Annotated in this window: 54 protein-coding genes (1 of these 54 running past the window's edge); 17 read left to right on the top strand and 37 right to left on the bottom strand. The window is 66.1% G+C overall.

All coding sequences use genetic code 11. From position 1 onward, the window contains the following. The 18 genes from fusA to CXY82_RS15655 all read right to left on the bottom strand — a co-directional run. A protein-coding gene (gene fusA / locus CXY82_RS15740; RefSeq protein WP_104171752.1) for an elongation factor G crosses the window boundary here: on the bottom strand, positions 1 to 436 show its beginning. 1,679 nt of this gene lie to the left of the window's left edge; only the first 436 of its 2,115 coding nucleotides appear in the window; its start codon is at positions 434 to 436; the stop codon falls past the left edge of the window. A gap of 105 nt (positions 437 to 541) precedes the next feature. After that, positions 542 to 1,012, bottom strand: a complete 471-nt coding sequence (rpsG, locus tag CXY82_RS15735) for a 30S ribosomal protein S7 (RefSeq protein WP_066597688.1) — start codon at positions 1,010 to 1,012, stop codon at positions 542 to 544. After that, on the bottom strand, positions 1,012 to 1,386 hold the full coding sequence (rpsL, locus tag CXY82_RS15730; RefSeq protein WP_055811472.1) for a 30S ribosomal protein S12: 375 nt from the start codon (positions 1,384 to 1,386) through the stop codon (positions 1,012 to 1,014). Before rpsL ends, rpsG begins: the two co-directional genes overlap by 1 nt. Positions 1,387 to 1,708: 322 nt before the next feature. Next, positions 1,709 to 2,365, bottom strand: a complete 657-nt coding sequence (locus tag CXY82_RS15725; RefSeq protein ID WP_104171751.1) for a spermidine/putrescine ABC transporter substrate-binding protein — start codon at positions 2,363 to 2,365, stop codon at positions 1,709 to 1,711. A 61-nt stretch (positions 2,366 to 2,426) separates the two neighbouring features. After that, positions 2,427 to 2,936, bottom strand: a complete 510-nt coding sequence (locus CXY82_RS15720) for a DUF6121 family protein (RefSeq protein WP_104171750.1) — start codon at positions 2,934 to 2,936, stop codon at positions 2,427 to 2,429. A gap of 61 nt (positions 2,937 to 2,997) precedes the next feature. After that, positions 2,998 to 3,966 carry a hypothetical protein gene (locus CXY82_RS17435; RefSeq protein ID WP_158252210.1) on the bottom strand — a complete coding sequence of 323 codons (969 nt, stop codon included), beginning with the start codon at positions 3,964 to 3,966 and terminating at the stop codon, positions 2,998 to 3,000. 94 nt (positions 3,967 to 4,060) lie between these two features. Then, positions 4,061 to 4,777, bottom strand: coding sequence for a hypothetical protein (locus CXY82_RS15710; RefSeq protein WP_146069155.1), 717 nt, complete (start codon positions 4,775 to 4,777; stop codon positions 4,061 to 4,063). Between the two features lie 41 nt (positions 4,778 to 4,818). After that, positions 4,819 to 5,484, bottom strand: a complete 666-nt coding sequence (locus CXY82_RS15705; RefSeq protein WP_104171748.1) for a hypothetical protein — start codon at positions 5,482 to 5,484, stop codon at positions 4,819 to 4,821. After that, positions 5,481 to 6,530 (bottom strand): type IV pilus assembly protein PilM, encoded by a 1,050-nt coding sequence (gene pilM, locus CXY82_RS15700; RefSeq protein WP_104171747.1) that lies wholly within the window; start codon positions 6,528 to 6,530, stop codon positions 5,481 to 5,483. The genes CXY82_RS15705 and pilM overlap by 4 nt, the downstream gene beginning before the upstream one ends. Positions 6,531 to 6,567: 37 nt before the next feature. Further along, complete coding sequence (locus CXY82_RS15695) at positions 6,568 to 7,392, bottom strand: A24 family peptidase (RefSeq protein WP_104171746.1); 825 nt, start codon at positions 7,390 to 7,392, stop codon at positions 6,568 to 6,570. Then, on the bottom strand, positions 7,389 to 8,819 hold the full coding sequence (locus CXY82_RS15690; RefSeq protein WP_146069154.1) for a hypothetical protein: 1,431 nt from the start codon (positions 8,817 to 8,819) through the stop codon (positions 7,389 to 7,391). Before CXY82_RS15690 ends, CXY82_RS15695 begins: the two co-directional genes overlap by 4 nt. Continuing rightward, on the bottom strand, positions 8,816 to 9,397 hold the full coding sequence (locus CXY82_RS18715) for a prepilin-type N-terminal cleavage/methylation domain-containing protein (protein ID WP_104171744.1): 582 nt from the start codon (positions 9,395 to 9,397) through the stop codon (positions 8,816 to 8,818). Before CXY82_RS18715 ends, CXY82_RS15690 begins: the two co-directional genes overlap by 4 nt. Then, positions 9,397 to 9,837 carry a hypothetical protein gene (locus CXY82_RS17430; RefSeq protein WP_104171743.1) on the bottom strand — a complete coding sequence of 147 codons (441 nt, stop codon included), beginning with the start codon at positions 9,835 to 9,837 and terminating at the stop codon, positions 9,397 to 9,399. The genes CXY82_RS18715 and CXY82_RS17430 overlap by 1 nt, the downstream gene beginning before the upstream one ends. 122 nt (positions 9,838 to 9,959) lie before the next feature. Continuing rightward, positions 9,960 to 10,418, bottom strand: a complete 459-nt coding sequence (locus tag CXY82_RS18400; RefSeq protein ID WP_304481778.1) for a type II secretion system protein — start codon at positions 10,416 to 10,418, stop codon at positions 9,960 to 9,962. Between the two features lie 206 nt (positions 10,419 to 10,624). Next, positions 10,625 to 11,854 carry a type II secretion system F family protein gene (locus CXY82_RS15670; RefSeq protein WP_158252208.1) on the bottom strand — a complete coding sequence of 410 codons (1,230 nt, stop codon included), beginning with the start codon at positions 11,852 to 11,854 and terminating at the stop codon, positions 10,625 to 10,627. Further along, the gene (locus CXY82_RS15665) at positions 11,854 to 13,272 is read right to left on the bottom strand and encodes a type IV pilus twitching motility protein PilT (RefSeq protein WP_104171741.1); all 1,419 of its coding nucleotides are present in this window, start codon (positions 13,270 to 13,272) and stop codon (positions 11,854 to 11,856) included. The genes CXY82_RS15670 and CXY82_RS15665 overlap by 1 nt, the downstream gene beginning before the upstream one ends. Before the next feature lie 19 nt (positions 13,273 to 13,291). Next, entirely contained in the window at positions 13,292 to 14,962 is a 1,671-nt protein-coding gene (locus tag CXY82_RS15660) for a GspE/PulE family protein (RefSeq protein WP_104171740.1), read from the bottom strand. Between the two features lie 406 nt (positions 14,963 to 15,368). Continuing rightward, on the bottom strand, positions 15,369 to 15,791 hold the full coding sequence (locus CXY82_RS15655) for a hypothetical protein (protein ID WP_104171739.1): 423 nt from the start codon (positions 15,789 to 15,791) through the stop codon (positions 15,369 to 15,371). 443 nt (positions 15,792 to 16,234) lie between these two features. Between CXY82_RS15655 and CXY82_RS15650 the strand changes: the two genes are divergently transcribed. Further along, positions 16,235 to 17,719, top strand: coding sequence for a DUF222 domain-containing protein (locus CXY82_RS15650; RefSeq protein ID WP_158252207.1), 1,485 nt, complete (start codon positions 16,235 to 16,237; stop codon positions 17,717 to 17,719). Positions 17,720 to 17,737: 18 nt separating this feature from the next. Beyond that, positions 17,738 to 20,137 (top strand): glycosyltransferase family 2 protein, encoded by a 2,400-nt coding sequence (locus tag CXY82_RS15645; RefSeq protein WP_104171737.1) that lies wholly within the window; start codon positions 17,738 to 17,740, stop codon positions 20,135 to 20,137. 72 nt (positions 20,138 to 20,209) lie between these two features. On the opposite strand, the gene CXY82_RS15640 is transcribed toward CXY82_RS15645, so the two are convergent. The 4 genes from CXY82_RS15640 to rpoB all read right to left on the bottom strand — a co-directional run bounded on the left by CXY82_RS15640 (position 20,210) and on the right by rpoB (position 31,477). Continuing rightward, complete coding sequence (locus CXY82_RS15640; RefSeq protein WP_104171736.1) at positions 20,210 to 23,104, bottom strand: bifunctional diguanylate cyclase/phosphodiesterase; 2,895 nt, start codon at positions 23,102 to 23,104, stop codon at positions 20,210 to 20,212. A gap of 84 nt (positions 23,105 to 23,188) precedes the next feature. After that, positions 23,189 to 23,845 (bottom strand): hypothetical protein, encoded by a 657-nt coding sequence (locus CXY82_RS15635; protein WP_146069152.1) that lies wholly within the window; start codon positions 23,843 to 23,845, stop codon positions 23,189 to 23,191. Between the two features lie 180 nt (positions 23,846 to 24,025). Then, entirely contained in the window at positions 24,026 to 27,937 is a 3,912-nt protein-coding gene (locus CXY82_RS15630; protein ID WP_104100992.1) for a DNA-directed RNA polymerase subunit beta', read from the bottom strand. A gap of 45 nt (positions 27,938 to 27,982) precedes the next feature. Continuing rightward, the gene (rpoB, locus tag CXY82_RS15625; RefSeq protein WP_104100993.1) at positions 27,983 to 31,477 is read right to left on the bottom strand and encodes a DNA-directed RNA polymerase subunit beta; all 3,495 of its coding nucleotides are present in this window, start codon (positions 31,475 to 31,477) and stop codon (positions 27,983 to 27,985) included. A 310-nt stretch (positions 31,478 to 31,787) separates the two neighbouring features. Between rpoB and CXY82_RS15620 the strand changes: the two genes are divergently transcribed. Continuing rightward, positions 31,788 to 32,657, top strand: coding sequence for a spermidine synthase (locus CXY82_RS15620; protein WP_104171734.1), 870 nt, complete (start codon positions 31,788 to 31,790; stop codon positions 32,655 to 32,657). 131 nt (positions 32,658 to 32,788) lie between these two features. Here CXY82_RS15620 and CXY82_RS17425 read toward each other — a convergent pair whose 3' ends face one another. Continuing rightward, complete coding sequence (locus CXY82_RS17425) at positions 32,789 to 32,965, bottom strand: hypothetical protein (RefSeq protein WP_158252206.1); 177 nt, start codon at positions 32,963 to 32,965, stop codon at positions 32,789 to 32,791. Between CXY82_RS17425 and CXY82_RS15615 the strand changes: the two genes are divergently transcribed. The 3 genes from CXY82_RS15615 to CXY82_RS15605 all read left to right on the top strand — a co-directional run bounded on the left by CXY82_RS15615 (position 32,966) and on the right by CXY82_RS15605 (position 35,360). Then, positions 32,966 to 33,529, top strand: a complete 564-nt coding sequence (locus CXY82_RS15615; protein WP_233194147.1) for a hypothetical protein — start codon at positions 32,966 to 32,968, stop codon at positions 33,527 to 33,529. A 119-nt stretch (positions 33,530 to 33,648) separates the two neighbouring features. Then, positions 33,649 to 34,866, top strand: a complete 1,218-nt coding sequence (locus tag CXY82_RS15610; protein WP_233199379.1) for a sorbosone dehydrogenase family protein — start codon at positions 33,649 to 33,651, stop codon at positions 34,864 to 34,866. Then, complete coding sequence (locus tag CXY82_RS15605) at positions 34,866 to 35,360, top strand: SprT-like domain-containing protein (protein ID WP_104171732.1); 495 nt, start codon at positions 34,866 to 34,868, stop codon at positions 35,358 to 35,360. The genes CXY82_RS15610 and CXY82_RS15605 overlap by 1 nt, the downstream gene beginning before the upstream one ends. Before the next feature lie 67 nt (positions 35,361 to 35,427). Here CXY82_RS15605 and CXY82_RS15600 read toward each other — a convergent pair whose 3' ends face one another. From CXY82_RS15600 to CXY82_RS15585, 4 genes are all read right to left on the bottom strand, one after another. Then, on the bottom strand, positions 35,428 to 35,730 hold the full coding sequence (locus CXY82_RS15600; protein WP_104171731.1) for a DUF427 domain-containing protein: 303 nt from the start codon (positions 35,728 to 35,730) through the stop codon (positions 35,428 to 35,430). Positions 35,731 to 35,809: 79 nt separating this feature from the next. Beyond that, positions 35,810 to 36,418, bottom strand: a complete 609-nt coding sequence (locus tag CXY82_RS15595; RefSeq protein WP_104171730.1) for a 2-phosphosulfolactate phosphatase — start codon at positions 36,416 to 36,418, stop codon at positions 35,810 to 35,812. A gap of 21 nt (positions 36,419 to 36,439) precedes the next feature. Next, positions 36,440 to 37,705, bottom strand: coding sequence for a hypothetical protein (locus tag CXY82_RS15590; RefSeq protein WP_104171729.1), 1,266 nt, complete (start codon positions 37,703 to 37,705; stop codon positions 36,440 to 36,442). A gap of 140 nt (positions 37,706 to 37,845) precedes the next feature. Beyond that, positions 37,846 to 38,274: an EVE domain-containing protein gene (locus CXY82_RS15585; protein ID WP_233194149.1), complete on the bottom strand. Its 429-nt coding sequence runs from the start codon at positions 38,272 to 38,274 to the stop codon at positions 37,846 to 37,848. Between the two features lie 43 nt (positions 38,275 to 38,317). Here CXY82_RS15585 and CXY82_RS15580 point away from each other — a divergent pair, with 43 nt between their 5' ends. The 4 genes from CXY82_RS15580 to CXY82_RS15565 all read left to right on the top strand — a co-directional run bounded on the left by CXY82_RS15580 (position 38,318) and on the right by CXY82_RS15565 (position 42,138). After that, positions 38,318 to 38,830, top strand: a complete 513-nt coding sequence (locus CXY82_RS15580; RefSeq protein WP_104101001.1) for a hypothetical protein — start codon at positions 38,318 to 38,320, stop codon at positions 38,828 to 38,830. Next, positions 38,827 to 39,507, top strand: a complete 681-nt coding sequence (locus CXY82_RS15575) for a DUF1684 domain-containing protein (protein WP_198412013.1) — start codon at positions 38,827 to 38,829, stop codon at positions 39,505 to 39,507. The genes CXY82_RS15580 and CXY82_RS15575 overlap by 4 nt, the downstream gene beginning before the upstream one ends. Before the next feature lie 232 nt (positions 39,508 to 39,739). Next, positions 39,740 to 41,293 (top strand): DEAD/DEAH box helicase, encoded by a 1,554-nt coding sequence (locus tag CXY82_RS15570; protein ID WP_104171727.1) that lies wholly within the window; start codon positions 39,740 to 39,742, stop codon positions 41,291 to 41,293. 311 nt (positions 41,294 to 41,604) lie between these two features. After that, positions 41,605 to 42,138, top strand: coding sequence for a GNAT family N-acetyltransferase (locus CXY82_RS15565; RefSeq protein ID WP_104171726.1), 534 nt, complete (start codon positions 41,605 to 41,607; stop codon positions 42,136 to 42,138). A gap of 42 nt (positions 42,139 to 42,180) precedes the next feature. Here the strand turns inward: CXY82_RS15565 and CXY82_RS15560 are convergent, their stop codons facing one another. Then, positions 42,181 to 42,768 carry an NUDIX hydrolase family protein gene (locus CXY82_RS15560; RefSeq protein ID WP_104171725.1) on the bottom strand — a complete coding sequence of 196 codons (588 nt, stop codon included), beginning with the start codon at positions 42,766 to 42,768 and terminating at the stop codon, positions 42,181 to 42,183. Positions 42,769 to 43,169: 401 nt separating this feature from the next. On the opposite strand from CXY82_RS15560, the gene CXY82_RS18175 reads away from it, so the two are divergent. Further along, positions 43,170 to 43,559, top strand: a complete 390-nt coding sequence (locus CXY82_RS18175; RefSeq protein ID WP_104171724.1) for an ADP-ribosylglycohydrolase family protein — start codon at positions 43,170 to 43,172, stop codon at positions 43,557 to 43,559. 363 nt (positions 43,560 to 43,922) lie between these two features. Beyond that, entirely contained in the window at positions 43,923 to 44,666 is a 744-nt protein-coding gene (locus CXY82_RS15550; RefSeq protein WP_104171723.1) for an alpha/beta hydrolase, read from the top strand. A 164-nt stretch (positions 44,667 to 44,830) separates the two neighbouring features. On the opposite strand, the gene CXY82_RS15545 is transcribed toward CXY82_RS15550, so the two are convergent. Further along, entirely contained in the window at positions 44,831 to 45,268 is a 438-nt protein-coding gene (locus CXY82_RS15545; protein ID WP_174720118.1) for a DUF5997 family protein, read from the bottom strand. Between the two features lie 96 nt (positions 45,269 to 45,364). On the opposite strand from CXY82_RS15545, the gene CXY82_RS15540 reads away from it, so the two are divergent. Together CXY82_RS15540 and CXY82_RS15535 are read left to right on the top strand one after the other, a co-directional pair. Continuing rightward, positions 45,365 to 46,159 (top strand): LysR substrate-binding domain-containing protein, encoded by a 795-nt coding sequence (locus CXY82_RS15540; RefSeq protein WP_198412014.1) that lies wholly within the window; start codon positions 45,365 to 45,367, stop codon positions 46,157 to 46,159. 6 nt (positions 46,160 to 46,165) lie between these two features. Continuing rightward, the gene (locus CXY82_RS15535; RefSeq protein ID WP_104171721.1) at positions 46,166 to 47,395 is read left to right on the top strand and encodes a GAF domain-containing protein; all 1,230 of its coding nucleotides are present in this window, start codon (positions 46,166 to 46,168) and stop codon (positions 47,393 to 47,395) included. A gap of 24 nt (positions 47,396 to 47,419) precedes the next feature. Here CXY82_RS15535 and CXY82_RS15530 read toward each other — a convergent pair whose 3' ends face one another. The 3 genes from CXY82_RS15530 to CXY82_RS15520 are packed head-to-tail and all read right to left on the bottom strand — an operon-like array spanning position 47,420 to position 49,966. Further along, positions 47,420 to 48,115: a GyrI-like domain-containing protein gene (locus CXY82_RS15530; protein ID WP_104171720.1), complete on the bottom strand. Its 696-nt coding sequence runs from the start codon at positions 48,113 to 48,115 to the stop codon at positions 47,420 to 47,422. Between the two features lie 31 nt (positions 48,116 to 48,146). Then, on the bottom strand, positions 48,147 to 48,974 hold the full coding sequence (locus CXY82_RS15525; protein ID WP_104171719.1) for an ABC transporter permease: 828 nt from the start codon (positions 48,972 to 48,974) through the stop codon (positions 48,147 to 48,149). Continuing rightward, positions 48,971 to 49,966, bottom strand: a complete 996-nt coding sequence (locus CXY82_RS15520; RefSeq protein ID WP_104171718.1) for an ATP-binding cassette domain-containing protein — start codon at positions 49,964 to 49,966, stop codon at positions 48,971 to 48,973. Before CXY82_RS15520 ends, CXY82_RS15525 begins: the two co-directional genes overlap by 4 nt. An 85-nt stretch (positions 49,967 to 50,051) precedes the next feature. Between CXY82_RS15520 and CXY82_RS15515 the strand changes: the two genes are divergently transcribed. Further along, positions 50,052 to 50,282 carry a hypothetical protein gene (locus CXY82_RS15515; protein ID WP_146069151.1) on the top strand — a complete coding sequence of 77 codons (231 nt, stop codon included), beginning with the start codon at positions 50,052 to 50,054 and terminating at the stop codon, positions 50,280 to 50,282. Here CXY82_RS15515 and CXY82_RS15510 read toward each other — a convergent pair. The 5 genes from CXY82_RS15510 to CXY82_RS15490 all read right to left on the bottom strand — a co-directional run bounded on the left by CXY82_RS15510 (position 50,279) and on the right by CXY82_RS15490 (position 56,059). Beyond that, a complete protein-coding gene (locus CXY82_RS15510; RefSeq protein WP_134373247.1) occupies positions 50,279 to 51,241 on the bottom strand; it encodes an FKBP-type peptidyl-prolyl cis-trans isomerase in 963 nt (320 codons plus the stop codon). The two genes, CXY82_RS15515 and CXY82_RS15510, sit on opposite strands and share 4 nt — an antisense overlap. A 215-nt stretch (positions 51,242 to 51,456) precedes the next feature. After that, complete coding sequence (locus CXY82_RS15505) at positions 51,457 to 53,175, bottom strand: chromosome partitioning protein (protein ID WP_104171715.1); 1,719 nt, start codon at positions 53,173 to 53,175, stop codon at positions 51,457 to 51,459. A 357-nt stretch (positions 53,176 to 53,532) separates the two neighbouring features. Continuing rightward, positions 53,533 to 53,736 (bottom strand): hypothetical protein, encoded by a 204-nt coding sequence (locus CXY82_RS15500; protein ID WP_104171714.1) that lies wholly within the window; start codon positions 53,734 to 53,736, stop codon positions 53,533 to 53,535. A 253-nt stretch (positions 53,737 to 53,989) separates the two neighbouring features. Next, entirely contained in the window at positions 53,990 to 55,207 is a 1,218-nt protein-coding gene (locus CXY82_RS15495; protein WP_104195090.1) for an acyl-CoA dehydrogenase family protein, read from the bottom strand. Between the two features lie 117 nt (positions 55,208 to 55,324). Continuing rightward, positions 55,325 to 56,059, bottom strand: coding sequence for a TetR/AcrR family transcriptional regulator (locus tag CXY82_RS15490; RefSeq protein WP_104171713.1), 735 nt, complete (start codon positions 56,057 to 56,059; stop codon positions 55,325 to 55,327). A 363-nt stretch (positions 56,060 to 56,422) separates the two neighbouring features. Between CXY82_RS15490 and CXY82_RS18345 the strand changes: the two genes are divergently transcribed. Then, positions 56,423 to 56,551: a hypothetical protein gene (locus tag CXY82_RS18345; protein ID WP_255408598.1), complete on the top strand. Its 129-nt coding sequence runs from the start codon at positions 56,423 to 56,425 to the stop codon at positions 56,549 to 56,551. A 118-nt stretch (positions 56,552 to 56,669) separates the two neighbouring features. After that, positions 56,670 to 56,852: a hypothetical protein gene (locus tag CXY82_RS15485; RefSeq protein WP_104101019.1), complete on the top strand. Its 183-nt coding sequence runs from the start codon at positions 56,670 to 56,672 to the stop codon at positions 56,850 to 56,852. Positions 56,853 to 57,086: the final 234 nt, after the last annotated feature.

The following is a 57,086-nucleotide window of genomic DNA, read 5'->3' as shown; positions in this document are numbered from 1 at the left end:
AGTCGGCGCCGAGCTTGTCCATCTTGTTGACGAAGCAAATGCGGGGCACGTCGTACTTGTCGGCCTGGCGCCAGACGGTCTCCGACTGGGGCTCAACGCCCTCCTTGCCGTCGAACACTGCGACGGCGCCGTCGAGGACGCGGAGCGAACGCTCCACCTCAACGGTGAAGTCCACGTGGCCGGGGGTGTCGATGATGTTGATCTGGTTTGCGGCCCAGAAACAGGTCGTCGCGGCAGACGTGATGGTGATGCCACGTTCCTGCTCCTGCGCCATCCAGTCCATGGTCGAGGCGCCGTCGTGCGTCTCGCCGATCTTGTGATTGACACCCGTGTAGTACAGGATGCGCTCAGTGACGGTGGTCTTGCCAGCATCAATGTGAGCCATGATGCCGATGTTGCGGACCTTACTCAGGTCGGTGAGCACGTCAAGTGCCACGGGGGTCCTCCGGAAGTTTGCTTATGGATACTGGGGCGAAACAGGGCATCCGGTAACCGGGCCCATCGAGATCTGATCTCGACAAGCCCGGATTCCGGAACGCGACTACCAGCGGTAGTGAGCGAAGGCCTTGTTCGCCTCGGCCATCTTGTGCGTGTCCTCGCGGCGCTTCACAGCGGCGCCGAGGCCGTTGGATGCGTCGAGGATTTCGTTGGTGAGACGCTCGGTCATCGTCTTCTCGCGACGAGCCTTGGCGTAGCTGGTCAACCAGCGCAGAGCCAGGGTGTTGGCGCGGTGCGGCTTGACTTCGACGGGCACCTGGTAGGTGGAACCACCGACGCGGCGCGAACGCACCTCAAGGGTCGGGCGCACGTTGTCGAGTGCCTTCTTCAAGGTGACGACGGCATCCGCACCGTTCTTGGCAACGACGCCTTCGAGTGCATCGTAAACGATGCGCTCGGCGAGGCCCTTTTTGCCGTCGAGGAGGATCTTGTTGACGAGCTGGGAGACGATGGGGGCGCCGTATACCGGGTCAGCGATAACGGGACGCTTGGGCGCTGGGCCTTTACGAGGCATTACTTCTTCTCCATCTTGGCGCCGTAGCGGCTACGAGCCTGCTTGCGGTTCTTGACGGCCTGGGTGTCCAGTGCGCCGCGAACGATCTTGTATCGAACACCGGGGAGGTCCTTCACACGACCACCGCGGACGAGCACCATCGAGTGCTCCTGCAGGTTGTGACCCTCGCCGGGAATGTAGGCGGTGACCTCGGTACCGTTCGACAGCTTGACGCGGGCGACCTTGCGGAGGGCCGAGTTCGGCTTCTTCGGCGTGGTCGTGTAAACACGGGTGCACACGCCGCGCTGCTGGGGGTTGGACTTCAGGGCGGGCGCCTTGGTCTTGGTGACCTTGGGGCTGCGGCCCTTTCGTACCAACTGCTGAATGGTGGGCACTAATTACTCCTTGTTTGTGCTGCACGGTGACAGCTCATTGATGGTTAGCATTCGAATCGCTCCGTTTCCGGCCCGATCGAGTTCATCTGGACCCACCGAAACACGCGGAATGAGTTTCGCGAGCCGTAGTGGGTATGCCGTGGGGGCTGCTCGGAGAGCACACCCTGTGTGAGTGCCACATCAAGGCGCCTAAGGTGCGGCACGACAAGATCGCGGTGGCATGACTCAAGCGCACGACAAAGCGCACACCTACAGAGGATATCCCGGGGGTGACCGCTGGGTCAAATGGATCACGCGGCCCAAAGGTTCGTTCAGGTGTTGTTCAGGGGCCGTGCGGCCAGAGCGGGGAATCGAGCGCGGTGTCGAGGTCGGCGAGGAGAGCGATCACCCAGGGTTCGACGAATTCGGTGACGGCGCTGCGCATCCGTTCACGGTGCCGGGACAGTTCGGCGCAGACCCGACCGCCGACCAGCGCCGCGTGTTCGTCGGCGCGTGTGACCTCGGCGCGGATGGCCGCCTTCTCCTCGTCGGTCAAGGGAGGCGGGTCAACGGGCAGGGTCACGGATGCCTCTGGCCGGGCGAGTTCGGCGAACGTGAAGAGGTAGGGGGCGTCGGGCGGTGCCGGCGGGTCAAGGTCGAGGCCGGTGTAGGCCGGGTCGAGGCCCTCAGCGGGGCGGTACGTCAACGCGGCCTGCTTGCGCTCCTCGTTCAGGCGGATCTCCCGGAGCAGCAGGGGGAGGTGCGTCTCGGTGAACTCGTCGACCTCGGCGTCGATCAGGTGCTTCAGGCGCATGGCGAGGGCGTGCTGCACGGCGTGCGGGACATCCGTGGCGAGGCCGGCGGCGGCGATGACCGGCGACCCGAAGCAGGTGCGGCACAGGCGTGAACGGCCGCGATGCGTGCCCGGGCGCCAGCGAGGCAGCCAGTTGAGCCAGTCGTCAACCTGTTGGCTGACCCGCAACTCGATGGAACCGCCCATGAGAGTCAAGGGTACCCGATCGGAGTGCTCCGCAGTCAGCGACTTTCAGGCCGGCGGGGCTTCAGTCTTCGCCTTGCTCCCACGGCCATTTCGGGGGGCCGCGTTCGGGCATCCGTGAGGCGAGGACCAGCGAGTAGAGCAGGGTGACGATGAAGGAGAGGATGCCGGTGGTCACCGCGAACGGGCCCAGCAGCACGGAGGCTGCGAACCCGACGCTGTCGCCCGGGAGCCCGGCGGTGTCGGCCGGCACCCCGGTGCCGAGCGCGTAGAGCACCCCGCCCACCAGAACGAAGACGACAAGCGCGGCGACCCCGGTGCCGAGGGAGTACCCGACGGCGATCCGCTGGTTCTCCGGTCTGGTGCGCAGCCCGAGCAGCAGCATCAGGGTGAACACCAGCACCACGGCGGCGGCGGTCATGATCGGGCCGACGAGTGGTCCAGCGTCGGGGTCACTGATGACATCCGTGTCGGTCAGCAGGCTGATCATTCCGAAGGCGGCGACGAGGAGCGCGGCAAGGAGCACTGCAGCGAAGACGGCGACGACCGTCGCGTACTTCTGGTAATTTCGCATCGCTCCTCCTTGATGGCGTACCTGCTGGGGCCCGGCACGCTGAGCGCCGGGCGTCGAACGACTAGTTGCTGCGGATGCCCCGCGGTCCGGCGGCGAGGACGCGGTCGTATTCGGCCTTCGCTGCAGTGTTGCGTTCGGTGACGGCACGGCCGTTGCGGGCGATCCAGGCGCCGGCCCAGATCGGCACCTCGCGGGCGACGACCGCGGCGGCGATGGCCCCCGGGTTCAGCCACTGCTGTCCGATGAAGCGCGCCGCCTGATCGGGCGTGAAGTTCCAGGCCTGAACGCTCAGCAGCGCCGCACCGATGTAGGAGAAGTAGACGACCACGGCCACCAGGAAGCCGAAGAGCACGTAGGCCCACCAGCCGCCGCGGTTCACGATCAGCACCAGAAGGGCGAACGCGACGAAGAAGAAGATGACCGGCACGTAGAAGATGGGCAGCACGATGAAGTCGGTGAACTTCGAGGCCGTGTCCGCAATGGACAAGCTGCCGATGCCGGACAGCACGAACGCGACCACGGCGTAGAGGGCGGCGAAGATGACGGTAGAGAGCAGGGCGATCAGCACGCCGGGGCCGCGGTTGCTCTTGTAGCGGGGAGCGGTCGGCGCCTGGATGTAGACGGGGGGCTGTGCCGTGGTGTTCGTGGGGGCATAGGCCTCGGTCGGTGGGGCCTCTGATGGTGTCGCAGCCGGGTTCTCGACCGGCTCGATGCGCCGGGTCTCGGCGGTGGTGTTCACCGGGGCGATGGTCACGGAGGCGGCGGGCACGTAGGTGGGCGTCGCGGGCTCGCGGGAGGTCGCGGGGGTGTCATAGGAGATCGGCTCGCCGACGGGGGTGGCCGGGTAGTGCGCCGGTGTTTCAGCGGCAACATCGGTCGCGTCGCCGGACTCGGCCGGAGCGGAGTGGGAGCCGGTGCCGGTGTAGTCGGGGGCATCCGTGCGCTCTTCATGGTCGGCGTAGTCGACCGGTTCAGGATTCGAGTCGTTGTTACGGTTGCGGTTGCCCTCAGGGGACGTTGTGTCGCTCATGGTGCGCTCCTTGTGGCCTCGGCCGTGACTGTCAGATGCAACTGTAGCAATGCGAACCCCCCAGCCGAGGGAGGCTCGACCGGGCAGGGCATGCCTATTTTCCGGTGACAGTTGTTGGGGCAGATGAGGCCACGATCGAGTAGATGAGGCCCGAGATCGACCCGTCGACCAACCTGTCGTTTCCGGATGCAGCAGACGGCTTCGCTTCCGTTGTGCTGTCAACCGGCACCGAGCTCTCCGTCGCAGCAGTCGTGGTCAAACCAGTCACGAGGAATAGTCTCGGGCCCGTCTGCAGTCCGTTGACGAATTTGAGTACGTTGCTGTAGGTCCCGGACACAGTGATCTGAACCGAGAGCGACGCAAAATTCGCTGCCGTTATGCCCGGATTGGTTACCGGCGGGGATCCCGGCGCGGCAGTCGGACTCGGCGTTGCCGTTGGGGCCGGGCTGGGCGCTGGGGCCTCGGCTTCAGCCGCCGACGCAACGGGGGCCACAAGCGCAACCGGCGTGTAGGCCTCCGCGTCGGCGATCGTGAGGCCCTTCAGAGCAACCTGGTTCGCGCTCGCGAGGGCGTCGAGTTGATCAACGTAGTCAGGCGCGTTGGTACCAGACGGAACGGACTTACTCAAAGAAGCGAGCTCCTGATTGAGGTTGTCGATTCCCTTGAAATCCTCCTTGAGCTTTGTCAGCAACGCCCGGTGGCCCGCATTCGTCTGCTCAACTGATACACGCTGATCGCTCGCAGTTGAGATCGCAGCAACCTGGGGTTGGATGCCAACGACCCAGCCGAGCGCAACGACGAGAACCATCATCAGCGCGGAACCGATGAGCCAGAGCCGATTCTTGTCCATGGCTACTTCACTTCCGTCGCGAAGCGCTTCGAGAAGGCGGCATCGTTGATGTGCATAGTGATATTCACTTTGTAGGTATTGGTTGCCTCGTCCAGGTTGGCCGAACTCGGGAGAGCGTCGGCATACCCTGGCAACGTCGCGAGCGCGTTCAGCCAGGTTGGAACGTCGGGAAGAACCGCGCTTGTCGCGGTGAAGCCAACCGTTGCGACGCGCGCACCCTGGAGTGGCAGGGTCGGCTGGTCATAGATCGCGAGCGGCGAGGCCGAATCAACGGTTATCGCGTCAATCGTCACTCCCGCGGGCAGGGTCGCTTGAACGTTCTCAAGGTATTTCTTCCAGTCAATTTCCGTTGAAGAGCCAACCTGCTGAGCCGCCTCGACGAGGGTGACCTGGTCTTGCACGTTCCGGACCTTTATGTATTCGGACTGCTCAACCAAGAGGCCGGCCGTAAGCGCCTGCTCGTCCGCCAAGCGCGTTTGAGCTTGTAAAGACAAGGTCGATGCCGCGACAGAGCCGACGATCACGATAGCAAGCAGGCCCACAACGCTGAGAGCCAGGCGCCTGCGCGTGCCCTTTGCTGTGCGTTCCTTGCGGACCTCGAGCGGAAGCAGGTCTACCCGCGGTTCGCCGCCGATGACCAGTGTCTCTTTGCTTTTGTCGCCACTCATGCCGCGCTCCCCAACGCAAGGCCCAGCGCGACAGTGAACGCTGAGCTACTTCCTCGCAGTGCGACCTCGTCAATCGAACGGGCCAAAGACACCGTCGAGAACGGATCCGCCATCGACACGTCCAAGTGCGTCAATTCCGCCAACGCAGCGGCAAAGCCACTGAGGAGCGATCCTCCCCCGCTGAGTAAAATCCGCTGCACCTGATCAGTCGGTCGGGTATTTCCGTAGTAGTTGATGGTGTTGCGGAGGCTCGTCAGCAGTTCGCTCGTCACCTGATAGATGATCTCGATTGCCGGTTGGTCCGCCGGCAGGACGGCGCCCGTGGCTAATCCCCGGGTCCGTTTGATCAATTCGGCCTGCGAAGCGTCGACGGCAAGCCCATTGCGGAGAGCCTCCGTGAGGTCGTTGCCACCCGTCGGAATGATCCTCACGAACTGTGGAACCCCATCCTTGACGATCACGACGCTGCTGGTGTTTCCCCCCAAATCGAGTAGAGCCACCGTGCCCGTGATTTGCGGGCGGGTCACCAGCACCCGGCTGAGCGCGAAGGGAATAAGGTCAACGTCAACCGTTGTCAGCCCGGCAAGCTGGGCGGCCTTGACGTTGCCCAACACAGCTTCTTTCACGGCCGCAATGAGCAGACCGTTGACAACCGGCCCGTTCTCCCCGGTCGATTCAGAGATGGGATAGAAGTCAAGCAGGGCGTCCGCAACGGGGACCGGAAGCATATCCTGCACTTCAAAGGGCAATGACTCACGGATGCGTTTCAGCGACATCTTCGGAACGGTCAAATCGCGAGCGAGCACCCGTTGATTTCCCATCCCGAGCACAACGTCCTTCGACTTGAAGCCGCCCTGGGACCACAACTGCTTGAGTGCGCCCGCGACGGTATTAGGCTCCATCACCTCCCCGCGGCTGACGGCACCGTCGGGCAAGGGGACCTCGAAGTACCGCAGCAAAGTCGGCTTCGCCTTGGCCGGGTCGGCCAATTCCACGGCCCGAAGCGCGGCGCTGCCGATGTCAATCCCTACAACGCTCGTTGCCACTGGATCCTGCTCTCTTTAACCAACTTGACAGTCATTGCTACGCCACACCGAGGAGCGACAAGTAGCCCTCCCACAGCTGATCCCCAATGAAGATTCCAACCCAAGCCCCGCCCAGCATCCACGGGCCGAACGGAATCCCACTCTTGCGGCTGGCGCGCTTCGCAAGCAGGAGTCCAAGGCCGTAGATGCCCCCCAGCAAGAATGCCGCAAAACCCCCGACTATGAGCTCTCCCCAGCCGAGGTAGCCGAGAAAGAGGCCGAGGACGCCGGCAAGCTTGACGTCGCCGAAGCCCATCCCTCCTGGGTAGAGCAACGCAAGGCCCAGGTAGATGGCCCAGAGGATGGCTAGCCCCAATATCCCCCGTATCAGCGCGGGAGCATCGCCGCCTGCGAACGCTGCACCTCCGAGCAGCCCGAAGCCAACCAGATAGCTCGGCAGCACGACACGGTTGGGCAACGTGTGGGTGTCGAGGTCGATCAGTGCGAGCGTGACGCTGACTGCAGCCAGATACAGGTACGCAAGTACCGTGAAAACCGCGGCGCCTGCACCGGGAACGTCAGATGGTGCGCTGAAAAAGTGAATAGCAACGACCACGAAGAATAGAGCCGTGCCCAGTTCAACAAGGGGGTATCGTGCGGAAATCGATGCCGCGCAATCCCGGCATCGACCGCGCAGAAGCACCCACGAGAGCATGGGAATGTTATCCCAAGGGCGGATACCGGCACCACATGAGCCGCACGAGCTGGGCGGTGCAACGATGGACCGGCCTGCAGGGACGCGGAAGATCACGACGTTGAGGAAAGAGCCGATCAATGCGCCGAAAATACCCGCACCGACCAGCGGAAATACTGCGGCTATCACCCGAGATCCAGCGTGCTGAGAGGATCGCCCAGCTGGGCTCCCGTTTGGACGGGATTCGTCAGGCCGCCACTGAGATCGATCCCTTGCACGCCGACCGGTACAAATTGAAGGGAGGCCTGCTGGTCGAACTCTACCTCTCCCCCATACATCTGTCCGCGGAAGCCGTTGCGGTCGCTCTGGATCTTGCAAGGCGTGTAGGCCATCGCTGCGATGTTGGTTCCGAAATCTGTTTCATTTGTCAGGTAGATATCGCCCTTCAGAGTGCTCGGAGCGGCAGGGCTGCAGGTCGGTTGCCCGTCAGGCACGTCGTCAGGCACAAGGAAGGTCAGCGTGCGCGTGGTCGTCGCGGTGAAATACAGCTTGTCAAACGTGAACTTGTTCGCCACTAGAACGATGTTGGATTTCAGAGCGACATAGTCCATATCGTTGCTGGTCGTCACCGGGTTGTTGGGGCACGCGTTCAAGAAATTGACGACGGTCGGCGTGATGTACGTCGCGATCTGTGCCCACTTTGTTCCCGCCGCGTTGTTCTTGCTGATATCGCATGAGCCTGTCCAGTTGACGATGTTGTAGCCCATCCCAGTCCAATGCGCAGGATCCCACTTGATATCGGTCCAGTTCGGGATGGCAGGAATGGGCACGGTTGCGCCGGACCTAACGGTCGCAGTGTTGTAGGTACTGTTCGTAATCGAGAGCGTCCCCGTCGCCCAAATCGACCCACCGACGTTGCTCGAGTCGATGTCGACGTTGCCATTGACTTGGATCTTCCCTGCAACGTCGCACATATTCAGCTTCGCGTTGCCACCACCCAAGATCAGGTCACCGCCAATCTTCGCGTTGTTCGTACATACGACATCGCCCGTTTTGACCATCACAGACGTCGCAACGCTGTTGTTCGCCGAACTGAGGTTGAACTTCTTGAGAACCCCATCGACGGAGTTGGCATACACGGCGGCTCCATCGATGGGTACCTGCACGATGATCGGCACCCACTTATAGATGGCCTGGACTGTGCTCTTGTCCCCTGAGCTGGCCCGCGCTACGCCGAGCTGCTCGGCAGTTCCGACCGACGTAATGCGAACGTGGGTCGCGCTGACCGGCGGACACCCGTTTGTCCAGGTCGACCCGCTGTTCAGCGAGTGGCTTATGGTCGACGTGAAGACCGGCGTCACCGTCGAAGTCATTGCGTTTCCGAGCGCAGAACACCCATTTGTTGTCGTTAGACGCGCGAGGGCGACGTCGAGACCGGCCTCGGCAGCTGCGTGGGATTGAACGCCGGCGCGGGACGAGCTTGTCGTTCCGGCAGCTTGCACGGTCACGGTGCCCACCGTCACGGTCACGATCGAGAGCACCACCATGATGCCCAGCACTGCGATCAGTGCGCTTCCTCGTTCGCCATGACGGACTCGAGCGATTGCTTTGGTCATGAACATGATGTGCTCGATCCGGGGCCGGCAGTCGGCATCGGCTGCCGGCTGGTGTCTGTCGTCTGGATGAGAACAGGCGCACCGGTGGACCCGGCGACCGTGAACGTGAGACCAACTTGGGAGCCACTCGCAGTGAACACTGGCGTGGACCCTGATCGTTGAACTCCGGTCGCGAGCAGGGTCCAGGCGGTCGTGACGGCAGCAGGGGAGACCGGATCCGCGATGGCGATATTCGAACGCCTGGTGCGGATCTCCCCGTTCCCGAAATACCACGCCACGAAATGCACCGAGACCGGGGCGGTCAGGGCATTATCGACGACGGTTAGGCGCAACAAGCAAGTGCCGGCAAAGGGTATGGCGGTAGTCAGGTCACGTGCCCCGCGAACGTCGCGAGTGAGTGCCTTGGCAACGAGTTGACCTGTATTGCTGGATTGAGCTGCGGCTCGAACGCTGGATTGGGCGTTCAGCGTGCTGACCAGCATTCCCCCGACGAGAACCATCACCAGGACACCGAGTGCTGCGGACACCAACAGTTCGATCAGTGTGAAGCCGCGAGTGGACGAACTGGACCCGCGCATCACGGTGCGGCTCTCTTGACGAGCACCAATGTGGTCGCTCGCGCCAGTACGGGCGTCGGCACGCCCACCCGAGTGACCTCGATGCTCACGTTCACGACGCCCGGGTAATCCGCGGCGGCCGGACATGCGCCGACCAATCGACGGATCGACAGCGGGGCACCGCGCGCGTCCGCCGTGACCGTCGACGGCCCGTCATCGAAGGTGCTGATCGTGGCGCAGTCGGCGCTAAAAGCCCTCACCGACGCGAGCTCCTGGCGGGCAAACTGGCTCGCCGTCGCCAGCGTCGCGTTGCTGCTGGAGTTTCGCAGTCCCTGGACCAGAACGGGCAGGATAGCGATGGACAGGACAGCGAGGAGCATCATGGAGATCATGATTTCAATGAGGCCGATGCCGATGTCACGACTCGCAAAGTGATCGAGCCGATCACGGATGGCCTTCATAGTTTGCCCACCTCTGCTTTCAGGGATCGAGACGACTGACTTAATGAACGTAACGACTGAATTGAGAACGGTGTGTGGTGGGGCGCCGCAGACGCGTCGCCCCACCGGAATACTGTTGAGGCCTAGCAGCCCGCGGGCTTGGAGGCCACAACGACGGGGCTCTGGATGACGCCGGTCGTGTCCGTTACGTAGAAGAACTTGGTGGCGTCACTCGCGGAGACGGCGGACAGGCAGAATGCGGGTGCGGCAGTAGTCGGTGCCGTACCGCTGTATCCGATGGTCCCCGTGTTGGCTCCCTGGGTGTACCCATACTTACCGAGCGCGGCAACTGTGAAGGTAGCCGGGTACGCCGCGAGGTCGGTCTGGTAGGCGATGACAGCGATCTTCGCGTTCGTCAGGTCGGACTTAACTCCCGAGTCCTTGGCGCTGGCCTGCACACCCAGGTACACCGGGATAGCGATCGCGGCGAGGATGCCGATGATGATGACGACGACGAGGAGCTCGATCAGGGTGAAGCCTTTTTCGTTCGCTTCGGGGTTCTTGCGACGGGCGTTGAGAGCGTTGAGGCTGCGAGTGAGCACGATGGGATCCATTCGATAGGAGGTCAGAGAACCGGCTTTCGGGAACCGATCAGGACTTTACTGTACTGGCAACAACTTGCGGCTAAGACCCACGTGAGGGGGTCATTTGCGTTCCACATGCCCCCAATGCTGGGGGCACAATATTCACTACCGCCGACGTGAGTCACGCACTGGCATTCGCGGGCAGTTCAGCGTTCGCAGGGCCGCTACTTGACTACGCTGGCGATGCTGAAAATCGGCATGTACAGCGCGACGACCATGCCGCCGATCACGACGCCGAGGAATGCGATCATGAGGGGCTCAATCATGGCCGTCAGCAGTTCCGTGGCCGCCTGCACCTCGTCGTCGTAGAAGTCCGCAATTTTGTCGAGCATGACCTCGAGCGAGCCGGCATCCTCGCCGACCGCGATCATCTGGGTCACCATCGGCGGGAAGACTGGCTGCTGCAGAAGCGGCGCAGAAATCGACCGCCCCTGTCGAACGGACTCCGCCACCTCGTTCAGCGCATTCTCGATCACCCAGTTACCCGAGGTTTCGCCGACGATCTTCAGTGCCTGCAGGATCGGCACACCGGCGCCGATCATATTGGAGAAGTTGCGGGCGAAGCGTGCAACTGCGATCTTCTTCAGAAGCGGGCCGAAGACAGGCAGCTTGAGCTTGAGCGGGTCGACGAATTTGCGAACTCGATCTGTGTTCTTGTTTTTCCTCCACCAGACACTGAAAGCGATGATGGCAACGGCAGAGATCGGGGCCACCCAGACCATGGAACGGGAGATGTAGACCAACAGCATCGTCGCAGCGGGGAGCCCACTCCCCAAACCCGAGAACATCTTCTCGAAGATCGGAACGATGAAGATCAACATGATCATGACGGCTACCAAAGACATGAGCAAGACCATCACGGGGTAGGTCAACGCCGATTTGATGGTGTTGCGGAGTTTGACCTCCTTCTCGAAGTTGGCCGCGATCGACTCAAGTGCCCCGTCGAGGAACCCGCCGATCTCGCCGGCACGAACCATGTTGATCATGATCGGGGGGAACGACTCGCTGTGTTTGGCCAGCGCGTCGGAGATAGATGTGCCGGTCTCCACGTCGTCGCGCACCTGCACCAGGAGTTTCGCGAGAGGTGCGCTTTCGGTTTGCTCCGCCAGAATGTTCAGCGCACGCAGCAGGGACAAGCCCGAGCCGATCATGGTTGCCATCTGCCGGCTCATAATGGCGAGGTCCTTCAGTCCGACGCCCTTGCTGAAACCGGGAATCGTGATTTCCCGACCGAGTCCCGAGCCCCCTGGTGCCGCGGCGATCGAGATGGGGGACAAACCCATCGTACTGAGGCGGGATGCAACGGCCGCCTCGCTGGAGGCATCCAACTTGCCCTTGATGATCTTTCCGGAGGCGTCACGACCCTTGTAGGCGAACGCCTGTACGGTGGCCATCAGTGTTTCTCACGCGAGTAGGAGTCACCGAAGTCGATGCCGCCGGAGGCTATCGCGCGTCCGATCTCATCACTTGGGGTCTCTGCGCGTTGGATCAGTTGGCCGATAGCGTCAGGCTCCTGCGCCTTTTCCAGCGCCGCTTCACGGGTGATCTGGCCTGCATCGACAAGCTCCGCCAGGTGCTGGTCCATCGTGTGCATGCCCAGTCCTCGACCGGCCTGCATCATCGAGGTGATCTGGTACGTCTTGCCCTCGCGGATCAGGTTGCCGATGGCGGGGGTCGTCACGAGCACTTCCGTTGCCACGACACGGCCGCTCCCGCTGGCCTTCTTCACCAGGGTCTGACAGACGACGCCCTGCAGGGTAGCGGCCAGCTGAGCGCGCACCTGACCCTGCTGATGGGGGGGGAAGACGTCGATCACGCGGTCGATTGTCTGGGCCGCCGACTGCGTGTGCAAAGTTGCGAAGACGAGGTGGCCGGTCTCGGCAGCGGTTAACGCAACCGAGATCGTCTCCAGGTCGCGGAGCTCGCCGATCAAGATCACGTCGGGGTCCTGGCGCAGAACGTGTTTCAACGCGTTTGCGAAGCTGTGGGTGTCGTGCCCGACTTCCCGCTGGTTGACCAGCGATTTCTGGTGCCTGTGGAGAAACTCGATCGGGTCTTCGACGGTCATGATGTGGTCCGCACGGGTGCGGTTCACGAGGTCGATGATCGCAGCGAGCGTCGTCGACTTGCCTGACCCCGTTGGCCCGGTCACGAGCACGAGTCCGCGAGCGAGCCCGGCGAATTTGCCAATGGAAGCCGGCACGCCGAGCTGCTCCAGCGGCTTGATCTCGCGGGGAATCAGACGAAAGGCTCCGCCGATGGAGTTGCGCTGCTGGTAGAAGTTGACACGGAAGCGCGCCCCGCCCGCGGTGTAGGCGAAGTCGAGTTCCTGTTCACGTTCGAACCGCTCACGCTGCTCGGGAAGCAGCAGGCTGTAGAGCGCCTTTGTGACCTTTTCCGGCATCCATCGTGGCGCGCCCTCAATGGGCCGAAGACCGCCGTCCACGCGGATGCTGGGCGGTGCCCCAGCCGTGACGTGAAGGTCGGATGCGTTGCGCAGAACGACCTCCTCGAGCGCCGCCACCAGGTCGGGGTCTGCATTGCCGAGGGCGGCACGCTCTTCAGGGGTGAGCCGTGCTTCCGCCCGGGCAACCTGAGGAGCGATGGCCGGGGGTTCAGCGGAGCGACGACGTCCTGGCGATGTGAGTTCATCGAGCGAATAGACCTTGGTTGTGGCCGTATCGGTCGTCGCGGCGTCGGCGAGCGGCGTTGCGAGCGGTGCGGCTTTGCGCCGGTCGGGATCGCCGAGGCTCCAGCTGCCCCCGGCAGCCCCAGGAGGCGTGACCGGAATTTCATAGATGGGCTGGCTCATGCAGATATCCCCTTTTGCACTATGCGACCACTCGCAAGATTTCTTCGATCGATGTCAAACCCATTTGGGCCTTGGCCCAGCCATCCTCGCGGAGGGTGATCATGCCCTGTTCGCGCGCCACCCGGCCGATTTCGGCGCTCGATGCTCGGGCGACGGCGAGCCGCTCGATCTCCTCGGTCACGGTCATCACCTCGTGCACGGCAATGCGCCCCCGGTAACCGGTCTTCGAACACTGCGTGCAGCCGACCGCCTCGAAGATCGTGGGTAGCGGGCGCTCCGGGTCGAACGCGAAGCGGAGGCGCGTCAGGTAGTCGGGGGTCAGAACGGATGGCGTCTTGCACTTGTCGCAGAGGCGCCGCGCCAGGCGCTGGGCGACCACGCAGTCCAGGGCGGAACCCACGAGGAACGGCTCAATGCCCATTTCCGTCAGCCGGGTGATGGCGCTCGGCGCGTCGTTGGTGTGCAAAGTAGAGAGCACGAGGTGGCCGGTCAGCGAGGCCTCGATAGCGATCTGCGCGGTCTCGTGGTCGCGGATCTCACCCAGCAGAACGACATCCGGGTCGCTTCGCAGGATGGAACGCAGCGCACTCGCGAAGGTGAGGCCTGCCTTCGGGTTCACCTGAACCTGGTTGATGCCCGCCATGCGGTACTCCACCGGGTCTTCGACCGTGATCACGTTGATCTCGGGGCGGGCGACCGCACCCAGGGTCGTATAGAGCGTGGTCGACTTGCCCGAACCAGTCGGACCGGTGATCAGGATCATGCCGTAAGGCTTGGAGTAGGAAGTCTTGTAGGCCTCGAAGTTGTGCTCGAGCAGGGCCAGCGCGCGCACGTCGAGAGTCGTGTTCGAGTTGTCGAGAATTCGCATGACGACCTTCTCGCCCCACACGGTGGGAAGAGTCGCGACGCGCAGGTCGATCTGGCGGCCGGCGTGGCGCACGGTCATGCGGCCGTCCTGGGGTTTGCGCCGCTCGGCGATGTCGATATCGCTCATGATTTTGAGCCTGGAGATAACACCGTTCTGGATGCTCTTGGGTGCGGTCTGCATCTCGTGCAGCACGCCGTCGATACGGTAGCGCACCCGCAGGCTGTGCTCGCCGGGTTCGATGTGGATGTCCGAGGCCAGGTCCTGGATGGCCTGGCTGACCAACAGGTTCACGAACCGCACGATTGGGGCATCGTCGTCGATGGAGTCCGAGACTCCGAACGAGGAGCTCTCGGTGGCGGCGTTCTCTTCCTCGAGTGTGGAGGTGAGGTCGCTGAGCTCGTCGTCGGCGCGGTGGTAGCGGGTGATAGCCGCGAGCAGGTCGCTGCGCTCGGCGACAACCTGGGTGACGCGCATCCGTGATGCTTCGCGCACGTCGTCGACGGCGAAGACGTTGCCGGGGTCGACCATGGCGAGGATGAGGCGGCCGTTGTCGACGGCGATCGGGAGCACTTCGTGGCGTTTGCAGACGGCCACCGGAACGAGAGCCACGGCGAGGCGATCGACCGGGTAGTCGATCAGCTCGACGAAGGGCAGGTTGGCTTGCTGGGCCCGAGCCTTGGCGAACTGTACCTCGGTGATGACGCCCTTGGCGACGAGGGCGCGGACGGCGCTCTCATCGGCGGGGTCGCCGGCCATGAGGTGGTCGAGCTCCTCGATCGGCAGCAGACCGTGCAGGATCAAGATTTCGGTGAGGCTGGCCACGCGATCCTCTCGAACAGGCTCGGTAAGTAAGTAACGGACAACGCTATCTCGGGGGCAGGGAATCCGGCCAGACCCACAATGAGGGGGACACGGTTCGAAAAAATGCCTCTGTTCAGTGATCCTAACGGGGCGGGGCTTCGACCCGACATCGACACGACATCGACACCTGCTCGAAACGGTCTGGACGCCCATCCAAAGGTTGTCGATGATGTTCTGTGTGTAGCCCAGCGGGCCGGCATTCGTGTACTTCGTGGCGAGCCAGATGCCGCCCCTCAGAAAGTGGGACTCACCGAAAGCGCCGTCTGCCGTGTCGTCTGGATGACGCACCGGCGGCCCTCCGATTGGGTGAAGCACTCCAGTCCGTTTGCGACGAGCCGGGCCTCCACCGCGGCGCTCTGTTCCGGGGTCACCCAGACCACGGTGGTGATGATCCCGGTGTCGGATCCCCGTACGGGCTCGCCCAGACGCAGGTCAGGTGGTCGAGAGCGTCGATCTGGACGCGCAGCTCGGCATCGTCGGCGCCGTGGGACACGCCGGCATCCGGGTCCTGGCTCCAGACGGGGTTCAGGGTCAGGTTGCCGAGCGCCTCGACCATGGCCGGGCTGTGGAGCTGCGTGCACGCGGTCGGACGTGGAACGCCCGGCGCCGCGGTCTGCCCGGGTGCGGATTGCGTCGGCTTGAGGGTTACCGGGGGCGTGGTGGTGGTCGGAGAACCTGTAGCGGTGGGTGCGTTGGTCGGGGCGGGCGTCACGGTGGCGGTTCCGGTGGTCTCGCCTGGGCCCGGGAAACCCTCACCGCTCCGCCAGACCACTGCCACCACGAGGATCACAAGGAGTGCGGCTCCGAGGACGGCCAGCCCGGTCCAGGCCCGGAGACCGGCTGCCGGCCGGCCCGACGTCGGGGCTCATGCCCGGTGGCGTTCTCGTTCTCGGCCGCATTCTCTGGCCTCATCGGCGCATCCTCCGAGGTTGTGCCCTCCACCATAGGCGGGGTCTCCATTGAGGCAACCGGCGGCCTTGGACGGCTTCGGAGCGGCCGGAGTTGTTCAGAGATATATTCGATTATTCTTGTAATTTATGTGAGTAACTCTCGACACTGGATGCGGGCTGGGGTATTCTCTTAACATGACCAACCTCGCGGAAGACCTCAGGCAGGCGGCCGATGCCGTGGCCCTGCTGGGCTCGTCATGCGCCGATCTCGCGGCCCTTCCCGACGCCGAGGTGTTGGCCGGTCAGAAGCGAATCGCTTCGATCCGCCGTCTCGTCGATACCTATGCCGCCTGGATGGCGGCGACCATCGCCGAGTGCCCGACCGGAGCTCGGGCACTCGGGCCTGGCGGCGCAGCAGGGGTACCTCTCGCCGGAGGCCCTGATCCAGAACTCGACCGGCTCGTCCAAGGGCGACGCGTACAAGCTGGTCGCAGTCGGCACGATGTTGGCGGATGCGGAGGCGGCCGACAGGCTCGTCGAGGCGGCGCTCTCCTCGCCCGACAGGGATGCCGCCGAGGTCGCCGAATTCGAGGCGAAGGTGCCGTGGCAGGCGCCGATCGCCCGGGCCGTCACCGCCGGAACCCTCTCCGTCGACGCGGCCGAGTCGATCCGCGCAGGGCTGGGCCAGATCGACGCCTCGGTCACCGCCGAGAAGCTCGCGGTGGCGCTGGCGGCGCTCCTGGCGGAGGCGTCGTCGCTGAATGCCGATCAGGTGTTCAAATGGGCGAGACGGATGCGCGACCAGCTTGACGAGGCCGGCATCGCCGCCCGGGAGAAGCAGGCCTACGACGACCGCTACCTGCGGGTCTACCGGCTGGGCAACGGCAACGTACGACTCAGCGGGCTGTTTGCCCCCGAAGACGGTGAGTTCGTGCTCTCCACGTTCGACTCGATCACGGGCCCGCGCCGCGGCGGGGTTCGATTCGTGGACGCGGAGCGGGCGGCCTGGGCAAAGAAGATGCAAGACGACCCCCGCACGACCGAACAGATCGCCGCTGACTCCCTCGTGCAGCTGCTCAAAATCGCCGGCGAGGCCGACCCGGGCCGGGTCTTCGGCGGGCGCCGCCCCTCGGTGCGCGTGATCGTGACCGAAAAGGCGCTCAAGCCGGAAGCAGACGCGCAGGAAGCAGACGCGCGGCAGCNCGACAACGGCCAGATCATCAACGTCGGCCGCGACGAACGACTCTTCACCGAGAAACAGCGCGCCGCAATGGCAGTCCGTGACGGCGGATGTCTCTGGGTCGACTGTGAGAAACCGCCAGCGTGGGCAGAAGCGCACCACATCAACGAGTGGCTCAAAAACAACGGGTATACGGACCTCGCGCCGACGGGGTACTCCTCTGTCATCCCCACCATCTGCTGCTGCACAACCAGCACTGGGCGATCAGCCGCACCGGAACTCAGCATTGGCTCCGGCCACCGGTCGAGGTCGATCCGGAGCAGACGCTGGTGGCGTTGCCGAGTAAGAGGTCGGGCCTGCAGTCCAGTCACACTTCTCGACGACGGACAATGCGTCAACGTCGGCCTCGCGCAGCGCCTCTTCACCGAGAAGCAACGCGCGGGAATCGTGGCCCGCTACGTCGGATGCCGCTGGCCCGGCTACGAACGCCCACCCGCCTGGACCGAAGCCCACCACCTCGACCAATGGCTCGCAGACGCCGGCGGCCCTGCCCGGCAGGAACGCCCTCCTGCAATCACCAAAACCCCCGGAAAACCGAAAATTCTGATGCTCACCGAATCTGAACCAGCACTGCTAGGTTTTCCCTAGGAACGACCAGGGGGCTGCATGATGATTGAAAATTGGCACTGGATGCTTGTCTATCCGGCCTTGATACTGGTCGTGATGGAAACGCTTTGGATCGGTTCCCGCCGGCGCCCCGGCTTCGGGCACAAGACCGCCATCGTGATCACCATTGTCGTGCGAATCATCTACCTCACGTGGCGCGTGTTGTTCACCATCCCGTCCGACGCCTGGTGGAACACTGCGACCGGCATTCTGCTGTTGACGGTCGAAGTACTCGGATTCGCACAATCGCTGGCGGTGTATGTCACCCTCTGGACACCATACGCCGGGCGCACTGTGCCGTTGCCGCCAGCAGACGAGCTCCCGCGGGTCGACGTGTTCATTGCCACCTACAACGAACCCGTGTCAATGCTCCGGATGACCATCGCCGGCGCCGTGGGCATGCGCTATCCGACCGACGGCGTTCGCGTTTTCGTCTGCGATGACGGCGCGCGTGAGGAAGTGCGCCAACTTGCCGAAGAGTACGGGGCCATCCATCTCATCCGGCCTGACCACGCTCACGCCAAAGCCGGCAACCTCAACAATGCGCTTGGGCGGAGCGACGGGGACCTGATCGTGACCCTGGACGCGGACATGGTTCCCCGGCCGGACTTCCTGGAGCGCACCGTCGGTCGTTTTCAGGACCCCGAGCTGGGCTTCGTCCAGGCGCCCCAGGCGTTCTACAACGAGGACCCGTTCCAGTACAACCTGTTCTCCGGTCAGGCTTTGCCGAACGAGCAGGACTTCTTCATGCGTACCCTGCAGGCCGGCAAATCACGCTTCAATGCGGTGATGTACGTGGGGAGCAACACGATGTTCCGCCGCTCGGCTTTGGAAAGCGTGGGCGGATTTGCCGTGGGTGTGATCACGGAGGATCTCGCCACGGGCCTCCTGATCCAGGGGGCCAAGTACCGGACCGAATTCGTGCCGGACATCATTGCGGCCGGGCTGGCCCCGGAGAACCTGGCCGACATGCTCAAGCAGCGTGACCGCTGGTGCCGCGGCAACATCCAGACGGCCCGCAAGTGGAACCCACTGACCCTGCCCGGACTCACACTCATGCAGAGGTGGCTCTATTCCGATGCGGTCGTCTACTGGTACTTCGGGGTTTTCAAGCTGATCTACATCATTACCCCGCTGCTCTTCCTCATCTTCGGGGTGGTCGCCCTGGACACGAGCGTGGAGGCCCTGCTTATCTTCTGGCTGCCCACCTATCTCTGCGTGATGCTGTGTTTCGCCATCATCGTCGGACGTCGCCGGAGCCATTCCTGGAGCAACATCTACGAATTGGCGTTGACCCCCGCCATCGCGCTCTCCGCGGCAGCTGAGACGCTGGGCCTGCGAGTCAAAGCCTTCAACGTCACCCCCAAGGGCGTTGGCCTGAAAGAACAGGTCTTCCACTGGCGAATCGCGCTCCCCCACCTGGTGCTTCTGACCCTGGCGGCCGTCGGCCTGGTGCGGGGAATCTTCCTCAGCCCGGAACTCGCCAACACGAGCGCACTGTACATCAACGTCTTCTGGTGCCTGTACTTCGTGGTCGGCCTGGTGCTGGCCGTCACTCTGTGCGTTGAGCGTCCACGCCTCCGGTCAGCCGAGCGCACGCCGATGAGTACACCGGTGACCGCAGCCTTCCAGAATTTTGGCGCTCACCCGGGTGAACTCGTCGACCTGAGCCTGATGGGGGCACGCATATCCATTCCCTGGTCGGAGCGGCTCGACCCGAAGGGCTTCGCCTCCAAGGCGTCGTCGGTCACCGCTCTTCAGATCCCTGAGGTCGGCGAACTGCCCGGAATAGGCAGCTGGATCGTGAACTCCTCGGACGGTGTGACGATCGGCTTCCGTTTCGATCCGCTCACCCCAGAGCAGACCGTGGACCTGGTACATGTGATCACCGAATCACCGAACTGGGTCCGGGGAGACGAGGAGGAGAAGGCCTACCTCGCCACTGCCGGCTGGCGTGCAGTACGTGGGGCCACAACGCCCACGCTTCCCTGGCGGCGCGCCCAGGTTCGGATGGCTACCAGCTCGTCGGCTGTTCTGCATCTCGTCACCCTCTTCGAGCGCGGCCCAGCTCTCGAACTCGCCCGGGAACGTGAGGCCGCGTTCGCCGTCGACCGCGTGCCCACCGCCGCGGCGGGAGGGCTGGCACTCGACGTCGTCGATCATCCGGAAGTGGAATCCCTGGATCGGGATCCCGGGGCGCTCACGGCAGCGGTCGAGGACATCGGCTTCGGCGGGTGCCGCCTATCGCTCCGCCACCGTCTAAAACCGGGAGCGCTCGTCATCGTCGAGATCCCCGGAAGCCTGGCACAGCCGGAGGTGGCCGAGGTGCGGTGGGTGAAACGACGCTGGGTGGGCTACGAGGCCGGCCTTCAATTCGACCGGGCGAACCCGACGGGATAAGGCCGAGCAGTGGCACTCTCATAGGGCGGCTGCGACATCACCCTCCGCCCCAGGCACCGCAGAGCGCCAGGGCTAGTGGGCGAACTGTACCTCGGGATGCACGGACGGCGTGGGCTTGGAGAACAGATAGCCCTGGCCGAAGCGGCAGCCCATGGATCTCAGCAGGTCCCGCTGGCTCGTCGTCTCGATGCCCTCGGCGACGACATCCAGGTTCAGGGAATCGGCCAGACGCAGGATTCCCTCCACGATCGCGCGATCATGATCGGAGCTCTCGACGTCGCGAATGAACGTCAGGTCGATCTTGAGCAAGTCAACCGTGAACGCGCGCAGGTGGGTGAAAGACGAATACCCCGTGCCGAAGTCGTCGATGGCCAGCCGCACGCCGAGGCTCCGCAGTTCCTGGAAGGTCCGGGCCGCGGAATCGATGGCGTCGAGCACCGCGCTCTCGGTCAGCTCCAGCCAGAGCTGTTCCGGCGGCAGACCCGACTCGGCGAGGGCCCGCTTGACGACGTCACCGAAGTCATCCTGCACGAATTGCCGCGCGGACACGTTGACGCTGACCGCCATCCCCTGAGCCAGCCCCGTGGCCGCCACGCACGCCTGGCCGAGCACCGTCGATCCGATTCCCTTGATCAGACCCACTTCCTCGGCGAGAGCAATGAAGTCACCCGGCATCACGAGCCCGCGCTCGGGCCTCCGCCAGCGTGCCAAAGCCTCGGTCGCCACCACCTTGTGGTCCTGCAGATCCACGATCGGCTGATACCAGGTTTCGATCTGGCCCAGTTCCACCGCGTCGCGCAGGGCCAACTCGCTGTCGAGCCGCTGATGGATGCGGTACCGCAGGTCGTCGTCGAAGACCTCGTAGCGGGCGCGCCCGCGGTCCTTCGCCAGGTACATGGCCTGATCCGCATTGCGCAGGAGCAGTTCGGCATCGTCGTGCCCGAGGCCGAAAGCAATCCCGATGCTGGCGTCGACGGATGCCGACTGGTCGCCGATCGTGATCGGCCGCGCGATGGCCGCCTGGATCGAATCGGCGATCCGGTGCACATCCTCGCTGCCACCGACATCCGGGCAGATCACGACGAACTCGTCGCCTCCGATCCGGGACACCGTGTCGCCGGCCCGGATGCTTTGCCGGAGGCGGATGGCAACCTCGTTCAGCACTGTGTCACCGGCGTGGTGCCCAAGGCTGTCATTGACGAACTTGAACCGGTCGAGGTCGATGAATAGCACCGCAACGCCGCGACCCTGGCGCGACGCCTGCAGAAGCGCCTGCTTCAACCGGTCGAGCAGGAGCAGACGGTTGGGCAGGTTCGTCAGCGGGTCGTGGAATGCCAGGTGCTCAACCCGCGCCTCGGCCAGGCGTCGGGCGGTGATGTCCTCCAGCTGGTACAGCAGTCCCCCGGCCTGGTCGCCCTCGAAGATCTCGGCGATGCTGACCTTGACCCAGGTTTCCTGATTGCCTTCGTGGCGCATCCGTCGGTCGATGCGTTGTCGGGTCGACGGACCTTCCAGGCCAGCGCTCTCCGACTCCTCATCGTCACCGTCCTCAGCCGGCATGAAGATCGTCTCGATATGGGCGCTGACCAGCGGGTTCTGGTGACCCGCCAGTTCCAGGAGCCGCCTGTTGGCGGCCACTACCTGTCCGTCGAGCGTCACGATAGCCGTTCCCAACGGCGAGGAAGCGAAGGCAGCCTCGAACCGGGCCGCGGCGGCCGTAGCCGCGTTCTCGGCCTCACGCTGCGCGGTGACATCGGTGACGCTGGCCAGGTGCCCGATGATGCCCTTCTCATCACGCATCGGGGCGGTGTTCACCTGCACCCAGTTGATGTGGCCCTCAGGGGTGCGGAACCGCAGGGTGGTTTCGTAGGGCTCGCCGGCTGCGGCGCTCGCTTCCCAACCGAGGAGCACCCGTTCCGCGTCGTCCGGATGGAGCGCGGTGGCCCAGCCGTCGCGGCGCGACTGACTCTTCGTGAGGCCGCTGAGTGCCAGCCACTGGTCGTTGGCGGACACGAGCCCGCCCGCGGCATCCATCTGCACGATTCCAACGGGTGCGATCTTGATGAGGGTGTGCAGCGTGTCGGCCGTCTCCGCGAGCTGGCGGGTTCGGTTCTCGACCGTCGCCTCCAACGTATGGTTGGCCTCAGCGAGAGCCTGCATCGCGGCATCACGCTGACGATCGAGGTCACGCAGCCGGCGGGCAGCGACCCACGCCAGCACGCAGCTGAGCACTGTCATGCCGAGGATCAGGATGGCGACGCCGAAGGCCGTGTCGTACCAGCCCTGGCGCTGTCCCCACAGCCGCAGCCAACCGAGGATGAACGGTCCCAGAACCAGGAATGGAATGACCTGGCGGAGGAGCCGACCCGCACTGCCACCGTCTCGGAAGAGTCCGATCAGACCGGCATCGGGGCGCTGAATCAACAGGGCCGTGGCGAGGATTCCGACGCCCAGGGCCGTCTGCCAGGCCATACTCGTGTAGCCGCCCAGCGAATACAGCGAGGAGACGCCATAGGCATAACCCAGGATCGCGACCAGGCTGACGCCCAGAGCCGCGAATGCGAAGCCGAGCATCACGGCGGATCGAGCGGCCCGGCTGGCGATGACGGACGCACCGAGGAGGACCAGCGCCACCGACGTGGACGGCGCCATCCGCTCCGACCGCCCGCCGAAGTCGATTCCCGGCAGAAGCACATCGATGCCGAGTGATCGGCCGACGACGAACTCCGCGATCGTGAGGGCGCCAATCATCAGTGCCAGCAGACCCAGGGTCAGGGTCAGCCTGCGACGATCGACGGCCAGCACGGCAACCGCCACCAGCACGAGCCCCAGGGCTGCCATCGGCTTCATCGCCAGCAGGTCGCGGAGCACGGGCGGCAGGGCGCCCGCTCCGACGTACCAACTGACCAGCACCAGGAGACCCATGGCACCGACTAGCGCCCCACCGAGCTGCCCGACCAACCGCATACTGTTCCTCTGCTTCCGAAAAGCAGGTTTGCCGGTCGTTGCTTCTACCCTACTTTGTGCGCGGATTGCGGATCTCCCGGGCGACTACTCGTCGGCCCACACGTTGGCGATGATGTCGTGCGTGTAGCCGTCCGGTCCGGTATTGACATATCTGGTGGCCAGCCAGATGTCGTCGCGAAGAAAGTGCGACTCACCGACGAGTTCACCGTCCTTCGTTGTCTCGATGAGGCAACGCATTCCACCGAGTTCCTCGTAGCAGTTCATACCTGCGGCGGTCAGCCGGTTTTGAATCTGGGTCGACTGTTCCGGGGTCACCCACACCAGCTCCGTGGTGAGTCCCAGGCCGGACCCGCCGTTGGCGTTCGCCCACACGCAGGTGAGGCGCTCCCCGGCAGCGTCGATCAGGGCGATCAACTCCGGGTCCCCGGACCCGCGGTTGACGTCCGAGCTCTCCTCAGCGACCCAGGCCGGGTTGAGCACCAGGTCACCGAAAGCGGCCACGATCGCCGGGCTGTAGAGCTCATCACAGGTCGACGGATGCGGCCCATCCGTCGTGGCCGTTGGAGCAGGCACACTCGCGAGGGCCAGGGGAGCAGGGGACGAGTGCGGCTGCGGCCGCCCGACCGCCTCTCCCTCCGGCGCGCCCGCGCCGCCCCGCCAGACAATGAGCAGGACAATGAGGGCGATGACCAGCAGGGAGCCGACGGCGCCGAGGAGCACCCACATCCGTCGATGCGTCATTGCCGAAGCGGACACCGGACCTGCACCCATGCGATACCCCCAGAAAGATTCTGGATCAGCCTATCGCGGGTCTCGGCAGGGTCGGGTCTCGACAGGCTCGACCAGCGGGGGCGAACGGGCTTAACGGAGGACGGCCCCCTGCCGAGGCAGGAGGCCGTCCATGGAACCTATCGCTAGTGACTAGTTGTAGGTGCCGGGGGTGAAGTCATCCGACGAAAAGCTGTCGAAGTCGACGAAGCTCAGGTCACCCTCGTTGAACGCTGCATCATCGGTGAAGATGCGGTTCGGGTAACGCTCAGCCTTGGCTTCATCCGTTGCCTCGACGGTGACGTCGCGGTAGCGGGGAAGACCGGTGCCGGCCGGGATCAACTTACCGATGATCACGTTCTCCTTGAGGCCCATCAGCGGGTCGCTCTTGCCTTCCATGGCCGCCTGGGTCAGAACCCGGGTGGTCTCCTGGAAGGAAGCGGCCGACAGCCAGGACTCGGTCGCCAACGAAGCCTTGGTGATACCCATGACTTCTTGACGAGCCGACGCCGTCTTCTTGCCCTCGGTGAGCGCGGTGCGGTTGAGGTCGTTGTACTTCAACCGGTCAACGAGCTCGCCGGGGAGCAGGCCGGTGTCGCCGTGCTCGACGACGGTCACCTTGCGCAGCATCTGGCGAACGATGACCTCGATGTGCTTGTCGTGAATCGGCACACCCTGCGACCGGTAGACATCCTGCACGCCACCGACGATGTGCTTCTGCACGGCGCGAACACCCTTGACGCGAAGAACTTCCTTCGGGTCGACGGCGCCGATGATGATCTGCGTGCCGAGCTCGACATGCTGGCCATCCTCGACGAGGAGAGTGGAGCGCTTGAGCACCGGGTAGGCAATCGGCTCATCGCCGTTGTCGGGGGTCAGGATGACCTTCCGGCTGCGGTCGGTGTCCTCGATGGTGATGCGACCGGCGGTGTCGACGATCGGCGACGCACCCTTGGGGGTACGGGCCTCAAACAGTTCCTGCACACGAGGCAGACCCTGGGTGATGTCGTCGGCGGATGCCGATCCACCGGTGTGGAAGGTACGCATCGTGAGCTGGGTACCCGGTTCACCGATGGACTGTGCGGCGATGATACCGACGGCCTCACCGATGTCGACGAGTAGCCCGGTGGCGAGCGAGCGGCCGTAGCAGACCGCACACACTCCGACGGCCGACTCACAGGTCAGCACCGAGCGCACCTTGATGGTCTCGACACCGGCCTCGACCAGCTTGTCGATGAGCACGTCACCCACGTCGTCGCCGGCGTCAGCCACGATCTCACCCTTGGCGTTGACCGCCGGGGTGGCCAGGCTGCGAGCGTAGACCGCGTTCTCCACGTTGGGGTGGCGGACGAGATCGCCCATCGGGTTGACCTCGGCGATCGGCAGTTCCAGACCCTTGGTCGTGCCGCAGTCGTCTTCGCGGATGATGACATCCTGCGAGACGTCCACGAGACGACGCGTGAGGTACCCGGAGTCGGCGGTACGCAGAGCCGTGTCGGCCAGACCCTTACGAGCACCGTGAGTAGCAATGAAGTACTCGGCGACGGACAGGCCTTCGCGGTAGCTCGAGATGATCGGGCGAGGAATGATCTCACCCTTCGGGTTGTTGACCAGGCCTCGCATACCGGCGATGTTCCGCACCTGCAGCCAGTTACCACGGGCACCGGAGGTGACCATGCGGTTGATGGTGTTGTCGGCCGGGAAGTTCTCCTGCATGGCCGCGGCAACGTCTTCGGTTGCCTTGGTCCAGATCTGGATGAGCTCCTGGCGACGCTCGAGGTCGGTCGTGAGACCCTTCTCGAACTGCGACTGCACCTTGGCGGCCTGCTTCTCATAGCCGGCAACGATCTGCGGCTTGTTCGGCGGGGTCAGGATGTCGCTGAGCGCCACGGTCACACCGGACCGGGTGGCCCAGTAGAAACCGGCGTCCTTGACGCGGTCAAGCGTCGCGGCGACTTCCACCTTCGGGTACCGTTCGGCGAGGTCGTTGACGATCGCCGAGAGGCTGCCCTTGTCGGCGACCTTTTCGAAGTACGGGTAGTCAACCGGCATGGCCTCGTTGAAGATCGCGCGGCCGAGCGTGGTGGTCACCAACACGGTTCCGACGGCCTGGCCGTTGACGAGTTCGACGCCTTCGGGCTGCGTGCCCTCTTCGAAGTACTTGTCGGCCAGACGGATGCGCACCTTGGCGTTCAGGTCGAGGCCCTGGTTCGCGTCCTTCTTCTGGTCGAAAGCGAGAATCGCCTCCGCGATCGAGGAGAACGCCCGGCCCTCGCCGATGACGCCTTCCTTGAGCGTGGTCAGGTGGTGCAGACCGATGATCATGTCCTGGGTGGGCAGGGTCACCGGGCGACCGTCAGACGGCTTCAGAATGTTGTTCGAGGCGAGCATCAGGATGCGCGCTTCGGCCTGGGCTTCCATCGACAGCGGCAGGTGAACTGCCATCTGGTCACCGTCGAAGTCGGCGTTGAACGCGGCACAGACGAGAGGGTGCAGCTGGATCGCCTTACCCTCCACGAGCTGAGGCTCGAACGCCTGGATGCCGAGGCGGTGAAGCGTCGGTGCCCGGTTCAGCAGCACGGGGCGCTCGCGGATGATCTCCTCGAGCACGTCCCAGACCTGCGGGCGTGAACGTTCGACCATGCGCTTGGCGGCCTTGATGTTCTGAGCGTGGCTCAGGTCGATCAGGCGCTTGATCACGAACGGCTTGAACAGCTCGAGTGCCATCTGCTTGGGCAGACCACACTGGTGCAGCTTGAGCTGCGGGCCGACGACGATGACCGAACGGCCGGAGTAGTCGACGCGCTTGCCGAGCAGGTTCTGACGGAAACGACCCTGCTTGCCCTTGAGCATGTCGCTCAGTGACTTGAGGGCGCGGTTACCGGTACCCGTGACGGGGCGGCCACGACGACCGTTGTCGAAGAGCGCGTCAACGGCCTCCTGCAGCATCCGCTTCTCGTTGTTCACAATGATCTCGGGGGCACCGAGGTCAAGCAGACGACGCAGGCGGTTGTTGCGGTTGATCACGCGACGGTAGAGGTCGTTGAGGTCGGAGGTCGCGAAGCGGCCACCGTCGAGCTGCACCATCGGGCGCAGTTCGGGCGGAATCACGGGGACGACGTCGAGCACCATCGCGGCCGGCGAGTTGCCGGTGATAATGAACGCGTTGACCACGCGGAGGCGTTTGATCGCACGGATCTTCTTCTGTCCCTTGCCCTCGGCGATCTGCAGGTGCAGGTTTTCGCTCTCGGTGACCAGGTCGAAGGCCAGCAGGCGCTTCTTGATGGCTTCGGCGCCCATGTAGGCCTCGAAGTACATGCCGAAACGGTCCTGCAGCTCGTGGAAGACGGAGTCTTCGGGCTTTAGGTCGCCGACCTTGAGGGTGCGGAAGTCTTCCCACACGCGCTCGAGGTGAGCGATCTGCTCGTCGAGAGACTTGCGGACCTGGCTCATCTCCTTTTCGGCGGCGTCCTTGGTGCGCTTCTTCTGGTCGCTCTTGGCGCCTTCGGCCTCCAGTGCTGCGAGGTCGGTTTCCAGGCGCTGCAGACGGTCGGCGATGCGCGAATCGCGCTGGCCCTCGATGGTCTTGATCTCGAGGCGGAGCTCGTTCTCAAGGCCGGGCATGTCCTGGTGGCGGCCGTCTTCGTCAACCGTGATGACCATGTACGCGGCGAAGTAGATGACCTTTTCGAGGTCCTTCGGAGCCATGTCCAGCAGGTAGCCGAGACGCGAGGGGACACCCTTGAAGTACCAGATGTGGGTGACCGGGGCGGCGAGCTCGATGTGGCCCATGCGCTCACGGCGCACCGACGACTTCGTGACCTCGACGCCGCAGCGCTCGCAGACGATGCCTTTGAAGCGCACTCGCTTGTACTTGCCGCATGAGCATTCCCAGTCCCTGGACGGGCCGAAGATCTGCTCGCCGAAGAGGCCGTCTTTTTCCGGCTTGAGCGTGCGGTAGTTGATTGTTTCGGGCTTCTTGACCTCACCGTGAGACCAGCGACGGATGTCGTCGGCGGTCGCAAGGCCAATGCGAAGCTCGTCAAATGTGGTTACGTCGAGCAATTTCTCTCCTTGGAAAGTATTCGAAGTGTTCGTCATCGGCCGGGCCTAGATGTCGTCGATCGAGGACGACTCAAACCGGGTGGAAATGTTGATGCCGAGCTCCTCCGCAGCGCGGAACACCTCGTCATCCGTGTCGCGCAGGCTGACGGCGGTACCGTCGCTCGACAGCACCTCGACGTTCAGGCACAGCGACTGCATTTCCTTGATCAGAACCTTGAAGCTCTCGGGGATACCCGGCTCCTGAATGTTCTCGCCCTTGACGATGGCCTCGTAGACCTTCACCCGGCCGAGGATGTCATCGCTCTTGATGGTCAGGAGTTCCTGCAGGGCATAAGCGGCTCCGTATGCTTCGAGCGCCCACACCTCCATCTCACCGAAACGCTGTCCGCCGAACTGCGCCTTACCACCCAGCGGCTGCTGCGTGATCATGGAGTAGGGGCCGGTGGAACGGGCGTGGATCTTGTCATCGACAAGGTGGTGCAGCTTCAGGATGTACATGTAGCCCACGGAAACCGGGTTGGGGAACGGCTCGCCGGAGCGGCCGTCGAACAACTGGGTCTTACCGGTGCGGTCGATCAGGCGGTCGCCGTCACGAGTCGGGGTCGTCGAGTCGAGGAGACCCTCGATCTCGACCTCAAGCGCGCCGTCGAATACCGGGGTCGCGACCTTGGTGTTCGGAGCTGCGCTGTGCGCGGCCTCGGGCAGACGGCCGGCCCACTTGGGCTTGCCTTCCACCTGCCAGCCCTGCTTGGCGATCCAGCCCAGGTGGGTTTCCAGGACCTGACCGAAGTTCATGCGGCCCGGGATGCCCAGCGGGTTGAGGATGATATCGACCGGGGTTCCGTCGGCGAGGAACGGCATGTCCTCGATCGGCAGGATGCGGGAGATGACACCCTTGTTGCCGTGACGGCCGGCGAGCTTGTCACCCTCGGTGATCTTGCGCTTCTGCGCGATGAAGACCGCGACGCGCTGGTTGACGCCCGAGCCGAGCTCGTCGTCGCCGTCCTGCGAGTCAAAGACCTTGACACCGATGATGGTGCCGCGCTCACCGTGGGGAACCTTGAGGCTCGTGTCGCGAACTTCGCGGCTCTTCTCGTTGAAGATGGCACGCAGCAGGCGCTCCTCGGCGGACAGCTCGGTCTCGCCCTTGGGCGTGACCTTGCCGACGAGGATGTCGCCGGGGCGAACCTCGGCACCGATCCGGATGATGCCGCGTTCGTCGAGGTCGGCGAGCAGATCAGGCGACACGTTGGGCAGGTCGCGAGTGATCTCTTCCTTGCCCAGCTTGGTGTCGCGAGCGTCAACCTCGTATTCCTCGATGTGAATCGACGAGAGGGTGTCGTCCTTGACCAGGTTCTGGCTCAGGATGATCGCGTCCTCGAAGTTGTAGCCTTCCCACGGCATGAACGCGACGAGCAGGTTCTTGCCGAGAGCGAGTTCTCCGTTTTCGGTGGCGGGGCCATCGGCGATGACTTCGCCGACTTCGATCCGCTCGCCGGCCTGCACGATGACGCGGTGGTTGTAGCTCGTGCCCTGGTTGGAGCGCGCGAACTTGCGCAGGTAGTACTCCTGCGTGCCACCCTCGTCGAGCTGGATGGTGACGACATCGGCCGAAACCTCCATCACCACGCCGGCCTTGTCGGCGGTGAGCACGTCACCGGCGTCGATGGCCGCAAAGACCTCCATGCCGGTACCGACGAGCGGGCTCTCGCTCATCAGGAGCGGGACGGCCTGACGCTGCATGTTGGCACCCATGAGGGCGCGGTTCGCATCGTCGTGCTCGAGGAACGGGATGAGCGAGGTGGCGACGGACACCATCTGGCGAGGCGAAACATCCATGTAGCCAATGTCTTCCGCGGGGAAGAGGTCGACCTCTCCACCCTTCTTGCGGGCGAGAACACGGGCGTCGGCGAAGTGCCAGTCCTTGGTGAGCGGGGCGTTCGCCTGGGCGACGATGAACTCGTCTTCTTCGCTGGCGGTGAGGTAGTCGATCTGGTCGTTCATGACTTTGCCATCGACGACGCGGCGGTACGGGGTCTCAATGAAACCGAAGGCGTTGATCCGCGCGAACGAGGCGAGCGAACCGATCAGGCCGATGTTCGGGCCTTCCGGGGTTTCGATGGGGCACATGCGGCCGTAGTGCGAGGGGTGAACGTCTCGCACCTCGACGCCGGCACGGTCACGGGACAGACCACCCGGACCCAGCGCGGACAGGCGACGCTTGTGCGTCAGTCCGGCGAGCGGGTTGTTCTGGTCCATGAACTGCGACAGCTGGCTGGTACCGAAGAACTCCTTGATCGCGGCGACGACGGGGCGCACGTTGATCAGGGTCTGCGGGGTGATCGCTTCGATGTCCTGCGTGGTCATGCGCTCGCGAACGACGCGCTCCATGCGGGACAGGCCGGTGCGCACCTGGTTCTGGATGAGCTCGCCGACGGCACGGATGCGACGGTTGCCGAAGTGGTCGATGTCGTCGATGTCGATGCGGATGTCGGTCTGCTTGCCGTCGCGGACTCCGGCGATCGTGGTCTGGTTGTCGTGCAGCGCAACCAGGTACTTGATCGTGGCCAGGATGTCCTTGAGCGTCAGCACGGAGTCGCTGAGCGGCGCTTCGAGTCCGAGCTTGCGGTTGATCTTGTAACGACCGACCTTGGCCAGGTCGTAGCGCTTGGAGTTGAAGAAGAAGTTGTCGAGGAGCGCACGCGCGGCCTCGGCGGCAACCTGCTCGCCCGGACGCAGTTTGCGGTAGATGTCCTTGAGGGCTTCTTCCTTGGTGAGGATGTTGTCCTTCTCCAGGGTGAGCTCGATCGACGCAAAGCCCTTGAACTCCTCGAGGATCTCTTCGCTCGTGAGGCCGAGGGCCTTGAGGAAGACGGTGACGGACTGCTTGCGCTTGCGGTCGATGCGAACGCCGACCTGGTCGCGCTTGTCGATCTCGAATTCGAGCCAGGCACCGCGGCTCGGGATGACGCGAGCGGAGTAGATGTCCTTGTCGGACGTCTTCTCCTGCTGGCGGTCGAAGTAAACGCCCGGGGAGCGGACCAGCTGTGATACGACGACACGCTCCGTGCCGTTGATCACGAAGGTGCCCTTGGGGGTCATCAGCGGGAAGTCACCCATGAACACGGTCTGGGTCTTGATCTCACCGGTGAGGTGGTTCATGAACTCAGCGTTCACATAGAGAGGTGCGGAGTAGGTCTTACCCTTTTCCTTGCACTCGTCAATGGTGTACTTCTCCGGCTCGAGCTCCGGGTTGGTGAACGACAGCTGCATCGTTTCGCCGAGGTCCTCGATGGGTGAGATCTCTTCAAAGATCTCGTCGAGCCCGGTGCGAGTCGGCAGGTCCTGTCGACCGGCCGCCTGGCCTTCTGCGACACGCTGTTTCCAGTTGTCGTTACCGACGAGCCAATCGAAGCTCTCGGTCTGCAAAGCAAGCAGATCCGGAACAGTCAGATTGTCGGTGATCTTCGCGAACGAAAGACGGCCAGCGGCGCGTCCGTTCTTGGGTGAGTTGGTGGTTGCGTTGCGCGCAGCAGCCAAGGAAATAACCTCCGTGGACCCCGTCAGGTCTAGTCACTGTTAGTAAGGAATACCGAGTACGAACTCCTCAGACCCTCGAGTTCTGAAATTCCGGTGTTCTGAAATCCTGGAACGAGGTATGCGTCAAGGTGGCTTGAGCACGCAAAGCCGACCGCAATATGAAGGCAGAGTTTAGTCTGGGAGCGCAAAGAATAACTATATGCCGGTTAGCTCACCATGTCCACTCAATTCTTGACGTGCCATAAATTCTCAGGTATAACCCGGTTTCGGGCCGCTCCGGTTCAGACTGCGGAGGGCGCAGACTTGAGGGATGAGCAGGCCTGTAGCGCAACATCCGTCGATCACCTTGAAACTGAGCGGCCACCATGCTGTCATCGAGCCCGACCGATTCACCCCGGGCAGCTTCAACCTGATCGTGGACGGCACGCCGCAGTCGAACGTGAACCTGGACGATCCGGGCGAGCTGTTCTTCGAATACGTGCAGCGGATCGGTCACGTGATCGACCTGATCGGCGAGGTGGGCGAGCCGATCACCGCCGTGCACCTCGGCGCCGGCGCGCTGACCCTCCCCCGATACGTGGAGGCGACCCGGCCGGGCTCCCGCCAGCAGGTCGTGGAGCTGGAGAGCGACCTGATCGATTTTGTTCGCGGCGAGCTGCCCTGGGACAAGCGGGCGCAGCTGCGCGTGCGGCACGGTGATGCCCGCGAGGTGCTGGCCAAGCTGCCGGCCGGGCTGCACGGCGCGGTGGACCTCGTCGTCGTCGACATCTTCTCCGGGGCCCGCACCCCGGCCCACGTGACCAGCCGCGAGTTCTACGAGTTGGCCGCTCCCCTTCTGTCGCCGCGCGGGGTGCTCGTCGTGAACGTCGCCGACGGGCCCGGTCTGCCCTTCGCCCGCTCACAGGCCGCGACGCTGTCAGCCGTCTTCGGACACGTGCTCGCCCTCGCGGAGACCCAGGTGCTCAAGGGGCGCCGGTTCGGCAATATCGTCTTCGTTGCCGCGCACACCCCCATCGACACGAGCTGGGTGTCGCGGCTGCTGGCGGGCGGGCCGCATCCGTCGAAAGTGGTCGAGGGTGCTGAGCTCACGCACTTCATGGCGACCGCGATGGTGACGACGGATGTGACGGCCACCCCGTCCCCGCTGCCCGGCCGCACGGTGTTCCAACTCGGCAGCTGAGCCGCGGTTACGCCGGGGGCCGCGCGGCGGGGGTCACGCGCCGGGTGTCGCGCGCCGGGTGATGTGTGGCCAACTCAGGAGATCCGGGGCCAAGGTGCTGCGGGCATCCGTGTTCATGCGGCTTTATGTACTCACGCGCTGGGATCTCCTGAGTTGGCCACGTGTGCGGCTCGCGGCGGGGCGACGAGGGCGACGGATGCCGGCAGCTCGGGGCAGATGGCGGCGGATGCCGGTGGATCGGGCCGGATCGGGGACCGGCCCGGCCCGGCCCGGCTACGCTGGTTGGGTCCAAGTTTACTCCGCGGCATGTGCCGCCTTCGCCTCAGGACCACACCCTGCCCATCATCATTGGCTACGACGCCGTCACCCTGCGTGAGAAAGTCGACCTCTCTGCTGCTGAGCTGCGCCTCGAAGAACTCGGCGAGCTTCGCAGTCTGTCCGCCCTCAACGAGAAGGTCGTGCTCTTGCGGCTGACCGGACGCCTGGACGAGGCCTGGGACATGGCGAACACTGCGCTGCGCCAGTCCCGGTTCACCGGGTCGCGGGAAGAACTCGCGTTCAGTCGCATCCGTCGCGCCCAGGTGCAGCAGTATCGAGGCAAGCTCGACGAGGCGGTGACCGAGCTGACCCATTGTGTGCTCGAGTCCGAGACGCACGAGTGGGGCGCCGTCGCGGCGTTCGCCCGGGAAAGCCGCGGCAAGGTTCACTTCGAACAGGGCGACCTCGACGCCGCCCTGGCAGACTTCACGGCCTCGGTGACGCTGCGGGAGCAGGCCGGCGCCACGCCCGCCCTCCTCGAGAGCGCGCTCGTAGCCGTTGCGGTCGTCGAGTCCTTCATTGCCGAGCGGCGACAGACCCGCCTGCAGCAGTAGCAACTCGGTGCCGCGGGGTGCCGGCCGGCCTGCGATTGACCGGCTGGCTGCATCCGGACATCGATTTGCAGGAGTTATGCACGGAAGGGGCCACTCACCCCGAAGCAGGAATTCGGGGCATGCTGGACACAGCGCCGGCGAGCGTGCCGGTGCGAAGGAGGTTGAAGATGAGCGGGCGGATGCCACCACGCAGCGGCGCGGCCGGGGTGCTGGCCCTGGGCGCGCTCCTGCTGCTCAGCGCGTGCACGGCGACCGCGCCCGGACCCGCGGCAGAGACCTCTACCCCCGCCCGGCCGGTTCCGTCCGACACCGTTGCACCCGGTCCGACCGGCACCGCCGGGCCATCGGTGCGGCCGGTCGACGCCCCGGTCGTGGTCGCATCCGGGCTGGATGCCCCCTGGTCAATCCTGCGCCTGCCGAACGACGGCACCCTGATCAGCGAACGCGACACGACCCTCATGCGCGAACTCCTGCCCGACGGCAGCCTGCGCGACGCCGGCCGGGTCGCCGAGGCGAGCCCGGGCGGTGAAGGCGGGCTGCTCGGCCTCGCCGCACTGGCCGACCCGGCCGCACCGGGCGGAACCGGGTGGGTCTACGCCTACTTCACGTCCGCCGACGACAACAAGATCGTACGGATGCCGCTGCTCGGCACGGTCGGAAGCCACACCCTCGGCGCATCCGAACCGGTGCAGGGCGGCATCCCGAAGGCCGGTAACCACAACGGCGGTCGGCTCGGTTTCGGCCCGGACGGCCTGCTCTACGCCACGGTCGGCGACGCCGGGAACCCCGAGAACGCCCAGGACCTGGGTTCCCTCGGCGGCAAGATCTTGCGGATGACGCCGACCGGCGCCGTGCCGGACGACAACCCGTTCGGCACGCTCGTCTACTCCTACGGCCACCGCAACCCGCAGGGGATCGCCTGGGACTCCAGCGGCCGACTCTGGGCCAGCGAGTTCGGACAGAACACCTGGGACGAGCTCAACCTCATCACCCCGGGCGGCAACTACGGCTGGCCGATCGTCGAGGGCCGGGGACAGAGCGCGGACTCCGGCTACCTCGACCCGGAGCAGCAGTGGCCCACCAGTGAGGCCAGCCCGAGCGGGCTCGCTATCGTGAACGACACCATCTTCATGGCGGCCCTGCGCGGCGAGCGGCTGTGGCGCATCGATCCCTCCACGGGCGAGGTCGATGACTGGTTCGGGAACAGCTTCGGGCGGCTGCGCGATGTGGTGTCGGGGCCCGATGGCACACTGTGGTTCGTGAGCAATAATACGGATGGCCGCGGCACCCCTTCCTCCGGCGACGACCGGCTTTACCAGGTGGCGGTGGCACCCTGATGGCCGACCTCGACCGGGTGCGGCACTGGGCGGACGCGTTGATCACGCTGCACCTCGATCCCAGCTGGACCTTCGCCTTCGACAACGCGAAGAAGCGAGCGGGGCTCTGCAACTTCACCGTGCGGCGCATCACCGTGTCCCGCTACCTGGCGGCGCGCTACGAAGACGATGACGTGCACCAGATCCTGCTGCACGAGGTCGCGCACGCTCTGGCCGGACCGCGCGCCGGCCACGGGCCGAAGTGGAAGGTGATCGCGCGGAACCTCGGCTATGACGGCAAGAGCACGCACGACGGCGAGATCGCCGACGAGCTCGCGCCGTGGGTCGGCACCTGCCCGGCCGGCCACGCGCACTACCGTTACCGACAACCCACCCGGGCGTTCGCCTGCGGGCTGTGCGTGCGCGGATTCGACAAGCGGTTCCTGATCCGGTGGACACGGCGCGAGATCACGGCCGCCGCCCGGCGACAGGCTGCGGGGGCGGCGAAGCCCTAGCTCTGCCCTGTGGTCTCAACAGGCTCGACCACCGATTACTCGGGCCGGCCGTCCGGCCAGGAGCGGGCTACTCGGAGACCTGGATTTCTTTCCAGAAGGCGACGTAGTTGCTGTAGTCCTGGCCGACCCGGTCGAAGGAGGCCGAGGGCGGAGTCGGGTAACTGAAGGCGCGATCCTGCAGCAGAGTCTCGCCGTCCTTGACGCTGAAGTACTGGCACGCGCCCTTCCAGGAGCAGGTGTACTGCGTGGGGCTCTCGACGAGGAACTCGGAGTTCACGCTCGCCGGTGGGAAGTACCAGTTGCCCTCGATCTTGAGGAGATCTGCCTGCGGTGCTTCGGCGATGATGGTGCCGTTGAGTACTGCCTTCATGGGAGTTGCTCCTTCAGTGAGATTCAAACAGTGAGGATGAAACGAGGGGTTCGGCTCAGAGGCCACTTCAGGTGCAACCTCAGCCCGGAAAGGCGAATTCCCACAGTCGGGAGATTCCCGGGGAGCGCGCCGGGGCATCCGTCGCCGGGGCCTGCCTCGCCGGGGCCTGCGTTGCCGGGGCCTCGAGACCTACCGCAGCCTGCACGTCGGCCGACCGCCCCTCGGCGACGAGCGCCTGGGCGGTTTCGGACGCGGTGACCAGGTGCCGCACGGCCCGCGCGAGACCCGCGAATCCCGCGGCGGCCGCGGCCGCCTCCGGCGAGCAGTGGTCGATGCCGCGGGCGGCGAGGGCGTCGATCACGGCGCCGGCGGCGAGGAAGTCTTCCACCGCGAACCGGGGGGCGCCGCCCTGGCGTTGCTCGCCCACGGCGATCACGGCCACGGAGAACCGGTCTCCCTTCTCCGCCTGGCGGGCGAGCACCCATTCGGCCACGCTCGCGCGATTGGCGAGGCTCGCGGCGATGACCTGGTGCTCGTGCAGGGCAGTCGGGAGAACGATCTCGGAGCCGGGCGACGGCAAAGCGTCGGCCAGGATGACCACGTCGGCCTCGGCGGCCAGAGCCTGGAACCCGGCCAGGCCGACATCGAAACGGACCTGGTACTTCTGTTGGGGCGCGTCTTTGTTCACGCCCCAAGGGTAGCGGCGGCGCTACCGGACGTCGAAGCGGGCGAGCGCGTCGGCATCCGTGGCATGGGTCATCGCGCTGCGCGCGGTGTCCAATGCGGACACCGGGTCGGCCTCCGAAGCCGCCAGGCTCAGCTTGCGTTCGGCCTCCGCGAGGCGGGTGCGGGCCACAGCGCCCACGCGGCCGGGATGCGCGGTGATGAAGTCGCGGGTCACGGTGATCTGGCTGCGCGCGGCCAACAGAGCGCCGGTCAGCGCGCCACGGGCGTTGTCGAGCCGCAACTGGCGGTTGCGGGCCTCGGAACGGATCAGGTCGAGACCGTCCATTGCCGTGCGCAGTCGGGACTGGTCAGCGGCAGGGTCGCTCAAGCGCGACGGCTGCCGCAGCTCGCCGACCACCCGGTCGGCCTCCGCAATAACGCGGTTCAGTTCGCCGCGGGCCGTGGTCTCCTCGTGGGTGTCGCGCAGCGCGCGCACCTCGGCCAGCTCGGCGTCCGCCGCGTCGAGCGCTCGGGCCAGGGAGGCGAATCCGACGTGCAACTGGTCTTCGCCCTGTTCGATCGCGTCGAGCAGGGTGCCGGCGCGGTGCAGGGCCTGCTCGGCCGCGAGCAACCGGTCACCCACGGGGTCGGTGGCTTCGCGGGAGAGACGGGCGGCCGCGGCATCCGCTGCCCGGCGGGCGTCATCGACGGCCTCCTCGGCGCGGGCGACGTTGCCGCTGATCGGGGCCAGGGCGTGCGCGGCATACGTGCGGCTGAGCCGGGAGAGGCTGGCGGTGCCGGCCGCGACGCGGTCGGCGACGCGGTCGAGGCGACGACGCAATTTCTCAAGCAGCAGCGGGGCATCCCGTTCGACGCCGCGCCGGGAGTCGAAAGTGCGGGTCTCCGCGCCGAGGCGCTTGACGGCCTCGTCGGCGAGCACGATGATCTCCTCGGTCCAGCGGCGACGCTCACCCTCGGAGTCGGGCACGCTGTCGTCGAGCTTCTGCTGCAGCAGGAACGCGTCACGCACCTGCCGCCGGGAGGCGTCGAGCGCGGCGGCGAAGTCGCTGGTGGCGTTCTCCCCGAACTGGGCGACCGCGAAACCGAGCTCGTCGGTGGCGACCTCGATCAGGTCATCCGCACGCACGAGGGCGATTGCGGCGGCTCGGGTGCGCTCCGCGGCCAGAGCGAGGTCGACGCGCGCGCGCGCGCGGACCCGGCGCCGCATGATCATCACGATCACCACGACGACCGCTGCCGCCCCACCGAAAACGACGGCCGAGGGCACCCACCAGAACTCGCCAGTCATGCCCTCAGTGTACCGAACGGATGCGCCTCACCCCGGCGCCGCACCCGGCGGCACGTCCTCGAAAATCGCCGATCCCACCCACAATCGCCGCGGAAACGGGTCGCCTCGGCATCATCGGCGAAGAACGGCTGGTACCAGCGCTACTCCCGGCGCATCTGCCGCCGGATCACCTCGAAGTCGTGCCGGGAGATCTCGAGCAGCCCCCGGCGCAGCTGGTAGCCCCAGTCGGGGTTGCTGCGGGTGAACTCGAGCACCGACAGGAGCGGGCGAATGGAGGCGGCCACGACATCCGTTTCGTAATCGATGTGACGTCGCCACGGGCGGTACGAGCTCGGGGCGGCGGACTCGCCTTGATGCACGATTCCGGGGGCGATGCGACCGATCGCGGTGAACTCGCGCAGCGTGTCGCCGTCGATGTCCGTCTTCGGGGAATAGTAGACCACCCCGTCGGACTCGCCCATCTGCTCGAGCGCCACCCGGGCCCCGTGGCTGGCCTGCACGAGCCCCACCGCGACGGCGCGCAGCACGTGTTCGCGTGAGGCAACGCCCAGCCAGTATCGAATTGCCACCCTCTTAGTTGTACTGCATGCCCCAGCACCACAGACTGGGGTCATGCGTGTTCTTCTGAAAGAGATCCTCGACTGCTCCCCCGATGCCGCCTGGCGCGCCCTGCGGAGTCCTGCCGTGTTCCGCGAGGTAAGTTCGCCCGTGGTGAGCGTCGAATCGCTCGAGATGGATGGCTTCCCCACCATCTGGGAGCCGGGTGAGCATCCGGTCAGCTTGACTGCGCTCGGCCTGGTGCCGATGGGCGACCAGGTGATCCGCCTGACCATGGCGACCACCCGGAAGGATGGCGTGCGCATCCTGCGTGACACCGGCCGCGGGGTATCGGGGCCGCTCGCCTCGGTCACCCTCTGGGACCACCGGATGGCCGTGTCTCCCGACCCGGCCGGCACCGGCAAGACGCTTTTTCGAGACCAGCTGATCTTCCGCACCGGCGCGCTCACCCTGGCCAGCTGGCCCGTTTTCTGGGCGCTCTGGCAGTGGCGGCTGCACCAGCTCAAACGCCTCGCGCCGAACTGGAGCCTCGACCTCGGCGTCGATGAGTCCGGCGCGAGCTCGTGAGCACCACCCTCGGCGCCCTGCAGGTGGCCGACTGGCGTCGGCGCGTGTTCGGGCTGTACGGCGGCGTGCGCCAGCTCAGCGCGCACGACCCGGCCGCCGGCCACGAACTGTGGCGGAGCGGCAGGGACGACCTGTTCGGCGGGCATTCGGCGTCGCCGTTGATGCCCGACGACCGGGCCGGCTTCACCGGGCTGCCGGTCGCCGCCTACGACCCCGACTGGCGGTTCGAGGCCGAGGTGCACCGCGCGGAACATCCGATGCGCATCTCGGTTGACACCGGCACCGACGGGAAGGTGCAGTTCGACCTCGTCGGCACCGTGCGTTTGCCCTACCTGGGACCAATCGACCTGTGGCGGCTCTCCAGCTACGGCGGCGGGCTCTTTCTGCCTGTGCGCGACGGTCTGGCCGGCAAGCCCGGCGGAACCTACGGCGGCGGTCGATACCTGCTCGACACGGTCAAGGGCGCCGACCTGGGCGCCGGGGCCGACGACGACAGCATCATCCTCGACTTCAACTTCGCCTACAACCCGTCCTGCGCGTACGACCCGATGTGGGCCTGTCCGCTGCCCCAGGCCGGCAATACCGTGGCCGCGGAGGTGCCCGTCGGCGAGCTGACCCCCGGTGCGGAGCGCCACCCCACGGCTCCCGTCGGGCGGGCGTTCGACCCTAGGGCTTGACAGCATCCGCTAGAATGGAATCTTGCGGGTGTGCAGTTGCGCTCGCTGCGTCGTAGAACGCCTCTTCTTATTGCGGCAGCCCACCAGGGCCGGCCCGATTTTTCGAATTAAACCTTCTTACGGCGAACGGATGTGCCCATCGGCACCTTCGCCATGTGAAACCTCTGAGGCTCCGAGTTGCCGCCCGTGCGGAACGGATGCCCGAGGAATCTGATGCCCGAAAGGCACCATTTTGTCTGAAACTTCCTTTAGCGCGCTTGGCGTGCCGGCCCCTCTCGTTGCCATCCTGACCGAGCAGGGCATCGACAGCCCGTTCCCGATCCAGGTGGACACGCTGCCCGACACCCTCAACGGCCGCGACGTGCTCGGCCGCGGCAAGACCGGCTCCGGCAAGACCCTCGCGTTCGCACTGCCCATGGTGTCACGCCTCGGCGGCAAGCTCGCCGGCGGCCGACGTCGTCCGGGCCGCCCGCTCGGCCTCATCCTCGCCCCGACCCGCGAGCTGGCCACGCAGATCACCAACGCGCTCACGCCGCTGGCCGAGGCGTACGGCCTCAACACAACCACGATCTTCGGTGGCGTCTCGCAGGGCCGCCAGGTTTCCGCACTCAAGGCCGGCGTCGACATCGTCGTGGCCTGCCCGGGTCGCCTCGAGGACCTCATGAAGCAGGGCTTCATCAGCCTGGACGCCGTCGAGATCACCGTGCTCGACGAGGCCGACCACATGGCGGACCTGGGCTTCCTGCCCGTCGTCACGCGCATCATGGACAAGACGCCCAGCAGCGGCCAGCGCCTGCTGTTCTCGGCCACGCTCGACAACGGGGTGGACAAGATCGTGCGCCGTTTCCTGCACAACGAGGTCATGCACTCGGTCGACGAGGCCAACAGCCACGTCTCCGCGATGACGCACCACGTCTTCGAGATCGACGGCGTCGAATCGAAGAAGGCGCTCGTCGAGAAGCTCGCGAGCGGTTCCGGCCGCCGCATCCTCTTCATGCGCACCAAGCACCAGGCCAAGAAGCTCGCCAAGTCGCTCACCGACGCCGGGATCCCCTCCGTCGACCTGCACGGCAACCTTTCACAGGTGGCCCGTGACCGCAACCTCGCCTCGTTCAGCGCCGGCGACGTGAAGGTTCTCGTCGCCACGGATGTCGCCGCCCGCGGCGTGCACGTCGACGACATCGAACTCGTCATCCACGTCGATCCGCCGGCCGAGCACAAGGCGTACCTGCACCGCTCGGGCCGGACCGCCCGCGCCGGCAGCGCCGGCGACGTCGTGACTCTGGTTCTTCCCGAACAGCGCCGCGACACCGACGCGCTGCTGCGCAAGGCCGCCATCAAGGTGACCCCGCAGCGCGTGACCGCGTCCTCCCCCGCCGTGGACGCCCTCGTCGGCGACGTCGCAGCGTACGTCAAGCCGCTCCCCCGCGTGGAGCAGCGGCACGGCCAGTCCCAGGGCGGCCGCTCGCAGGGCGCCAACGCCCAGCGCAAGCGCGTCAACCGCGATGAGCGCGACTCCGGCTCCCGTGACTCCGGCGCCCGCGCCGGTGGAGCACGTGGCAACCGCGGACACCGCGGCAGCGACGCAGTGGCACCCGCCGGCGGAGCGCGCCAGGAGCGCTCGGGCCGCCCCGCGGCATCCGGTCGCAGCCAGGGATCGGGCAACGCCCAGAGCCGTCCGGCCCAGGGTGGTCGCTCCGGCGGCCTCCAGGTCGGGGGCCTCGTGCGCGGCGCCGGTGCCACCGGCGGCGCTCGTCGCTCGGCCCCGCGCCGCGCGCAGGGCTAGTCGCTCGGTAGCATCTGCACGTTAGTTCCACTGTGAACGGGCCGGCCTCTCCCGAGGCCGGCCCGTTCTGCGTTGTGGCCAACTCAGGAGAAACATGCCTGTGACGGATGCTCGGCCCCGGAATCACGTGGCGCCGCACCATGGCGCCACCGGATCTCAGGAGTTAGCCACTTGTTATCCGACTCATCGGCGGGGTCTGGAGCCGCCGCAGACCGGGAAGTCGCGGGTCGGACGGGAGCCGTAGGCGCAGCGACCACGGGCAGAACCCGGCAGCGTCAATCGGGTGCCTGCGGCTGAGCTAGTCTCGGGTCATGGCCACCACACCAGTACTTCGTCCCGTCGCAGAAGCGGATGCCGACAGCCTCGGCCGCGTGCATGCCACCTGCTGGCACGAAACCTACGACCAGTTGCTCAGCGAGGCCGCCCTCGAGCAGCTGCAGCCCGCACGCCTGGCCGCCATGTGGCGCCGGTTCAGCGCCCAGGGACCGAACCACCGCCAGGTTGCGGCCCTCGTCGACGGCGAGATCGTCGGATTCGCCGGCAGCGGGCCGTCCCGCGACGCCGACAAGCCGGCCCCGATGGAGCTCTACTTCATCTACCTGCTCGACGCCTACCACGGCACCGGCATCGGCCAGCAGCTCTTCGACGCGGTCGTCGACGAGGGCCCGTCCTACCTGTGGGTCGCCGAAAACAACCCCCGCGCGCACTCGTTCTACAAGCGCAACGGCTACGCCCCCGACGGCCACGAGCAGGATCAGGAAGTGCTCGGCGAACAGCTCCACGAAGTGCGCCTGGTGCGACCGCGCTCGCTCGCACGTCGTCTGTCACTCGTCACGACCGAGTAGCTCGCAGCGGCGGCCCGCAGGATCGGCCCGCCATCAGGCGGCTTAGCGCAGCTGGCCGACCGAGGCGAGCGCCATGCGCAGCAGCGCCCCGCGCCCGCCCTCCATCTCGGCTGCCACCGCGTCGGAGGCAGCCTCCTTGGGGGTCATCCAGGTCAGTTCGAGGGCGTCCTGGCGCGGGTCGCAGGTGCCGGTGACGGGAACGACGTAGGCCATCGAGACGGCGTGCTGGCGGTCATCCGTGAACGCAGTGATGCCCGGCATCGGGAAGTATTCGGCCACCGTGAACGGCACCGGGCTCATCGGCAGCTGCGGGAAGGCCATCGGGCCGAGATCCTTCTCGAGATGCCGGAAGAGGGCCTCGCGCAGGGTCTCGCCGTAGAGCACGCGGCCGGACACGAGCATCCGGGTCATCTCGCCGGTCGACCGGGCGCGCAGGAGCACGCCGACCTCCACGACCTGGCCGAGGCCGTCGACGCGCACGGGCACCGCCTCGATGTAAAGGATCGGAAGTCGGCGCCGCACTTCGGCCAGCTCGACGTCGCTCAGCCAGCCCGGGTTGGTGTGGGGCGGCCCCGCGCCCTCGGGGCCAGGCGTCCAGTCCGGATCGGGGTCAGGGGTGCGCACGCTCATGAGGCTATTCTGTCGTACCCTGCGCCCGGATACGCCATGGGCACCCCGCTGCGGGTCGGACGGAACGGGCGCGGTCCGGCGCGCGTGCGGCGACGGTCTGCGCATGGTGAGGCAGAGAACTGCGGCGGCGCGCCACGACCGCGCGCTCGGCGCCTTCACCGGCTGGCGCTCGGCGATGCACTCGGGATGCCGACGCAGGACCTGTCCCGGGCTTAGATCGAGGCCGACTACGGCGCCAGTGAGGGGTTTCGGGACCCCGGACCGCACCAGCCGATCGCCGTCGGGATGCCCGCCGGGTCGATCACGGATGACACGGAGCAGGCCAGTCTGCTGGCCCGCTCCTGATCGATTGTCACGGCCAGGGCGACCCCGGCGTCTTCGCGAAGCGGCTTCTCGACTAAGTGGAACGGGCGCGGGCGCGCGGCTCCCTCGATCTGCTCGGACCCTCGACGACGACGCTTGAGCGCCTGCGATCCGGCGTGTCATCCCTCGAGTCCGGGCGCTTCGGCACGACCAACGGCGCGGCCATGCGCATCACCCCCGTGGGGATCTCCTTCGGCCTTGCTCCCCTCGCCGGGTTCATCGACCGGGTGGCCCGGGCCGGCGCAGTCACCCACAACACCGGACTCGGGTTCGCCGGCCGTCTCTGGTGGGCGACCGGCCACCTCGCGGGCCTCACTCCGGCGGCGCGGGGCGAGGCGGCGGACCAGCTGATCGGGACATCCGTCGCCGGTCGAGCAGGTGGCGACGGATGCTCGGGCCGGCCAGGGCAGGCCAGGCGGGGCGAGTGAGGTGAGGCTGACTCAGGAGAAACGGGTGGCTGGCGCGGCCGCCCCGCGAAACGACGCGGTAACATGCGGAACTCTGCGGGGGCGCGCCCGCCGCTGCCGGAATCTCCTGAGTTGGCCACGGGGTGCCCGCGGATGCCGCCGCCACGTGGGGAAGTGCCGGCCGGTGGTGTGCATGACTCCTGCAATTCGGCGGAGCGGTGGCACGGTTCCCGGAAGTACGGGCATCTTTCCGGCTTCTCGCAGCGGATCGCCGGAGATCTGCACGGGGTACGACGGATGCCGACCGATTTTGCCGCGTCCCCGGGAGTGGAAAGATTGACCCGTCGGCGTTTCCCGGTGTCGACCTCGAACAGGAGGACCACCATGGGCCCGAACGACACCAATCCCGGCGGCGACGCCTCCACCGGGAGCGACGACACCACCGAGAGCAGCACCACCGGCGCCGCCGCCGCGTGCGCCGAGCCCATCGACCCGGATGCCGTGCTGTGGAGCGCGTCTGGCGCCGACCGTGCCGGGCGACCGCTTCTGCTGATTCTGCACGGCTACGGTTCGCACGAGGGGGATCTCTTCTCGCTGGCGCCGCACCTGCCGCTGCATCCGGTGATCGCCGCGCTGCGCGCCCCGCTCCCGACCGGTCCGGGCTGGGCCTGGTTCCCGATCGGGGCCGCCGGCGCCAAGGTCAACCCGGGCTCGCCGAGCGCCGACGCACTGGATGCTGCCGCCGCCGGGGTGCTCGAATGGCTGGACGGCCTTCCCGAGCAGCCCGCGTCCGTCGGACTACTCGGCTTCTCGCAGGGCGGGGCTATGGCGCTGCAGCTGCTGCGGCAGGCACCCGACCGGTTCGCGTTCGCGGTGCAGCTGTCCGGTTTCGTGGGGCGCAGCGAGCACACCGGTGACGAGCGCCTGCGTGAGCGGCGCCTGCCGGTCTTCTGGGGTCGCGGCACGGCCGACCCGGTCATCCCGCAGGATGCCGTCGACCGCACCCGGGCATGGCTTCCCGAACACTCCACACTTACCGAGCGCATCTACGAGGGCATGGGCCATTCCATTTCGCAAGCCGAACTGGGCGAGATCGTCACGTTCCTGCGCGCGCAGTACGACGCCTAGGAGGCCCGACACCCGACACAGCAGCGTCTCCCGCCCCGAACGAATTCGACGGAGATTTTGGCCCGAGTTGGCCAAAAAGGCCGGAATCGACATCCTACGGGCAAAATCTCCGTCGAATTGGTGAGACGACGCGGAGGGAGCGATGTGCGCGCGGGACGGCGGCGCTAGCGGCCGCGACCGGCCTTCTCGTTCTGGGCTGCCTGGCGGGCGACGTGGGCGATCTTGCGGGCGCGCTCGGCGTCGCGGTCCTTGACCCGGATCTGCTCCTCGCGCACCTCATACTGGGTGGCACGCTCGGTCACGAGCCAGGCCGGCGGCTGCTGCAGCAGAGCCTGGATCTCGGCGGAGGTGAGCGGCTCCGTCACGGCGCCGCGCACGAGGCCGGAGATCGAGACGCCAAGCTTGGCGGCGACGACCTGCTTGGGATGCGGGCCGTTCGCCCGCAGTTCGACCAGCCAGGCAGGCGGTTTCGCTTCGAGCGCGGCCAGCTCGGTGCGCGACACGGGCGCGCTCTGGAATTCTTCCGGGGCTGCTTCGAGCAGAATCCCGAGCTTTTGGGCCGCCGTGGCGGGCTTCATGGTCTGGGTCTTCTTCTCGCTCATCAGTCAAGCGTATAGCCTGAGAGCACCCGCATAGCCTGAGAGACAGCCGCTCCCCACGGATCTACGTTCGCAGTGCCATCACGAGAAAGGATGCCGGTGACCTTTTCCCTTGCCTTCGTCGCCGGTGTGACCCCCACCAAGTGGACCCGCACCTGGGCCGATCGACGCCCCGACCAGCCACTCGAGGTCTTCCGCACCGACCCGTCCGAACAGGACGCGGTGCTGCGTGACGGCCGCGCCCAGGTCAGCCTGGTGCGCCTGCCCGTCGATGAGACCGATCTCAGCCTGATCGCCCTCTACCGGGAGATCCCGGTGGTCGTCGCGGCCAAAGACCACTTCATCGCCGACGCCGACAGCGTGCTGGTGGCCGACCTGGCCGAAGAGCACCTGCTGCAGGACCCCGAGGACGTGCCCGAGTGGCGCCTCGTGGCCACCGAGATCAGGGACGGCACCCGCCGCCCGCTCCCGGCCATGCGCGACCTCGACGACGCGATGGCGCAGGTCGCGGCCGGGGTCGGCATCCTGATCGTCCCCCATTCGATCGCCCGACTATACGGCCGAAAGGATGTCGTCTCGCGCCCGGTCGAGGATGTCGCCGAGAGCCAGGTGTCCCTGGCCTGGCTCTCCCGTGAGACCACGGAAGACGTCGAGGAGTTCATCGGCATCGTGCGCGGCCGCACGAAGGACAGCTCGCGGGTCGACTCGCTGCCCGCCGGCACCGAAAAGGTCAAAAAAGAGAAGAAGACCGACAAGGCCAAGGCGGCGGCGAAGGCCGTGCGGGTCGCGGCGGCGAAATCCAAGCCGGCCGTGGCGAAGAAGGCGACGAGCGCCCCGGGCCGTACCCGCAACACCCCCAGCCCCCGGGCGGGCAAGCGCCGCGGCGGCCGGTAGCCCTCCGTGCCGCAACTCCTGCGCTGGGTGCTGGTACCCCTGATGCGAGCCTGGTCGGCGGCCGTGACGCGCGACTACGACGACATCCCGCGGCCCCGGGACACTCCTCAGGCGCATTCCCCGGGAACCGACAGCGACCGCGTGCTCCTCTTCGGCAGCGGACCGGCCGTCGGCTGGGGCGTGCTCAGCCACAACGTGGCCCTGCCCGGATCTCTGGCGCGGGCGTTGTCGACTCGCACCGGGCGGGGCACGGATGTCGACGTCATCCCGAACCCGCTGGTCACCATCCGCACATCGCAGGCCGAACTCGACGGGCTGGGACTCTGGCGCTATGACGCGGTCGTCGTGAGCCTCGGCACGACCGACGCCGTCACCCTCCTGTCAGCCCTGGTCTGGCAGCGCGAGCTGTCCGCCCTGCTCGACCGGATCCGGCACGAGTCCTCGCTCAGCACCAGGATCTTTGTGCTCGGCGTGCAGCCGATCCGGTCTATCGCGGCCTTCGACTCCGGGCTGGGCTCCGTGGCCGAGAAGCACGCCCGCAGCCTGGACGAGGCCAGCGCGGCGATCTGCGCGGGGCAGGAGCGGAGCTGCTTTGTGCCCATGGCCGCAACCCTCGCCTCAACGCCGGGGCGGGTGCGCACGGCCGCGCAGTACGTGCAGTGGGCCAATCTCCTCGCCGACGAGATGGCGCCACCGCTCGATGCCGAGTACCTGGGTGCTTCCCGAGGAACGGCCGAGGGCCGCGCGGAAGCGTGGGGTGCCGAGCCGCTCTCGCCTGACCCCCGCCGGGCGGTCGCCAGGCTGGGCATCATCGCCGCCGACACCGAGGTGCGCTGCGACCACATCGTCGCCCTGGCCAGAAGCGCCTACGGCACCCGGTCGGCCGCCCTGACGCTCATCGACGGCGACCGGCTCTGGGACCTGGTGAGCGTGGGCTTCACTCCACGCGTCTACTCGTTGGCCGGGTCGATCACGGCCCTCGCCGTGAGCGGGGCCGGAGCGTTCGTGGTTTCTGACGTGCTCCTGGACGACCGGTTCACCGCGCGCCCGCCCCGTCTGGGCCAGGAACAGACCCGCTTCTACGCGGGTTTCCCCATCGAGGCCGACTCCGGCGAGCGGATCGGCGTTCTGTGCGTGTTCGACTCGGAACCCCGGGGCGCCGCCGAGGTCGACCCCGTGCTGCTGCGGGAGTTCGCCCTCCTGATCCAGGCCGACCTCGGCCGGCGTCAGGAGTAGGCGGCGCCGCCCGGCCGGCGCGGGTCAGACCGGCGCGACCGGCTGTCTCAGCACCGTCTTCAGCTTGGCGGGCGCGGCGCGGCGCGGGTCGCCGAGGTAGATCTCGTGGTACCGGCCGTTCACCCGCAGCCCGTAGCTTGCCAGGAACTCCCCGTGCAGACGGGCGAGCGCGGGTGCCTCGCCGGCGTAGGACCCGACATGCAGCAGCTGCGCCGACAGCCCCTCGTCAAGCCTCTCCACCCGCACCCGGGCGAGCGCGGACAGCTTCTTCTTCGCGAGCGCGCCGGTGATGGCCTCGGCGATGAAGGCATCCGTCACCCAGTCCGGCTGGCTCATCAGCAGCGTCCATTTCCACTCCGCCTTCGCGCCGGCGGTGAAGACGGAGGCATCGTCGGCGTACCAGAGGCCTTCGAGCGGTGCGATGACCATCTCGCGGCCGAGCGCACGCTTGGCCGCGAACTTGACCGCGTAGGCGATGGCGTAGAGGGCCTCGACGGCCTCGATGTAGGCCGGCGCCGTGTCCGGGTCGCCCGCCCCGTCGAGGGCGACGAACCGCTGGGCCGGAACCTCGATCAGCTCCCAGTCCACGTTGGCAGGCCCGTAGAGCGACGGATGAACGCGCTTCACGTCCCAGGGGCCGGCCCCGCCGGGCGCGGTGTTGCGGGGCGCGCGCAACGCTCCGGTGCGCCGGTCGGTGCGGAACGGCACCGGGTCACTCATGGGCACTCTCCAGGGGATTCACTGACTCCTGCTAGCGGGAGCTGATGGACGCGAACTTGCGCACGCAGAGCGGAACGAACACGACCAGCATGACCGTGGTGCCGATCAGCACCGTGGCAATCGGGTTCTGCATGGTCCAGATGTCGGGCACCGGAGCTGTGCCCTCGTTGCCGAACAGCTCCCGTGCCGCCTGCACCAGCGACGAAACCGGGTTCCACTCAGCGAAGACGCGCAGCGGGGTCGGCAAGGTGTCGCTGGGCACGAAGGCGTTCGAGATGAAGGTCAGCGGGAAGAGGATCAGGAAGGACGCGTTGTTGATGACCTCGGGAGTCTTCACGCTCATGCCGAGCAGCGCCATCACCCAGCTGAAAGAGTAGCTGAACAGCAGCAGCAGTCCCACGCCGGCGAGGAATTCCGGCACCGAAGAGTTCACCCGCCAGCCCACGAGCAGCCCGGTCAGCATCATGATCACCATGGAGATCGTGTTCAACACCAGGTCACTATTGGTGCGTCCAATCAGCACGGCGGAGGAGGTCATGGGCAGGCTGCGGAAGCGGTCGATGATCCCTTCCTTGAGGTCCTGCGCCATCGCCGCGCCCGAGAAGGTCGACCCGAACACGACGGTTTGAGCGAAGATCCCCGCCATGAGGAACTGGACGTAGTCGGTGCCTTCCACGGAGATCGACCCGGCGTAAACCTGGCTGAACAGCAGCACGAACATGATCGGCTGGATCACCGCGAACACGAGCATGTCGGGTGAGCGCTTGATCTTGATCAGGTTGCGCTTGGTGACGGTCCAGCCGTCGGAGTACCAGAGCGAAAGCGGATTCCAGGAGGGGAGGGTGGCAGCGGAGCTCATTTCGACTTCTCCAATTCCACGTCGTCCGCCTGGTCGGCGGCCTTGTCCGCCTTGTGGCCGGTGAGTTTCAGGAACACGTCGTCGAGCGTGGGCCGGCGCATGCCGGCGTCGTGCAGACGGATGTCCGCGTCACCCAGCGCCGCCAGCACCTGCTGCAGCGCCCGCGGCCCGTCGACCACCGCGACCTCGAGGCCGCGGCCGTCGCTGGTGATCGCCGGTTCTCCCGCGCCGTAACGGGCGAGGATATCCCGTGCCGCCACGCCGTCGCCGGCCTCTACCAGGGCCACCTCGAGGCGGTGGCCGCCGATCTGCGCCTTGAGGTGATCGGACGTGCCCTCTGCGATCACCCGGCCGTCGTCGATGACGACGATGTCGTCCGCGAGCTGGTCGGCCTCCTCGAGGTACTGGGTGGTGAGGAGCACGGTGGTGCCGTCGGCGACCAGGCGCTTGATGACAGCCCAGAGCGCGATCCGGCTGCGCGGGTCCAGCCCTGTGGTGGGCTCGTCGAGGAACAGCACCTTCGGGTTGATCACCAGCGCCCCGGCCAGGTCGATCCGGCGGCGCATCCCGCCGGAGAAGCCCTTGACCGGGCGGTTGCCGGCCGCGGTCAGCTCGAAGAGGTCGATCAGCTCCTGGGCCCGGCGCCGGGACTCGGCGCCGCCCAGGTGGTACAGCCGACCGACCATCTCGAGGTTCTCGAACCCGGTCAGGTTCTCGTCGACGGCCGCGTACTGTCCAGAAACGCCGATAATGCGCCGTACGCCCTTGGGGTCGGCGACGACGTCGATGCCGTCGACGAACGCGGTGCCGGAGTCCGGCCGGATCAGGGTGGTCAGCATCTTGACGACGGTCGTCTTACCGGCGCCGTTCGGGCCGAGCAGCGCCTTGACGGTCCCGCGCGGCACGGACAGGTCCAGCCCGGCGAGCGCATGCACCGGCCCGGATTTGGAGCGGTACACCTTGGTCAGACCTCTGGCCTCAATGATGGTCATGGGACATCCCTGCCTGGTCGGGGGAAAAACGAGGGAAACGAGCGGAAACGAGCGGGAACGAGCGGAGCCACGAAATCAACATTTTATGGACCTTGACCGACTCGGACAAGCGCCACACCTGAACGCACGGATGCGCCCGGCCGACCAGATCAGCGTGGAACTCCATGTCGACCGGTCCGGACGCGACCTCGGCCAGGTGCAGAAGGGTGCCGTGCTCGTCGGTGCTGTACCGCACCGGCACTGCGGCGGCGCCCGGCACGACGGCCGTCTGTCCCAGAAAACCGGTCGGTTCGAGCGCAGCCGAACGGCCGGCTAGCCGGCGGCGAGGATGTCGACGACGAAGACGATCGTGTCGGTACCCGAGATGCCGGCGTCGGGCTGGCCCTCGGCGCCGTAGCCGAGTTCCGGCGGAATCGCGATCATCACCTGGGAGCCGACCGTCTGGCCGACGAGACCCTGGGCGAAGCCGGGAACGACGGCGGCCAGGGAGATCGGGGTCGGACCACTCTTGCCCCAGGTCTGGTCGAACACCTCACCGGTGGACCAGACGACGCCCGAGTAGTGCATGACCACGGTGTCCGCTTCGGCGACTGTGGCACCGTCACCCTTCTTGAGAACCGAGGTCTTCAACTCGGTCGGAGCGTCGGTTGCCGGGATCGTCACGGTCGGAGCGCCGTCCTCGGCCAGCTTGACAGTCGGAAAGCCGTCCTCCGGCTTCTGGTCCTCGCCGTTCGCGCGAGGGGGGATCTCACTTTTGACGTCGATGACGAAGATGATGTTGTCTTCGGCCCCGACCTTGAGCTCCTCGTTGCCGGTCTCGCCGAACGCGTCAGCCGGCGGGGCCACGACCGCGACGCGCGATCCGTAGTTCGCGCACGCGACACCCTTCATCAGCGCCGGGAATACACTCGAGTCCTTGGCCAGGGTGATGGGAGCGCCGAGGTCATCACCGAAGCCGCCGGCGTTCATCTTCTCGCCAGTGTTCGCGTTGTAGACGGAGAACCCCAGTTCGACGATGTCGTCGGTCTTGACGGCGTCACCCTTGCCCTCGGTCACGACGGAGACCTCGGTGGCCTTCGTGGTCAGCGGCGACTCGAACTTCACTTTGGGCTCGGCGCCGGCCTTGCCGGAGACCTTCACGGCCTCCGACGCCGTGCCGGAATCGACGCAGGCGATTCCCGCCGCTCCGGTGTTGTCGGAGGGAGACCCGCTGCACCCGGCGAGGGCGAGCACGGCAACCGTGGCAATGGAGATGAGGGCAGGAAGTTTACGCACGCTGATCTTTCTCTTCGACAGTGATCTATTCACAATGATCTTTTCGACCACTGATCTGTTCGGCAGGATTCAATGCACACACTGATTTGCGGGGCATCTGAGTCGATGGGCATCCGTTCGGGCCTTCGCCAGTATGCCCGACCGAGATCAGTGCCGCCTGAATCCCGGCTGGCACACTGTCAGCCGGGCGGGCTCAACACCGGGACGCCGCCGGGTCAGAGACCTTCGGCGATCGCGGCCGTGGCAACGAGCCACGCTTCACGGGTGCGCGGCGCGAGCGCGTCGTAGTTCAGCGATCCCCCGGCCACGAGGGCGGAGTCATACGGCACGTCCACGACGGTGCGGGTCAGCTTGCTGAAGTGGTCGTGTAGCCGCACGGAGAGCTGACGATCGGCCGTCTTGGCCGGTGACGCCAGGATTGTGACCGCCTGCGCGACCTTGTCGGCGTGGCCCTTCTGACGCAGGCCGTCGAGCAGCGAGGCCGCGCCATACGCGGTGTCCTCTCGGATGGTGGAGACGACGACGAGTTGGTCGGCCGCGTCGACGGCCGCCTCCCAGTTGGACGCCCGCATATTGTTGCCGGTGTCGATGATCAGCACCCGGTAGAACCGGCTGAGCGCGGCATGCAGTTTGCCGAACGCCACGTCGTCGATACTGGCTGCCCCGGCAGGGTCGAGGTCGGAGGCAAGCGCGTCGAACCGGGCGTCACCCTGGTTGCGCACGTAGTTGTCGAGGTCGCCGACCCGGGCGGAGCTTGAATAGGCGAAGTTGTCGAGGTCGCGGAGCAGGTCAACCGCGGTGTTGGTGTGGGCGGCGGTCTGCGCCCGCACGCCGAGGGTGCCCATGGTCTCGTTGTTGTCCCAGGCGAGGGTGTACCCGCCGCGATGGATGCCGAAGGTCGCGGCGATGAGCAGGGTCGCGGTGGTCTTGTGCGCGCCGCCCTTCGGGTTCAGCACGACGATCGTGCGCGGGCCGACCAGGCTGCGCTGCACGGACGCGACCGCCGCGCGGTGCGACATCTCGCCGGTTCCGGGGGCCGGGGAGACGAGTCCGCCGGTGAGGCGCCGCACCGTGCCCTGCCAGCCCAGAAGGGCAGGCCCCGCCACGAGCGGCGGACGGGAATTCATGAAGTCCGCGAGGTTCGGACCACCACCGGCGAGCGCCGCGGGGGCGATCGAGGGGTCGTCGGCGGGCACCTCGGCGAACGTGCCGCCCGGCACCGGTGCTGGGCCGACGAGGTTCGTGGCTGCCCGGGGAGCGGAGAAGGGCGAGGCCGCGAGGTCCTGCTTCTGATCGTCCTCATCGTCGGTGTCGGCGTCGAGATCGAGCACGAGGCCATCGAACGCGGTGAGGGGCGGGACATGGGCCCGTGCCGACGGGGCCGGTTCGATCTGCTGGATGACCTCGGCATCGGCATCGCGCATGTCGGCATCGCGCTTGGCTTCCTTCAGCGTTGCCGTGTCGAGCGCAGCCGTGCCAAGCCCAGCGTCATCGAGCCCGGCGGCCTGGAGTTCGGCGGTGTCGAGACCCGAATTCTGCTGTTCCGCGGGCACGACCAGCGCGATCAGTTCGACGTCCTCGGTTTCGGAGACAGCGGCGGAGACAGCGGCGGAGACGGCAGCAGGCGCGGTCGACACCGGCTCCGATGCCGGTCCCGGTTCCAAGGAGGTCGGGATGAAGGCCCCATCGTCTTCTACGTCCCCGTTCGGGTGAACGATCAACGGCGACTTGCCCTGCTCGTCTTCCGCGGTCAGGCGCACCGCGCGATCGATCGCGCGCGCGGCATCCGTGACCCGGTTGATGATTTCCTCGCGCACGCCGGCCTCGTCGGCGGCGGTGATGCGCGAGCTGACACCGTCGATGACGAGCTCTCCCGTTCCGTCGCTTCGGATCATCGCGCGGATGCGGGGAAGTTCGGAAATGTTCTGCGTCATATTCGGCCTTTTTTCGTCGAGCTCAGCTCATCAAGCGTGAGCACGTCGAATTTCGGTCAAGCGTGCCCCGTTCAGCCTACGGGGTAGCGGGGTCCACCCCTCGTTTGGCCGGGCGACGCACTCAGAGGAGTGCGAGGATCGGGCACTCACCCCCCTTCGCGGGCACGTTGCAGTAGGCTCCGGGCGGGGAGGCTGTTCATCACAGGTTGAGCAGCGTCTCCGGAGGTGAACCAATTCGACGGAGATTCTGCTCTGAAACGACCTTTTCGGAGTTTCTGGCATTGATTCGGGAATAATCTCCGTCGAATTCGTTCGGGGAACGGTGTGACAGGGCGGGCCGGGGTCAGGCGTGCTCGGCTAGGCCGCGTGTGGCTCCGGCACGGCCCAGCGGATGGCGCGCAGGCCGGACCTGGTGGCGTGCGTGTCGTCGTGGCCGCTCTGCCGTCGGCATTCCACGAGGTCGTTCGTCGGGGTGATGTGCGGGTCGCGGCACGAGCTGGCGTAGCTGGTGTAATCCGTTTCGAGCAACAGCTGATCGTCGGTGAGGTGTTTGTCGGTCATCGATCTGCGTTCCTGGTTCAGGCGCACGGGCCGAGTCCCCCACGACGGTTGCGCGCAGCGCTGCCCGTGTTCTCTGGCTCGTTCCGGTGCGGCCGGGCTGAGTGATTGTGTCACAGCGTACGTTGGCAGACGCCGAATGTCTCCACAATGTCGAGTATTGGTCAGTTTATTCACCTGACCGAAACCCGCCCGACCCGCGAGCGGCGACATCCGTCGACCACAGGTCGACCGAGTCCTGAGCCGAGCAATCGGGTCAGCGGAAGGCGCTGATCCCGGTGAGGTCCCGCCCGATCAGGAGCGACTGCACGCTCTCGGTGCCCTCGTAGGTGTGCAGCGACTCGATGTCGGCGAGGTGCTGGATGACGTGGTTTTCGAGCAGGATGCCGTTGCCACCGAGCATGTCACGGGCCATCGACGCAATCTCCCGCGCCGCCCTGGTGTTGTGATACTTCGCCAGCGACGCCTGGATCGGGCGCAGCGTTCCGGCGCCGTCGAGCTCAGCCAGGCGCAAGCAGTGCAGCTGCATCGACGTGAGCCGGGACAGCATCATGGTCAGGCGCTCCTGCACGAGCTGGAAACCGGCGAGCGGCTTACCGAACTGGATGCGCTGGGTCGAGTAGTTCAGAGCCGCCTCGAACACCGCCGTGGCGTGGCCGAGGGCCGACCAGGCCACTCCGAGCCGGGTCGCGAAGAGCACCGTGGAGGCGTCCTTGAACGTGTGGGTGCCCGGCAGCACGGCGTCCAGCGGGATCCGCACATCCGTGAGGGTGATCCGAGCCTGGTGGATGGCGCGCAGGGACCCCTTCCCGGTGATCGTCTCTCCGTGATACCCGGGGGTGTCCTGTTCCACTATGAAGCCGCGCACATTGCCGTCATCGTCACGAGCCCAGACCACCGTCACGTCGCCGACCGAGCCGTTGCCGATCCACTTCTTCTCGCCGTTGAGCACCCATTCGTCGCCGTCGCGCTGTGCGGTGGTCTCCAGGCCGACCGAGTCGGAGCCGTGGTCCGGTTCGGTCAGGGCGAAGGCGCCGAGTTTCTCGGCGCGGGCCAGCGGCACCAGCCAGCGTTCCTGCTGCTCCGGGCTGCCGAACAGGGCGATGCTGCGCAGGGCCAGCCCGCCCTGCACGGCGACCACGGTACCCATCGAGCCATCGCCGCGGGAGATCTCCATGTTGACGAGCCCGGCCGCGAGCGGCGACATGGGACTCAGTCCGGGGCCGACGACACCGTCGGTGAGAAGGTCGAGCTCGCCGAGTCTACGGGCCAGGTGCAGCGGGTACTCGGCTTTGTCCCACGCGGTCGTCAACTCGTCCAGCGACTCGGTGGCAAAACTGCGAGCGCGGTCCCAGAAGGCCCGGTCAGTTTCAGGCACGTCGGCGAATACGCCGTAGTAGTCGGTGTCGAGGGGCCTGGATACGTCGTAGTCGGGCACGGTTTCCCTTTCGTGGAGGACAGCGAAGTCGGGCAGGCCTGATCGGCTGATGTCGTCCGGCACCAGGGAATGAATGCCCTCGTGCACCGGTCAGAGAATACCCAGGTACAAGTTCTACCTGACACTCAGTCTCAGGTCAAGTGATACTGAGTCTCAGCGGGAGCGCGTCTGGGCGCGCAGTCGCTCCTCGATGGCGCGAGCCAGTTCGGTGGGATCCGTGGCGGCCGGGAAGACGGCGACGACCACGTCGCCCGCGGGTCGCACCTCGGGACCTGGCTCCGCGGCATCCAGGTGGAAAAGCCGTCGCACCTCGGTGAGTTCGGCGGCCAGCGAATACGGGCCGACGCTGTCCGTCGCCCGGATCAAGCGCCGCAGCACGAAGTTGTGCGTGGCCGTCACGGCGGCCGCGAAGCGGATGGCAGTCAGGGGCGGCACACCCGGCACGGTGCTGCGCAGGTAGCTGGCGAACATCCGTTCATACCGGATCGCCATAACGGTTTCCCGGTCCCGCAGCACGGGGGTCTCCCGCAGGACCCGGTCCCGGATGCGCACGATCTCCAGTCGCTCGCGGAACCGCTCGAAGACCATGGCGGCGGCCTCACACACGGCCAGCCAGGGATCCGAATGCGTCGCAGCGAAGTGCTCGTCGATGCGGGCGACCAGCTCGTCGTGGTCGGCGAAGATCACGTCGTCCTTGGACCGGAACTGCCGGAAGAAGGTGCTGCGCGAGACCCCGGCCGCCTCGGCGATGTCCACGGTGCTCGTCGCCTCATAGCCGTGCTCCTGGAACAGGCGAACCGCGATGTCGGCAACCTCGACCCGCGAGAGAGGTCTCTGCGGCCCGAGCGGGTCGGCAGGCCGGGAGGATTCGGCAGGCAGGTCTGACATGGTCAGGCGAAATTATCATGGAATGCGCACGAACGGATGCCCTGACAGGCCACCCCCGCTTGCCCGGTGCGGCACGGACGGGCAGTCTGACGGCGGCGAAGGAGCGACCATGGCCGCTGCAGGAACGAGCGTCGGCACCCAGGCAGAGCAGGCGCCACGAGGGGCGCCGCGCCCTCACGACCTCCTGGATTTCCGTGGCCTTCCTGCCGGTGTTTCTTGTCGACGCCGCACTCCTGGGTGATGCCCTGCTGAGCTGCCGGGTTACGAGCGCGGCGGCGAGGAACCGGTCCCGCTGGGGGCAGCAGCATTGGCCGGCCTCCGAGCCGTCCTCGTGCTGCTCGCTCCAAGCATTGAGACGATCGTGTGTTCGGCTTTCGGGCACGACGCCTCGGAGCACCCTTCGGCATCTGGCCCGCGGCCATCGGGGCCGCCGCCCTGATGTTCGGGCTGCTCAACACTCTCCCGCTGCCCCTCAATTGCCTCGGCGCGTAGCAGCCGCGAAAGTGGCTCCGCCACCTCAGCTCTGGTCGCACACGCCGAATCGGAGTAACGTCGTCGTCACGGTCAACACAGTCGGCAAACTGCCGCGCCGAGAGAGAGCGCTCCATACATGGACTTCAATCCCCAGTGCCAGCAGGCCGCGTGCGCCGGACTCATGCGAACCCGAGCCGTGGCAACCGACACCCTGGCGGATGAAGAGATCTGGTTCCTGTGCGACGAGTGCGGCTCCGAGAAGCACTGGACGAATCTTGCCGACCAGGACGCTCCGCGGCACCACACGAGAGGGTCCTGATCGATCGGTTGCGTAGCTCCCGGAGGGGCCAGAGCTGACCACACCCCGGGGATGCCTGCCGGCACAGGCGGAGCGCCGGGTCTGCTGTCGAACCAATTCGACGGAGATTCTCCTGAAAAACAGCTGTTCAGCTGTGTCTAGGGCCATTTAGGCCAAAATCTCGGCTCTCCTGCTGCTTCCGTGGGTTAAACCCGGCCGGGGAGCACTGGTTTGTGGCCGCCGAGGCTGAGCATG

Source organism: Cryobacterium sp. M23 (assembly GCF_002929655.1).
Lineage (GTDB): Bacteria > Actinomycetota > Actinomycetes > Actinomycetales > Microbacteriaceae > Cryobacterium > Cryobacterium sandaracinum.
This window is presented reverse-complemented; position numbering and strand designations above follow the sequence as displayed.

What these genes read in the sequence shown, in the direction of transcription:
- rpsG (WP_066597688.1), bottom strand. Translation starts at nt 1,012, where the DNA reads ATGCCTCGTAAAGGCCCAGCGCCCAAGCGTCCCGTTATCGCTGACCCG.
- CXY82_RS15725 (WP_104171751.1), bottom strand. Translation starts at nt 2,365, where the DNA reads ATGGGCGGTTCCATCGAGTTGCGGGTCAGCCAACAGGTTGACGACTGG.
- CXY82_RS15720 (WP_104171750.1), bottom strand. Translation starts at nt 2,936, where the DNA reads ATGCGAAATTACCAGAAGTACGCGACGGTCGTCGCCGTCTTCGCTGCA.
- CXY82_RS17435 (WP_158252210.1), bottom strand. Translation starts at nt 3,966, where the DNA reads ATGAGCGACACAACGTCCCCTGAGGGCAACCGCAACCGTAACAACGAC.
- CXY82_RS15710 (WP_146069155.1), bottom strand. Translation starts at nt 4,777, where the DNA reads ATGATGGTTCTCGTCGTTGCGCTCGGCTGGGTCGTTGGCATCCAACCC.
- CXY82_RS15705 (WP_104171748.1), bottom strand. Translation starts at nt 5,484, where the DNA reads ATGAGTGGCGACAAAAGCAAAGAGACACTGGTCATCGGCGGCGAACCG.
- CXY82_RS15690 (WP_146069154.1), bottom strand. Translation starts at nt 8,819, where the DNA reads ATGACCAAAGCAATCGCTCGAGTCCGTCATGGCGAACGAGGAAGCGCA.
- CXY82_RS18715 (WP_104171744.1), bottom strand. Translation starts at nt 9,397, where the DNA reads ATGCGCGGGTCCAGTTCGTCCACTCGCGGCTTCACACTGATCGAACTG.
- CXY82_RS17430 (WP_104171743.1), bottom strand. Translation starts at nt 9,837, where the DNA reads ATGAAGGCCATCCGTGATCGGCTCGATCACTTTGCGAGTCGTGACATC.
- CXY82_RS15670 (WP_158252208.1), bottom strand. Translation starts at nt 11,854, where the DNA reads ATGGCCACCGTACAGGCGTTCGCCTACAAGGGTCGTGACGCCTCCGGA.
- CXY82_RS15665 (WP_104171741.1), bottom strand. Translation starts at nt 13,272, where the DNA reads ATGAGCCAGCCCATCTATGAAATTCCGGTCACGCCTCCTGGGGCTGCC.
- CXY82_RS15645 (WP_104171737.1), top strand. Translation starts at nt 17,738, where the DNA reads ATGATGATTGAAAATTGGCACTGGATGCTTGTCTATCCGGCCTTGATA.
- CXY82_RS15640 (WP_104171736.1), bottom strand. Translation starts at nt 23,104, where the DNA reads ATGCGGTTGGTCGGGCAGCTCGGTGGGGCGCTAGTCGGTGCCATGGGT.
- CXY82_RS15635 (WP_146069152.1), bottom strand. Translation starts at nt 23,845, where the DNA reads ATGACGCATCGACGGATGTGGGTGCTCCTCGGCGCCGTCGGCTCCCTG.
- CXY82_RS15620 (WP_104171734.1), top strand. Translation starts at nt 31,788, where the DNA reads ATGAGCAGGCCTGTAGCGCAACATCCGTCGATCACCTTGAAACTGAGC.
- CXY82_RS17425 (WP_158252206.1), bottom strand. Translation starts at nt 32,965, where the DNA reads ATGCCGCGGAGTAAACTTGGACCCAACCAGCGTAGCCGGGCCGGGCCG.
- CXY82_RS15610 (WP_233199379.1), top strand. Translation starts at nt 33,649, where the DNA reads ATGCTGGACACAGCGCCGGCGAGCGTGCCGGTGCGAAGGAGGTTGAAG.
- CXY82_RS15605 (WP_104171732.1), top strand. Translation starts at nt 34,866, where the DNA reads ATGGCCGACCTCGACCGGGTGCGGCACTGGGCGGACGCGTTGATCACG.
- CXY82_RS15600 (WP_104171731.1), bottom strand. Translation starts at nt 35,730, where the DNA reads ATGAAGGCAGTACTCAACGGCACCATCATCGCCGAAGCACCGCAGGCA.
- CXY82_RS15590 (WP_104171729.1), bottom strand. Translation starts at nt 37,705, where the DNA reads ATGACTGGCGAGTTCTGGTGGGTGCCCTCGGCCGTCGTTTTCGGTGGG.
- CXY82_RS15580 (WP_104101001.1), top strand. Translation starts at nt 38,318, where the DNA reads ATGCGTGTTCTTCTGAAAGAGATCCTCGACTGCTCCCCCGATGCCGCC.
- CXY82_RS15565 (WP_104171726.1), top strand. Translation starts at nt 41,605, where the DNA reads ATGGCCACCACACCAGTACTTCGTCCCGTCGCAGAAGCGGATGCCGAC.
- CXY82_RS15560 (WP_104171725.1), bottom strand. Translation starts at nt 42,768, where the DNA reads ATGAGCGTGCGCACCCCTGACCCCGATCCGGACTGGACGCCTGGCCCC.
- CXY82_RS15550 (WP_104171723.1), top strand. Translation starts at nt 43,923, where the DNA reads ATGGGCCCGAACGACACCAATCCCGGCGGCGACGCCTCCACCGGGAGC.
- CXY82_RS15545 (WP_174720118.1), bottom strand. Translation starts at nt 45,268, where the DNA reads ATGAGCGAGAAGAAGACCCAGACCATGAAGCCCGCCACGGCGGCCCAA.
- CXY82_RS15530 (WP_104171720.1), bottom strand. Translation starts at nt 48,115, where the DNA reads ATGAGTGACCCGGTGCCGTTCCGCACCGACCGGCGCACCGGAGCGTTG.
- CXY82_RS15525 (WP_104171719.1), bottom strand. Translation starts at nt 48,974, where the DNA reads ATGAGCTCCGCTGCCACCCTCCCCTCCTGGAATCCGCTTTCGCTCTGG.
- CXY82_RS15520 (WP_104171718.1), bottom strand. Translation starts at nt 49,966, where the DNA reads ATGACCATCATTGAGGCCAGAGGTCTGACCAAGGTGTACCGCTCCAAA.
- CXY82_RS15515 (WP_146069151.1), top strand. Translation starts at nt 50,052, where the DNA reads ATGGACCTTGACCGACTCGGACAAGCGCCACACCTGAACGCACGGATG.
- CXY82_RS15505 (WP_104171715.1), bottom strand. Translation starts at nt 53,175, where the DNA reads ATGACGCAGAACATTTCCGAACTTCCCCGCATCCGCGCGATGATCCGA.
- CXY82_RS15500 (WP_104171714.1), bottom strand. Translation starts at nt 53,736, where the DNA reads ATGACCGACAAACACCTCACCGACGATCAGCTGTTGCTCGAAACGGAT.
- CXY82_RS15490 (WP_104171713.1), bottom strand. Translation starts at nt 56,059, where the DNA reads ATGTCAGACCTGCCTGCCGAATCCTCCCGGCCTGCCGACCCGCTCGGG.
- CXY82_RS15485 (WP_104101019.1), top strand. Translation starts at nt 56,670, where the DNA reads ATGGACTTCAATCCCCAGTGCCAGCAGGCCGCGTGCGCCGGACTCATG.